Consider the following 57,671-nt stretch of genomic DNA (forward strand, 5'->3'; position numbering starts at 1 on the left):
CGTTGGCCAGCGTCACGGTGACCGGCGAACCGGTTACTGGTGCGCCCACAGTGGCGGTGTAAGTGACGGTGCCGCCTTCAGCGACCGACGTATCAGCCGTCAGTTTGACGGTCGAGGTGTCGATGGTGTCGGTGACGTTGGTCACGGCCGGAACAGTGCTCGGCACCAGGTTCTCGAAGTTGCCACCGGTGGCGGTCGAAATGGTCGCTTCGACTTTGCCTGCATCTTTGTAAACGTCATCTGCCGGGGCTGGAACGGTGACAGTGCCGGAAGTCTTGCCCGCGTCGATGGTAATCACGGCGCCGTTCGACAGCGTTACGGTGACTGGCGAGCCGGCAGCGTTGGTCAATGTCGCGGTGTAGATGATCGAGCCGCCTTCAGCCACGGTGCCGGTTGCCGTCAGCGACAGGTTAGTGGTGTCGACGGTGTCGGTGACATTGGTCGAAACCGGGGTCTTGTCGGCGACCAGATTCTCGTAATTGCCACCGCTGACCTCGGTGATTGCATTGGTGATCGGTGCGTGACCGGTCAATGCATCGTTCGGGGCGATGGTGGTTGCGGTGCCGGTGGTTTGGCCAACGCCGATGGTGATGGTCTGACCGTTAGCCAGGGTCACGACCACAGGCGAACCGGTAACCGGCGCACCCACCGTCGCGGTGTAAGTGACGGTGCCACCCTCAGCCGCCGACTCGGTCGCGGTGAGCTTGACGGTGGTGGTGTCGATGGTATCGGTGACGTTGGTCACGGCCGGCACAGTGCTCGGCACCAGATTTTCGAAGTTACCGCCCGTTGCATCCTTGATCGTCACTTCGACCTTGCCGGCGTCTTTGTAGACGTCATCGGCAGGCGCTGGAACGGTTACGGTGCCGGTGGTTTTGCCGGCTTCGATAGTGATCACCGAACCGTTCGACAGGGTCACGGTCACCGGGGTGCCGGCCGGGTTGGTCAGCGTCGCGGTGTAAACGATCGAACCGCCTTCAGCCACCGAATCGGTCGCGGTCAGGTTCAGGTTGGTGGTGTCGGTGGTGTCCGAAACCGCGGTGTCGGCGGACTTGCCGTCGACCGCGAGTTTTTCGTAGTTGCCACCGGTAGCGCCGTCGATGGTCACGCTCAGCGAGCTGCCACCGGCCAGAGGGCTGTTCGGTGCAACGAAGTTCACCGAACCGGTGGTTTCACCGACAGCGATGGTAATGGTCTGGCCGTTGGACAGGGTCAGGACAACCGGTGAACCAGTCACTGGCGCGGTCACGGTCGCGGTGTAGACCACGGTTTCGCCTTCAGCGACGTTCGCCGTGGCGGTCAGCGACACGGTGGAGGTGTCGATGGTGTCGTTGACGGTGGTGACGGCCGGAGTAGTGCTGGTGACGAGGTTTTCGAAGTCGCCACCGGTCGCTCCCTTGATGGTCGCTTCAACGGTGCCGGCATCTTTGTAGACGTCATCTTTCGGCGCGTCGACGGTGACGGTGCCGGTGGTTTTGCCGGCGTCGATGGTGATCACGGCACCGTTCGACAGAGTCACGGTGACCGGCGAACCAGCGGCGTTGGTCAGGGTCGCGGTGTAGGTGATCTGGCCGCCTTCGTTCACCGAACCGGTCGCGGTCAGCGACAGGTTGGTGGTGTCGACGGTGTCGGTGACGGTGGTGCTGACCGGGGTTTTGTCAGCCACGAGGTTTTCGTAATTGCCGCCGGAAACGTCGGTGATCGCGTTGGTCAGTGGAGCGTGGCCAGTCAGCGCATCGTTTGGCGCGGTGGTGGTCACGGTGCCGCTGGTTTTACCCACTTCGATGGTGATGTTCTGGCCGTTGGCCAGGGTCACCACAACTGGCGAGCCAGTGACTGGCGCACCGACCGTGGCGGTGTAGGTGACAGTGCCACCTTCAGCCGCGGACTCGGTAGCGGTCAGTTTGACCGTCGAAGTGTCGATGGTGTCAGAGACGTCGGTAACGGCTGGGTTGGTGCTCGGAACGAGGTTCTCGAAGTTGCCGCCAGTGGCGTCCTTGATCGTGACTTCAACTTTGCCGGCGTCTTTATAGACGTCATCGGCGGGCGCAGCGACGGTGACGGTGCCAGTGGTTTTACCCGCCTCAATGGTGATCACGGCGCCGTTGGACAGGGTAACGGTGACTGGCGTGCCGGCCGGATTGGTCAGTGTTGCGGTGTAAACGATCGAACCGCCTTCAGCCACGGTGTCGGTCGCAGTCAGCGACAGGTTGGTGGTGTCGACAGTGTCAGTAACAGTGGTCGAAACCGGAGTCTTGTCGGCAACCAGATTCTCGTAGTTACCGCCGCTTACGTCAGTGATCGCATTGGTCAGCGGGGTGTGGCCGTTCAACGCATCGTTCGGCGCAGTGGTGGTCACGGTGCCGGTGGTTTTGCCGATTTCGATGGTGATGTTCTGGCCGTTGGCCAAGGTCACGACGACCGGCGAACCGGTGACTGGAGCGCCTACGGTGGCGGTGTAAGTAACGGTGCCACCTTCAGCCGCTGACTCGGTGGCGGTCAGTTTGACGGTGGTAGTGTCGATGGTATCAGTCACTTCGGTAACGGCTGGCGTGGTGCTCGGGACCAGGTTCTCGAAATTACCGCCAGACACATCCTTGATGGTGACTTCGACTTTGCCGGCGTCTTTGTAGACGTCATCGGCTGGCGCAGCGACAGTCACGGTGCCGGTGGTTTTACCGGCCTCGATGGTAATGACCGAGCCGTTCGACAGGTTCACAGTCACCGGCGAGCCAGCCGGGTTGGTCAGCGTCGCGGTGTAGATGATCGAGCCGCCCTCGGCGACCGAGTTGGTGGCGCTGAGCGACAGGTCAGTGGTGTCGATGGTGTCAGTGACCGTGGTCGAAACCGGGGTCTTGTCGGCCACCAGGTTTTCGTAGTTACCGCCGCTTACACCCGTGATCGAATTACCCAGCGACGCCTGACCGGTCAGTGCATCGTTCGGCGCGGTGAAGGTCACGGTGCCGGTAGTCTTGCCGACTTCGATGGTGATGTTCTGGCCGTTGGCCAGGGTCACCACGACAGGAGAACCGGTGACCGGCGCGCCAACAGTGGCGGTGTAGGTGACGGTGCCACCTTCGGCCACAGTGGTGTCGGCCGTCAGTTTCACGGTCGAGGTGTCGATGGTGTCAGTGACGTCGGTCACGGCTGGCGTGGTGCTCGGGACCAGATTCTCGAAGTTGCCGCCAGTGGCGTCCTTGATGGTCACTTCGACTTTGCCGGCGTCCTTGTAGACGTCATCGGCAGGCGCTGCAACGGTCACGGTGCCGGTGGTTTTGCCCGCTTCGATGGTGATCACCGAACCGTTGCTCAGGGTCACGGTCACTGGCGTGCCGGCCGGATTGGTCAGGGTCGCGGTGTAAACAATTGAACCGCCTTCAGCCACGGTGCCGGTCGCGCTCAGCGTCAGGTCGGTGGTGTCAGTGGTGTCGGTGACGGTGGTGCTGACCGGAGTTTTGTCGGCAACCAGATTCTCGTAGTTTCCGCCGCTCACGTCAGTGATTGCGTTGGTCAGCGGTGTGTGGCCGTTCAACGCATCGTTCGGTGCGGTGGTGGTCACGGTGCCGCTGGTTTTGCCGACCTCGATGGTGATGTTCTGGCCGTTGGCCAGGGTCACGACCACAGGCGAACCGGTCACTGGAGCACCGACAGTGGCGGTGTAGGTGACGGTGCCACCTTCGGCCACAGTGGTGTCGGCCGTCAGTTTCACGGTCGAGGTGTCGATGGTGTCAGTGACATCGGTCACGGCTGGCGTGGTGCTCGGCACCAGGTTTTCGAAGTTGCCGCCAGTGACGTCCTTGATGGTGACTTCGACTTTGCCAGCGTCCTTGTAGACGTCATCGGCTGGCGCAGGAACGGTCACGGTGCCAGTGGTTTTACCCGCTTCGATGGTGATCACCGAGCCGTTGCTCAGGGTCACGGTCACTGGCGTGCCGGCCGGATTGGTCAGGGTCGCGGTGTAAACAATCGAACCGCCTTCAGCCACGGTGCCAGTCGCAGTGAGCGACAGGTTGGTGGTGTCGACAGTGTCAGTAACAGTGGTCGAAACCGGGGTCTTGTCGGCAACGAGGTTCTCGTAGTTACCACCGCTCACATCAGTAATCGCGTTGGTCAGCGGCGTGTGGCCAGTCAGCGCATCGTTAGGTGCGGTGGTGGTCACGGTGCCGGTGGTTTTGCCGACTTCAATGGTGATGTTCTGGCCGTTGGCCAGAGTCACGACCACCGGCGAACCGGTCACCGGTGCGCCAACAGTGGCGGTGTAAGTGACGGTGCCACCTTCAGCGGCAGTCTCGGTGGCGGTCAGTTTGACCGTCGAGGTGTCGATGGTATCGGTTACGTCAGTGACAGCCGGAACGGTGCTTGGCACCAGGTTCTCGAAGTTGCCGCCAGTCGCGTCCTTGATCGTGACTTCGACTTTGCCGGCGTCTTTGTAGACGTCATCGACGGGCGCCGGAACGGTCACGGTGCCAGTGGTTTTGCCAGTCTCGATGGTGATCACCGAGCCGTTCGACAGGGTCACGGTAACAGGCGAACCTGCGGCATTGGTCAGGGTCGCGGTGTAAGTGATCTGGCCGCCTTCAGTCACGGTTCCCGTCGCGCTCAGGGTCAGGTCGGTGGTGTCAGTGGTGTCGGTGACCGTGGTGCTGACCGGCGTTTTGTCGGCAACGAGGTCTTCGTAATTGCCGCCGCTCACGCCCGTGATCGCATTGGTGATCGGCGCGTGGCCGGTCAGCGCATCGTTTGGTGCAGTGGTAGTCACGGTGCCGGTGGTTTTGCCGACTTCAATAGTGATGTTCTGACCATTCGCCAGAGTCACGACCACAGGCGAACCGGTCACTGGAGCACCGATAGTGGCGGTGTAGGTGACGGTGCCACCTTCAGCGGCCGTCTCGGTGGCGGTCAGTTTCACCGTCGAGGTATCAACGGTATCGGTCACGTCGGTGACGGCAGGAACGGTGCTCGGCACCAGGTTTTCGAAGTTGCCGCCAGTGGCGTCCTTGATGGTGACTTCGACTTTGCCAGCGTCTTTATAGACATCATCGGCTGGCGCAGGAACGGTCACGGTGCCGGTGGTTTTCCCCGTTTCGATGGTGATCACCGAGCCGTTCGACAGGGTTACGGTAACAGGCGAACCTGCGGCATTGCTCAGGGTCGCGGTGTAAGTGATCTGGCCGCCTTCAGCCACGGTTCCCGTCGCACTCAGCGTCAGGTCGGTGGTGTCAGTGGTGTCGGTGACGGTGGTGCTGACGGGGGGTTTGTCGGCCACGAGGTTTTCGTAATTGCCGCCGGAAACGTCGGTGATCGCGTTGGTCAGCGGAGCCTGGCCAGTCAGTGCATCGTTTGGCGCAGTGGTGGTCACGGTGCCGCTGGTTTTGCCGACTTCAATGGTGATGTTCTGACCATTGGCCAGAGTCACGACCACAGGCGAACCGGTCACTGGAGCGCCGACAGTGGCGGTATAGGTGACGGTGCCACCTTCAGCGACCGAGGTGTCAGCCGTCAGCTTTACGGTCGACGTATCGATGGTGTCAGTGACGTCGGTCACGGCTGGCGTGGTGCTCGGCACCAGGTTCTCGAAATTACCGCCAGACACATCCTTGATGGTGACTTCGACTTTGCCGGCGTCTTTGTAAACGTCATCAGCTGGCGCCGGAACAGTCACGGTGCCAGTGGTTTTACCCGCGTCGATGGTGATCACCGAGCCGTTGCTCAGGGTCACGGTAACGGGCGTGCCGGCCGGATTGGTCAGCGTCGCGGTGTAAACGATCGAACCACCCTCGGCCACGGAACCGGTCGCGCTCAGCGACAGGTTGGTGGTGTCGGCGACATCGGTAACAGTGGTCGATACCGGGGTCTTGTCGGCAACCAGATCTTCGTAATTACCACCGGAAACACCGGTGATCGAGTTGGTCAGCGGCGCATTGCCGGTCAACGCATCGTTAGGAGCGGTGGTGGTCACGGTGCCGCTGGTTTTACCGACTTCGATGGTGATGTTCTGACCGTTGGCCAGGGTCACGATCACTGGCGAGCCAGTCACCGGCGCACCGACGGTGGCGGTGTAAGTGACGGTGCCGCCTTCAGGCACCGAGGTGTCAGCCGTCAGTTTCACGGTCGACGTGTCGATGGTGTCGGTCACTTCGGTCACGGCTGGAACGGTGCTTGGCACCAGATTCTCGAAGTTGCCGCCGGAAGCGTCCTTGATGGTCACTTCAACTTTGCCGGCGTCTTTATAGACGTCATCGGCTGGCGCCGGAACGGTCACGGTGCCAGTGGTTTTGCCTGCCTCGATGGTGATCACCGAGCCATTGCTCAGGGTCACGGTGACTGGGGTGCCAGCAGGATTGGTCAGGGTCGCGGTGTAAACAATCGAACCACCTTCGGCCACGGTCCCGGTTGCCGTCAGCGACAGGTTGGTGTCGTCGATCGAGTCGGTAATGGTGGTGGTCGCTGGCGTCGTGTTCGGCACCAGATTTTCGAAGTTGCCGCCGGTAGTACCGGTGATGGTGGTGCTGACGGTGCTGCCATTGTTGTAAACGTCGTTGGCCGCAGTCGGCACGTTGACGGTGCCGGTGGTCTGGCCGGCGTCAATGGTGATGGTCGAGCCGTTCGACAGGGTGATCGTTACCGGAGTCTGCGCAGCATTGGTCAGCGTCGCGGTGTAAGTGATCTGGCCGCCTTCGACGACCGTACCGGTGGCGGTAAGGCTCACGCTGGTGGTGTCGATCGAATCGGTAACGGTGGTGGTCGCAGGCGTAGTGTTCGGCACCAGGCTTTCAAAATTGCCGCCAGTGGCGCCGGTAATGGTGGTGCTGACGGTGCCGCCATTGTTGTAGACGTCATTGGCCGCCGTCGGCACGTTGACGGTGCCGGTGGTCTGCCCAGCCTCAATGGTGATGGTCGAACCGTTCGACAGGGTGACCGTTACCGGGGTTTGCGCCGGGTTGGTCAGAGTCGCGGTGTAGGTGATCTGGCCGCCTTCGACCACTGTGCCGGTGGCGGTCAGGGTCAGATTAGTGGTGTCGATCGAATCGGTGATGGTGGTCACCGCTGGCGTCGGGTTCGGCACCAGGTTTTCGAAGTTGCCGCCAGTCGCACCGGTAATCGTCGTGGTGACAGTGCTGCCGTTGTTATAGACGTCGTTGGCCGGGGTCGGCACGTTGACGGTGCCGGTGGTCTGGCCGGCGCCGATGGTGATGGTCGAGCCGTTCGACAGGGTGACGGTCACCGGGGTTTGCGCCGGGTTGGTCAGGGTCGCGGTGTAAGTGATCTGCCCGCCTTCAGTGACACTCGGCCCAGCCGTCAGGGTGACGGTGGTGGTGTCGATGGTGTCAGTGACCTGGGTCGTGGCCGGAGTGGTCGGCGTGGTCACGGTGATGCCATTGCCGCCGGTGGTGCCGGTGACGGTCACGTCGATCTGTGTCGGGTCGTTGTAAACGGTGTCGTTCGGCGCCAGCGGCACATTGACGGTGCCAGTGGTTGCGCCTGCCGGAATCACAATCACCGCGCCGTTGGACAGGGTGATGGTCAGGTCGGTCAGCGGCGCCTGGGTCAGGGTCGCGGTGTACACCAGCACGCCGCCGGCTTCGGTGATGGATGGCGTGGCGCTGAGGCTCAGGGTCGAATCACGCAAGGCGTTGGTGGTGGTGTCGGTGGTCTGGCCGCCGGTGATGTTTTGCGCGGCTTGTCCGCCAGCGTTGATGCCTGCAGTCGGGAAACCAATGGTCGGGTCAACGCGGCCAGCGGTGGCGTCGAGCATGACGAAGCTGTGACCACCACCGGCGGCACCGCCCGTGCCTGCGGCACTCGGGCCGGCAGCAGTGGCGTCCAGCGCGGTGGTCGGGTCGACACCGGCGGCGATGGCTTGCTGCAGTTCGGCTACCGACGGCGCTGCCTGCGCAGTGGCCTCGGCCAGGTCAGTGCTGGAGTCAGGCGCGTTTGCGCTCCACTGAGTCTCACGGCCCAGATCGAGGGTGCGGCCATCAGCCAACTCAAGCGACACGGCGCCGGAGAGGCCGGTGTCGATCTGGTCACCCACGAACAGGCGATCGCCTTCAACAAGTACGCGACGTACACCCTCAGGGGAGACTACAAATACCTGACCGACAATGCTTTTGACGATGGCAACAACACTGCTCATTGAAGACTCTCCGGGGTGTCACGTTCAGTTGACTTCCATAGACCTGATGGCTTTTGGCGCCGACTCAGTCTGGACGTACTTTTAAAATTTGCGAATCAAGTTTGACGCATCTAATCGTCAATAATTTGGCTATATTCTTTCGCTATTAACTTTATGCCAAACTATTGACCTTCTGGGTGCCATCCTAAACAATCGCCCCACTAATGTCACATTGATATTTCCGCGGCGACCTGTCCTTTAGCGTGTGATCCAGTTCCTGTTTTGAACTTTCCGACATACGGTCAATCTGGTTGCCATCATCCGACGCAGCGCCACGTTTTGCTGTGATTCAAGACAAGAAGTTCTGGGAAATTCCTATCATGCGTTCGCCCCTGCTTTTCGCCGTACCCTTCGCTCTCGCCGCCTCTTTTGTACAAGCACAATCCTTACCAGAAGCCATGCAGCAGGCACTGGATGTCCATCCGGAAATCCAGGCAGGGGTCAACAGTCGTTTGGCTGCGGATTATCAATTAAGAGCGGCGAAAGGGGGATACCTGCCGAAGGTCGATCTGCTCGGCGGTTATGGCCGTGAAGGCACCGACAGCGTCACCACCCGCGCCAGTGGCGGCGGCAACCACTGGGAAACCCTGAACCGCAGCGAGTCAAGTTTACGTCTCTCGCAAATGGTCTTTGACGGTTTTGCGACGTCCAGCGAAGTCGGGCGTCAACAAGCCACCGTTAACTCCCGCGCCTACTCGTTGCTCGGCACTTCCGAGCGCACCGCGCTGACCGTCGCCCAGGTCTACCTGGACGTGCTGACCCGTCGTGAGTTCGTGCGTCTGGCCGAAGAAAACCTCAAGAGCCACCAGCGCATCTACGATCAGATCCAGTTGCGCACCCAGCGCGGCGTCGGCAGCGGTGCCGACCTCGATCAGGCCGAAGCGCGGATGGCCCAGGCCCGCAACAACCTGATCACCGAGCAGACCAACCTCGCCGACTCGGAAACCAATTTCCTCAGCGCCGTCGGCCAGATGCCCGATCAACTCGAGCGGCCGGCGCCGTTCATGGCAATGATGCCGGCCAACCTCAATGAAGCGCGCCAGCAGATGCTGGAAAACAGTCCGATCCTGCGTTCGGCAGAGTCCGACATCGCCGCTGCCGAGAAGCAGTACGAAACCGCCAAATCGACCTTCTACCCGCGTTTCGACGCCGAACTGGGTCGCACCGCCGACAACGATCTCGATGGCCAGAACGGCCACAACAACGAATGGCAGGCGATGCTGCGCATGCGCTTCAACCTTTATTCCGGTGGTAGCAACAAGGCCGATCTGGAGTCCAAGTCGTACCTGTCGAACCAGGCGCTGGACATCCGCAACAACGCTTTGCGCCAGTTGAACGAAGAACTCGGTCTGGCCTGGAACGCCCTGAACAACGCCAACGCGCAGGTGCCGATCGCGCAGCAATACGTCGATCACAGCACCTCGGTGCGCACCGCCTACCAGCGTCAGTTCAGCCTCGGCGAACGGACCCTGCTCGATTTGCTCGACAGCGAAAACGAGTTGTTCACCGCTTCGCGGCGTCTGGCGGAAATCAAAAACATTCAGTTATTTACTCAGTACCGAATCAAGGCGACCATGGGCGAGTTGCTCAGAAGCCAGGGAGTGGTCGCACCGTTGGCATCCGTTGTGCAGAACGACGTGAAGCCCAAGGTCCAGCTGCCTGGGATGAATTGAGTTATCCCTTTTCAACTGTCAAAGAGTGTCGAGCGTGGAATCAGAAGTCAGTCGAGTTCAACTCAGTCATGATCCACGCGCGTTGCACGACGATCCGTTACTGGACGGTCTGCTCGCCCTTTGCATGCTGCACCAGAAGCCCGCCAGCGCGGCGATGCTGACCACCGGCCTGCCGCTGCCCAAACAACGCCTGAGTGTCGAGTTGCTGCCCCGCGCGGCGGCTCGCGCCGGCCTGCAAGGTCGGGTGCTGCAGCGCAAACTGGAAGAAATTCCGGCGATCGCCATGCCGGCATTGTTGCTGCTCAAGGATGGCCGCAGCGCCGTCCTGCTCGGCTGGCAGGGTGACCACGAAGCGCGGGTGTTGCTCAGCGAAACCGACGGCGGCGAGTCCATCGTCAGTCGCGAATTGCTCGCTGACGATTACACCGGCAAAGTCTTCTTCGCCCAGCCGCAACACAAATTCGACGTCAACCACGGCACGCTGATTCCACGTGCCCGCTCGTGGTTCCGCGACACCCTCAAGCGCTCGCGCTGGCTGTACGCCGATGCCATCGCTGCGAGTTTCCTGATCAACATCATCGCCATGGCCGCGCCGCTGTTCGTGATGAACGTCTACGACCGCGTGGTGCCGAACCAGGCCGAAGCGACCCTGTGGGTGCTGGCGCTGGGTATCACCGGCGCCTATATCTTCGACCTGGTCCTCAAAAGCCTGCGCAGCCTGTGCCTGGACCTGGCCGGGAAGAAAACCGACCTGATCATCTCCGCCACGCTGTTCGAGCGCATCGTCGGCATGGCCATGAAGTACCGCCCGGCGCGGGTCGGCAGTTTTGCGCAGAACATCCATGAGTTTCAGAGCCTGCGCGACTTCCTCGCCTCGCTGACCCTGACCAGCCTGATCGACCTGCCGTTCACCATCCTCATCTTTATTGTCATCGCCATTCTCGGCGGGCACTTGGTGTGGATTCCGGTGCTGGCGTTCCCGATTGCGTTGTTGATCGGCTACGCGTTGCAGAAGCCGCTGGTGGCCACCATGGAACGCACCATGGCCCTCGGTGCCGAGCGCCAGTCGAGCCTGATCGAAACCCTCGCCGGCCTCGACGCGGTGAAGGTCAACAACGCCGAGAGCGAGCGCCAGTACCAGTGGGAACAGACCATCGGCACCCTCAGCCGCCTCGAGTTGCGAGTGAAAATGCTCTCCGGTCTGGCGATGAACATCACCCTGCTGATCCAGCAACTGGCCGGGGTGATCATGATCGTTTTCGGCGTCTACCAGATCATCGCCGGCAACTTGAGCATGGGCGGTCTGATTGCCTGCTACATGCTTAGCGGCCGCGCCCTCAGCCCGCTGGCGTCGCTGTCGGGTCTGCTGACCCGTTATCAGCAGGCGCGGGTAACCATGACCTCGGTCGACCAGATGATGGAGCTGCCGCAAGAGCGCAATTTCGAAGAGCGCCCGCTGAGCCGCAAGGTGCTGCAAGGCGCGATCGAGTGCCGCCAGCTCAGCTTCACCTACCCGGAACAACAGAACCCGGCGCTGAAAAACATCAACCTGGTGATTCGCCCCGGCGAGAAGATCGGCATCATCGGCCGCAGCGGCTCGGGCAAGAGTTCGCTGGCGAAACTGCTGGTCGGCCTCTATCAACCGGATGACGGCGCCTTGTTGGTCGACGGTGTGGATATCCGCCAGATCGATGTCAGCGAATTGCGCTACAACATCGGTTATGTGCCGCAAGACATCCAACTGCTGGCCGGCACCCTGCGTGACAACCTCGTTTCCGGTGCGCGTTATGTCGAAGACGAGCTGGTCCTGCAGGCGGCCGAACTGGCCGGCGTCCACGAATTCGCGCGTTTGCATCCACAAGGTTACGAGCTGCAAGTCGGCGAGCGCGGGCAGAACCTCTCCGGCGGTCAACGGCAGAACGTTGCACTGGCCCGGGCCTTGTTGCTCAATCCACCGATCCTGCTGATGGACGAGCCGACCAGCGCCATGGACAACACCGGTGAAGAACGACTCAAGCAACGCCTCGCGGCAGTGATAGAAAACAAGACCGTGGTGCTGGTGACGCACCGGGCGTCGCTGCTGTCGCTGGTCGATCGCCTGCTGGTGGTCGACCGTGGGCAGATTCTCGCCGATGGCCCGAAAGCCGCCGTGATGGAAGCGTTGAAGAAGGGGCAGATCAGTGTTGCTTAAGTCGGGTTTCAAGGATTCGATCCGTCGCTACTTCAAGGGCTCGGCATCGTTGCAGGGCCAGCCGCTGCCGGAGGTCAACAAAGCGCTGATCGAAGACGCCCCGCGCGTCGTGCGCCTGACCATCTGGGCGATCATCGGCTTCTTTATCTTCCTGCTGCTGTGGGCCAACTTCGCCGTGATCGACGAAGTGACCAAGGGCGATGGCAAGGCGATTCCGTCGTCGAAGATCCAGAAAATCCAGAACCTCGAAGGCGGGATCATCTCCGAACTGTTCGTCAAGGAAGGCCAGATTGTTGAAGCCGGCGCGCCATTGATTCGCCTCGACGACACGCGATTTGCCTCCAACGTCGGCGAAACCGAGGCCGATCGTCTGTCGATGCTGCTGCGCGTAGAACGCCTCAGCGCCGAAGTGGATGACCGTCCGCTGAATTTCCCCGATGACGTGCTCAAAGCCGTGCCGGGTCAGGCGAAAAGCGAAGAGTCGCTGTACATCAGCCGTCGTCAGCAACTGCACGACGAGATTGGCGGTTTGCAGGAGCAGTTGATTCAGCGTCAGCAAGAGCTGCGCGAATTCGCCTCCAAGCAAGCGCAGTATCGTCAGCAACTCGGCTTGCAGCGTCAGGAAATCAACATGTCCGAGCCGCTGGTGGCGCAGGGCGCGGTGTCCCCGGTGGAAGTGCTACGTCTGAAGCGTGCCGAGGTGGAAACCCGTGGTCAGCTGGATGCAACGACGCTGGCCATCCCGCGTGCCGAATCGGCGATCAAGGAAGTGCAGCGCAAGATCGACGAGACGCGCGGCAAATTCCGCAGCGAAGCGCTGACCCAACTCAATGAGGCGCGCACCGACCTGAACAAGGCCAGCGCGACCGGCAAGGCCCTGGAAGACCGCGTCAGCCGTACGCTGGTGACATCGCCAGTGCGCGGCATCGTCAACAAATTGCTGGTCAACACCATCGGCGGCGTGATCCAACCGGGCAGCGACATGGTCGAAATCGTCCCGCTGGACGATACCTTGCTGGTCGAAGCCAAGATCCGTCCGCAGGACATCGCGTTCCTGCACCCGGGGCAGGAAGCGATCGTTAAATTCACTGCCTACGACTACACCATCTACGGCGGGCTCAAAGCCAAGCTTGAGCAGATCGGCGCTGACACCATCACCGACGAAGACAAGAAAACCACCTACTACATCATCAAGGTGCGCACCGAGCGCAGCCACTTGGGTACTGATGAAAAGCCATTGCTGATCATCCCGGGGATGGTGGCGTCGGTGGACATCATTACCGGCAAGAAGTCGGTGTTGAGTTATCTGCTCAAGCCGATCATCCGCGCGCGGGCTGAGGCGTTGCACGAGCGCTAGATCTTCAGCGCTGCCACCGGCCTCTTCGTCGGATCGCCGCCCGGAGCAAGCTCGCTCCCACATTGGTTCTTTACCGAACACAAAATTTTCGGTCACTGGAGATCAACTGTGGGAGCGAGCTTGCTCGCGAAGGCGTCAGTCGGATCGCTGCATCTGTCAGGAAGTGACAAAAACCGTCACTCACCATCCAGTCCATTCCGCCATATCGTTATTCATTAACGGTATTTAATTTCCAATTCTTATAGCTATAAAGTCATCCCCCTGCGTACCTGCCGACCAATCGGCGCGCCGCACGACCTGAACCAACACGCAATCCAGCGTGAGTGTCTGATCGACGAGCGCGCCCGTGAGCGTGCCGTGCGTGGGAGATGGAAAGATGTCCGCAGCTACTGCTTCCCCAAGCGCCGCGACCGCCGCGCCGCAATCCTTTGAAATCCGACCGTTCAGCGGTGCCGTCGGCGCCGAGATCATCGGCCTCGACCTCACCCGGCCGATCAATGATCAGGACTTTGCGCGCATCCATCGCGCGCATCTGGATCACCACGTCGTGGTGTTCCGCGACCAGCAAATCACTCCACAGCAGCAGATCGACTTCAGCCGCCGCTTCGGCGTGTTGCAGATCCACGTGCTCAAGCAGTTCCTGCTGGCCAATCACCCGGAAATCCTCATCGTTTCCAACATCATCGAAAACGGCCAGAACATCGGCCTCGGTGATGCTGGCAAGTTCTGGCACTCCGATCTCTCCTATAAAGAGCTGCCAAGTCTCGGCTCGATGCTCCATGCACAGGAGTTACCAGAGGAGGGCGGCGATACGCTGTTCGCCGACATGCACAAAGCCTGGGACAGCTTGCCCGAGGCCTTGCGCAAAGCTGTTGAAGGTCGTTCGGCCGCGCATTCCTACACCGCCCGCTATAGCGAAACCAAATTCGAAGGCAACTGGCGCCCGACCCTGACCCCGGAGCAACTGGCTCAGGTCGCGGAAGTGGTGCACCCGGTGGTGCGCACGCATCCGGAGAACGGTCGCAAGGCGCTGTTCGTCAGCGAAGGGTTCACCACGCGCATCGTCGGCCTGCCCGAAGACGAGAGCCAGCAGCTGCTGACCGAGCTCTACGCCCACAGCGTGCTGCCGCAAAACATCTACCGCCATCAGTGGCAGCCCCACGATCTGGTGTTCTGGGACAACCGTTCGCTGATCCATCTCGCCGCCGGCTGCCCCGCGCACCTGCGCCGCAAGCTGTATCGCACGACCATTCAGGGCGACGCGCCTTTCTGATTAGCCGGAGATTGATCAAACCATGAACGCTCCCTTGCCAGGCCACGCGGCCAGCAACCTGATCGCCCGCAGCGACGCGTTGCTGGCGGTCGATCACGTCAGTCTCGAATACCGCACGCCGCAACGCGTGGTGCGCGCCACCCATCAGGTCAGTTTTGAAATCGACCCGGCCGATCGTTACGTGCTGCTCGGCCCGTCCGGTTGCGGCAAATCGACGTTGCTCAAAGCGGTCGCCGGGTTCATACAGCCGTGCGAAGGCGAGATCCGTCTGCAAGGCCAGCGCGTCGATGCGCCGGGGCCGGACCGGATCGTGGTGTTTCAGGAATTCGACCAACTGCCACCGTGGAAAACCGTCAAACAGAACGTGATGTTTCCGCTGCTTGCCTCGCGCACGCTGAAGAAACAAGAAGCCGAAGAACGTGCGCTGCACTATCTGGAAAAGGTCGGTCTGGCGGCGTTTGCCGATGCCTATCCGCACACGTTGTCCGGCGGCATGAAGGCGCGCGTGGCGATTGCCCGGGCGCTGGCGATGCAGCCGAAAATCCTGCTGATGGACGAACCATTCGCCGCACTCGATGCGCTGACTAGACGCAAGATGCAGGAAGAATTGCTGCTGCTCTGGGAAGAGGTGCGCTTCACCCTGCTGTTCGTCACCCACTCGATTGAAGAAGCATTGGTGGTCGGCAATCGCATCCTGCTGCTGTCGCCGCATCCGGGTCGAGTGCGCGCCGAAGTGCACAGCCATCAATACGATCTGCACAGCCTCGGCGGCGTGGCGTTTCAGGAATCGGCGCGGCGCATTCATCGGCTGCTGTTCGACGAAGGTCAGCCGGCGGAAACCGAGCGCGATCACGACTTCAACGACATTCGCATTGCCTATTGAGCGGCCAGGAGGACTACCCGATGAGCCATTCATCATCCGTGCGTGAAGAGTTCGAAATTGTGCTGGAACCGTTGACGCAGGTGCCAGTCGAGCGAGAGCTGTCGCTCGGCACGCGGCTGTGGCAACAGGGCTGGTTGCGTAAAAGCCTGATCCTGATTGTGCTGGCGGTGCTGTGGGAAGTGGTCGCGCGGATTCAGAACAACGACCTGATGCTGCCGAGTTTCCTGCAGACCAGCCATGCGCTATTCGATGGGCTGCTCAGCGGTGAGCTGCTGGCCAAGGTATGGATATCGTTGGTGGTGCTGATCAAGGGCTATCTGATCGGTATCGTCCTCGCTTTTGCCCTGACCACGCTGGCGGTGTCGACGCAGTTGGGCCGTGATCTGCTGAGCACGATGACCTCGATGTTCAACCCGCTACCGGCGATTGCCCTGTTGCCACTGGCGCTGCTGTGGTTTGGTCTGGGGCAGAACAGCCTGATTTTCGTCCTAGTGCATTCGGTGTTGTGGGCGCTGGCGCTGAATACCTATGCCGGGTTTCTCGGTGTCTCGGAAACCTTGCGCATGGCCGGGCGCAATTATGGTTTGAAGGGCTTGCGACTGGTGCTGTTCATCCTGATTCCGGCAGCGCTGCCGTCGATTCTGGCCGGGTTGAAGATTGGCTGGGCGTTTGCCTGGCGCACGTTGATCGCGGCGGAATTGGTGTTTGGCGCGACCAGTGGCAAGGGCGGTCTGGGTTGGTACATTTTTCAGAATCGTAATGAGCTGTACACCGACAAGGTGTTTGCCGGGTTGGCGGTGGTGATCCTGATCGGGTTGCTGGTGGAGAACTTGGTGTTCGATACGCTGGAGCGGGTGACCGTTAAGCGGTGGGGGATGCAGCGGTAACTCTGTGGCGTTGCGTCTGGCCCCTTCGCGAGCAAGCTCGCTCCCACAGGAGAATGCATTCCAAATGTGGGAGCGAGCTTGCTCGCGAAGGCGTCAGTAAGATCAACGCCTACTCTGAAAGATGTTTGCTAGCATTGCGCCCAGATCAATCCTGGTCAGCCAAGAGTGCTCAGCATGCAACTTCCGGACATGAACCTTCTGGTCGCCCTCGACGCCTTGCTCGATGAGGGCAGCGTGGTTGGCGCCGCGCGGCGGATGAACCTCAGCCCGGCCGCCATGAGCCGTACCCTGACGCGGATCCGCGAAGCCATCGGCGACCCGATCCTTGTGCGCGCCGGTCGTGGCCTAGTGCCAACCCCCAAGGCGCTGGAGTTGCGCGAACAGGTGCGCGATGTGGTCGAGCAGGCCGCGCTGTTGTTCCGTTCCGCCGACACTGTGGAACTGGGCACGTTACGCCGTCGTTTCAGCATCCGCGCCAATGACTTTTTCATCGGTGTTTACGGCGGCAAGCTGTTCGACACCCTCGATCAACTGGCGCCGCACTGCGAATTGCGTTTCGTCCCGGAAGGCGATGGCGACGATGAGGCACTGCGCGAGGGCCGCATCGATCTGAGCGTCAGCAACACCCGCCCCGTCACCCCGGAAGTCAAAGTGCAGAACCTGTTTTCCACACACTTTGTGGGCTTGGTACGCGAAGACCATCCATTGCTCGACGGCGAAATCACCGCCGAGCGCTACGCCGGGTTTTCCCACATCAGCATGTCGCGCCGTGGCATCGCGCGCGGCCCGATTGATACGGCGCTGAATGCCTTGGGGCTGGAGCGCCGTGTGGCAGTGATTGCGCCGAGTTTTCATGCGGCGATGTTTGCCTTGCCGGATTCCGATCTGATCCTGCCGGTGCCCAAAGAAGCGCTGCTCAGCGTGCGCCGGCTCGGTTTGAAACTGCGCTCATTCGACCTGCCTATCCCGTTGCCGACCTTGATGCTGACCCAAGCCTGGCACCCGCGTTTCGACAAAGATCCGGCGCACCGCTGGCTGCGCGAAACCCTCAAGGCCTGTTGCGACGAAACGTGGCTGGCGGCCCAGCCCTGACCTCCGAATCAACACAAAACCCTGTGGGAGGGGTTAATTGTTGCGTCTGGCGCACTTATAACCTGCCAATAAGTCAATTTTAGCCATTGCCAAGCCCGACTAAGATGCTCCGGTATTTTTCCCTCCGGAGTGTGTACTCATGACATCCCTGACGGCCGCGATGCCCATCGCTGCGGCCAGCCCGGCGAAGGCGGCGACGCCACCGGTGTTCGGGGCGCGGATCATCATTGGCCTGGTCGGCGTGCTGCTGGCGGTGCTGGTGTCGGGCCTCAACGAGATGGTCACCAAGGTAGCCCTGGCCGACATCCGTGGCGGGTTGCACATCGGTTACGACGAAGGCACCTGGCTGGTCGCCAGCTACACCGCCACCTCGGTCGCGGCCATGGCCTTCGCGCCGTGGTGTTCGGTGACCTTCTCGTTGCGCCGCTTCACTCTCTGCGCCATTGGCCTGTTCACCTTGCTGGGTGTGCTGTGCCCGTTTGCGCCGAATTACGAAAGTCTGCTGCTGATGCGCATCCTGCAAGGGCTGGCAGGCGGTGCGCTGCCACCGATGCTGATGACCGTCGCCCTGCGCTTTTTGCCGGCGAACATCAAGCTTTACGGTCTGGCCGGCTACGCACTGACGGCGACATTCGGCCCCGGCCTCGGCACGCCGCTGGCCGGTTTGTGGACGGAATACGTCGGCTGGCAGTGGACGTTCTGGCAAATCATCGTGCCTTGTCTGATCGCCATGGCGATGGTCGCGTGGGGTATTCCGCAGGACCCGCTGCGTCTGGAGCGCCTCAAATCGTTCAACTGGAAAGGCCTGCTGCTGGGCTTTCCGGCGATCTGCATGTTGGTGATCGGTTTGCTGCAGGGCAATCGGCTGGACTGGTTCGAGTCGAGCCTGATCTGTGGATTGCTCGGCGCCGGCTCGCTGCTGCTGGTGGCGTTCCTGATCAACGAGTGGTCGCAGCCGATCCCGTTTTTCAAATTGCAGATGCTCGGTATTCGTAACCTGTCGTTCGCCTTGATGACCCTGGCCGGTGTGCTGATAGTTCTGCAGGCGGTGGTGTTGATTCCGTCGAGTTATCTGGCGCAGGTGCAGGGTTATCGCCCGGCGCAGACCGCACCGATCATGCTGATCGCCGCATTGCCGCAACTGATTGCGCTGCCGTTGGTGGCAGCGTTGTGCAACCTGCGCTGGGTCGATTGCCGCTGGGTGCTTGGCATGGGTTTGAGCATGTTGACGCTGTCCTGCCTGGGCGGATCGCTACTGACTTCAGAATGGATTCGCGACAACTTCTACGTTCTGCAATGGCTGCAGATCTTCGGCCAGCCGATGTCGGTGCTGCCGCTGTTGATGCTCTCGACCGGCAGCATCCAGCCAACGGACGGTCCGTTTGCCTCGGCGTGGTTCAACACCGTGAAAGGTCTGGCGGCGGTGGTCGCCACCGGGGTGCTTGAGGCGCTGACTACGGCGCGTCTGCATTTCCACTCGACCATGTTGGTCGACAGCCTCGGCAATTCGCCGCTTGCCGATCGCAGCGATCCGGGCCTTGCCCATCGCCTGCACGAACAGGCTGTGGTGCTGACTTCTTCCGATCTTTACGTGTGCATGGCTGGCGTCGCGGTGGCGTTGATCCTGCTGATTTTCTGGCTGCCGACGCGGATCTTTCCGCCCCGCGCGTCGACCTGATTGCTGCACTGAACAATGAAGGTTTTTATGACGACTCAAGCAAAGCAAAAACTCGCGGTGGCCATCGCGGCCGCGCTGGCCGTCGGCGTGCTGGTGTATCTGGCGCTGCCCGGCGTGTTTGGCAAACGCACCCAGCAAAACACCAACGACGCCTTTGTCTCTGCCGACTACACCCTGGTGGTGCCGCGTGTGGCCGGCTTCATCAAAGAAGTGCTGGTGGAAGACAACCAGCAAGTGAAGGCCGGGCAATTGCTGGCGCTGATCGATGATCGCGATTTGCGCGCGTCAGCCGAAGCGGCGGACGCGCAGACCCTGGTCGCGCGGGCGCAATTGCAGAACGCCAAAGCGACGCTGGAACGCCAGACTTCGGTGATCGCCCAGGCGCAGGCCTCGGTGGTGTCGGCCAAAGCTGAAATGGCTTTCGCCCAGCAGGAGTTGAATCGCTACAACCATTTGGCCGGCGTTGGTGCCGGTACGGTGCAGAACGTGCAACAGGCGCGTACTCGCATCGATCAAGCCTCGGCGCATCTCGACACCGCCACGGCGAAACTGGCGGCAGAGCGCAAGCAGGTCGACATTCTCACGGCTCAGCGGGATGCCGCCGAAGGCAGTTTGAAGCACGCACAAGCGGCGCTGGAAATCGCCAGTTTTGAACTCTCTTACACGCGTATCACTGCACCGCAGGACGGCATGATCGGCGAGCGTGCGGTGCGCGTAGGCGCGTATGTGACGCCGGGCAGCAAACTGCTGGCGGTGGTGCCGCTGCAACAGGCTTACGTGGTGGCCAATTTTCAGGAAACACAGCTGACTGACGTGCAGCCGGGGCAAGAGGTGCAGGTGCGTGTCGACAGCCTCGGCGGCGAAGCGTTGAGCGGACGGGTCGAGAGTATCGCCCCGGCGACGGGCGTGACCTTCGCAGCGGTGAAACCGGACAACGCCACCGGTAACTTCACCAAGGTGGTGCAGCGGATTCCGGTGAAGATCATGCTGGAACCGGGGCAGCCGTTGGCCGAACGGTTGCGGGTGGGCATGTCGGTGGAGGCGAGCATTGATACCAGAAGCTCGGCGACGTCGGTGCGTGAGGTGACTCAGCGATGAGGGGTGTTGAATCGGCAGACGCCTTCGCGAGCAAGCTCGCTCCCACATTGGACCTCGGCAACACCGCAGCCCCCCTGTGGGAGCGAGCTTGCTCGCGAAGAGGCCAGTGGCAGCCACTCACTTTAAGTATCTTGCTTGCAGTAAGCCTCAGCGCCTGCACCGTAGGCCCAGACTTCCAGAAGCCCGAAGCCACACAAATCGCCGACTGGGCCAAACCTGCCAAATCCGCCCCCAGCCAAGCCATCAGCGAACCCCTGAACGAACGCTGGTGGGAAGTCTTCCACGACCCGCAACTCTCCGCGCTCACTCAACGTGCGATGCAGAGCAACCTCGACCTGCAACTAGCCAGCAGCCGTCTGCAACAAAGCCGCGCCGCTCGCCAGGTGATCACCGCTGATCGTTATCCGAACACCGCCGCCACTGGCAGTTACGCGCGCAAACGCAACAGCGGCGAGGGCCTGAACGATCCGTCCGGGCACAATGGTGATTCTGCCTTCAACCTGTGGGACGCCGGTTTCTCCGCCTCGTGGGAACTGGATTTCTGGGGTCGCGTGCGCCGCGAAACCGAAGCCGCCGACGCCAACCTCGAAGTCGCCGAAAACGACCGTCGCGGTGTGCTGCTCGCCGTGCTTGCCGATACGGCGCAAAACTACATCCAGCTACGCGGTGTGCAGAACACCCGCGCCGTCACCGAGCAGAACCTCGACGTCGCCCGGCATAGCCTGAAACTCTCGCAACTGCGCCTGGCCGACGGCGTGGCGACTGATCTCGACGTCGCCGAAGCCGCTGCGCAAGTCGCCGCGATCAAGGCGCGCCTGCCCGCGCTGGAACAGCGCCAATCGCAACTGATCAATACGATCAGCCTGTTGATGGGCGAACCGCCACAGGCATTGGCCAAGGAGTTATCCACAGACGCCGCCGTGCCGCAGTCACCCCTGCAAGTCGCCATCGGTCTGCCGTCGCAACTGGCCGAACGCCGACCGGATATCCGCCAGGCCGAAGCGCGCCTGCACGCCGCCACTGCCAACATCGGCGTGGCCAAGGGTGATTTCTATCCGCGTATCACCTTGTCCGGCAACCTTGGCTCTCAAGCCATGCAACTCAGCGACTTTGGCTCGTGGGGCTCACGCGCGTTCGGCATCGGCCCGCAATTCAGCCTGCCGCTGTTCGACGGCGGACGCCTGCGCGGCATGCTGCAACTGCGTGAAGCGCAACAGCAGGAAGCCGCCGTCGCCTACCAGCAAACCGTACTGCGCGCATGGCACGAAATCGACGATCAACTGACCGCCTACAACGCCAGTCAACGCCGCCGTGACAGCCTCGCCGAAGCCGTCCGCCAGAACCAGATCGCCCTGCGCACCGCGCAACAGCAATACGTCGAAGGCGTGGTCGATTTCGTCAACGTCCTCACCGTGCAAAGCGCGCTGCTGGCGACGCAGGAGCAGTGGGTTGAGAGTTCGACCGGTGTTTCGTTGGCGATGGTGGGTTTGTACAAGGCGTTGGGTGGGGGATGGGAGTCGGTGTATCCGGCAGAAGTACCTACCAATAATCCGGTTTGAACGCTGGTTTTTTGTGCGTGGCTACTCGGCCTGGAAACTGATTAGTGAGAAATTCTTCCTCTGTGATCACGCGGCGCAGCCAGTGAGAGTGATCTTTCAGAGAGCCCGGGGTGGGCCGATTCAAACCTGCCCTGTGAGGAAGAATGACGCCGATGGTTAGGTGAGGAAAGTCCGCACGTATTGCTCTCAATGCGGGGGTGATATCAGTGTCACTCGAAACCAGTACGAGTTGTTCGACGCGATCTTGCGTTGCGAACATTGCCTGCTGGCAGGCAGTGCGATACATGCTGATCGCGATATGAACGTCGGTTTCCTTTTCTTCAAGCTTCCAGATGTCGACCTTGTCCTGACGTGAGGCCTTGGTGTTTTTGTCGATGAATCGAGGCGCTTTAGCCTGCTCAAGATGATGCCGACCAAAATGCACTCTGACATTGGTCGTGCGCAGTGCCCTTATGTAAGTGTCTTGGGCCTCTTTTGAAATTCGGCCCAGCGTCGCGAGTTCTGGTTTTATTGATGAGGTGAAATAGTCAATCGAGACAACGGCGTTCTGCGGGTTATCGATGTGTGCGACATGAATCAGCAAACCTTCGAGATTGAGCCATTTATAGGGGGGGCCCGCGAGCAGCCCATAGAACAAGTTGTAGCCATCAACAAAGAAAGCAGTACGCACAAATTATTCCTCAGAAACGAAAAAACCGGCCTAGGCCGGTTTCTTCACCCCAACTGCCAGCGAACTGAATCGCTACGTACGGGGTTGAGTAAGGCAATCCTAGATTGAGCGCGTCATGCAGGTCAACCACCAAATAATTGCACGCTCACTCCGCTGGTTTAGCTCCAGCACCGGCTTGTCAGTTTTGGTTGCTGGTATCCGCCATGGTCAAGCCATTTAAGGGCTTGTGTATTAGAGGTTGTTGCAGAGAGAGGTAAATTCGCTCCGCGCCTATTTGCATAGGTAGCCTGTCTATCGCCGTTTTCGCAGTGAGCAATCAGCAGTATCCCCAACTCGTGTAGGACGCCGGAATTTGCCTACATCTTTTAAACGGTCATAGAGCGGCTTTCTCTTTTGAAACATTACATTTCCGAAGAGTGATGGCCTTTCGCTTGACGCTAACCCCCGCTGTCGTAGACTCCGCACATCCGTCAGGGAGTAGCGGTTATGCAGCGTTTTCGCGGTTGGGTTATCGGATTGACCTTAATAACGTGTGCAGTTCAGGCGCAAACGCCCGGGCCAGACGATCCGCTGCTGGATAATCCGGGGACGGCGGCGGCCACCGCGAGCAGTGAGGCGCGGGGGGTGTTGCGGGCGCGCGATCAGGCGACGCTGGCCAGTGAGCTTTCCGGGCGGATTGTCGAACTGCCGTTCAGTGAGGGCGAGTCGTTCAAGAAGGGCGATACGTTGGCCCGTTTCGATTGCTCGGCCTATCAAGCGCAGCTGAATGCCGCACAAGCGGCCAGCCGGGGTGCCGGTGAAGAGCTGGCGCACAACAAACAGTTGGCTGCACTCAACTCTGTCGGGCGTTTCGAAGTGGCGCGGGCCGAGGCCAAGGTCAGCGAAACCCAGGCGCAATCCCAGGTGTATCAAGTGCAGGTCAAGCGCTGCAGCGTCGTCGCGCCGTTCGACGGGCAAGTGGTCGAGCGCAAGGTGCAGCGCTATGAAAGCGTGCCGGCCGGTGCACCGCTGCTCGATGTCGTCGATAACCGCACCCTCGAAATTCATTTGCTGGTGCCGTCGCGCTGGATGGCCAGACTCAAGCCCGGCCAGACCTTCAGCTTCGTTCCTGATGAAACCGGCCAGGCCATCGACGCCACGGTCAAGCGTCTCGGCGCGCGAATCGATGAGGGCAGTCAGACCCTGTTGCTGGTCGCCACACTTCCCGAAGCCAAAGGTTTGCTCGCCGGCATGAGCGGCACCGCGCGTTTCCCGGAGCTTAAGTGAACGCGCCGGTGAGCGGCGGCGCTGAACAGGTGTTCGCGCGCTTTCTCGACCTTGAACGGCAGACTCGCGCTGCCCGTGATGCCGCGCAACTGGCCTACAGCCTGGTCAATTACGGCCAGTCGTTGTTTGGCTTTCGCCATGCCGCGTTATTGATTGCCGGCAAGGTACAAGCCGTGACGGGCGTCAGTGCGGTCGAGCCGAATGCGCCGTTCGTGGCGTTCGTCGAGCAGGCCGTGGCGCAGTTGTTCAAGCAGGATGTGCTGAAGCAAGCGCGGGTGATCGCGCCGGAACTGCTCAGCGAATCGATCCAGACCGACTGGCGCAGTCTGTCCGCTGCGCAGGTGTTCTGGTTACCGCTGGTGGATCGCGACGCGCGGGTATTCGGCGGCTTGTGGCTGGCGCGCGATGTGCCGTGGAATCCTTCCGAACAAGTCTTGCTGTCGCAACTCGGTGACACCTACAGCCACGCCTGGCTGGCGCTGCAACCGCGCAAACCGTGGCGGCTGCGCTGGACCCGCAAGCGTCAGGTGGCGTTGCTCGCGGTGCTGTTGCTCGGGCTGTTGCTTCCGGTGCGTCAATCGGTGCTGGCCCCGGCCGAAGTGGTGCCGCTTGGCGGGCGCGTGGTGGCGGCGCCGCTGGACGGAGTGATCGCCGAGTTTCTGGTCAAACCCAATCAAACGGTGAAAACCGGCGATGTGCTGGTGCGTTTCGAAAGCACCACGCTCAAGGCGCAGGCCGATGTCGCTGAGCGTGCGTTGGGTGTGGCCGAAGCTGAACTGAAATCCAATTCCCAGCGCTCGTTTGCCGATGCCGAGTCGAGCGCAAAAGTCGACTTGCTTGCCGCTCGCGCTGAGCAAAAGCGCGCCGAACGTGACTACGCCCGTGAGCTGCTCAAGCGCAGCGAAGTGCGTGCCGAACGCGATGGCATCGCGGTGTTCGCCGACGCCGAGCGCTTGACTGGCAAACCGGTGCAGACCGGCGAACGCCTGATGGATATTGCCGACCCCAATCAGGCCGAACTACGTATCGAACTGGCGGTGGGCGACGCGATCTCGTTGGAGTCTGGTGCCGAAGTGGCGTTGTTTCTCGACAGCGATCCGCTGAAGCGCCATCTCGCCACACTGGAACGCTCGGCGTACGAGGCGCAGCCGACGGCGGGCGGGCAACTGGCCTATCGGCTCGACGCCAATTTTACCGAGGCACCGCCACGCATCGGCCTGCGCGGCACGGCGAAAATCTTCGGCGACCGCGCGCCGCTGGCGCTGTACTTGCTGCGCCGGCCACTGGCCGGTTTGCGCCAGAGTGTGGGTCTGTAGATGAATCTGCCGAGCCTGCGTGCCGACCTGCAACTGTCGCCCGCGGCACCAGCCTTGGACGGTTCGCCGCGCTGGACCCTCGCCGATCCGGTGCGCGGGCGTTATTTCAAACTGGGCACGGCGGCGATGCGCTTGTTGCGCCATTGGTCGTTGGGCGACGCCGAGCAAGTCTTGCGCGCGGCCAATCGCGAGCCGGGTTTACCGTTGGCCGGCACCGAGCTTGAGCAGTTGCTGGAGTTCTTGCGCGGACACGATTTGATCAGTGCGCTCGACGATCAACAGCGCGCCAGCTACCGCCTCAAGGCCTTGGCGCAGAAGCAAAGCCTGTGGCAAATCCTCCTGCATCAATATCTGTTTTTCCGTATTCCGCTATGGCGCCCGGACGCGTTTCTCAATCGCGCGTGGCCGTGGCTTGCGCGCTTCGGCCCGCGCCTGCTGCGTTATGGTTTACCGGCGACGCTGGCGTTGGGTGTGTTTCTGGTGGCGCGCGACTGGCAGCGTTTTATCGGCACGTTTCCACACCTGTTCAGCCTCGGCGGCGCATTGGCGTTTGGCGTGGCGTTGTTCTTTGCCAAGCTCTGTCACGAATTCGGCCATGCGTTCATGGCCAAGCGCGCCGGGTGTCGAGTGCAGAGCATGGGTGTGGCGTTCATGGTCTTGCTGCCGATGTTCTACACCGATGTCAGCGACGCCTGGCGGGTCAATGATCGCCGTGCGCGATTGCTGATCGGTGCCGGCGGTGTGCTCGCGGAATTGCTGTTGGCGTGTATTGCGCTACTCGCATGGTCGTTGCTGCCGGATGGACCGGGGCGCACAGCGGCGTTCATGCTCGCCAGCGCCACGTGGATCACCACGCTGGTGGTCAACCTCAATCCGTTCATGCGTTTTGATGGTTATTTTCTGATCAGTGATTTCTGGGAAGTCGACAACTTGCAGGGGCGCGCATTTGCCCTGTGCCGTTGGCGCCTGCGCGAGTTTTTGTTCGGTTATGGCGCCCCGGCGCCGGAGCCTTGGTCGCCGAAGATGCAACGGCGTTTGCTGATCTGGGGGTATGGCTCATGGTTGTGGCGTGCGGCGTTGTTTTTCGGGATCGCACTGGCGGTCTATCACCTGTTTTTCAAGGTGTTGGGGATCTTCCTGATGCTGGTGGAACTGGTGTGGTTCATCTTTCTGCCGATCATGCGTGAGTGGCGTCAGTGGTGGAGCCGCCGTGAACAAGCGCACGGCCCGCGCGTGCTGCTCAGTGGGTTGGCGCTGCTCGGATTGTTGCTGGTGCTGATCGTGCCGTGGCGCAGTTCGGTGGAGTTGCCGACCATGCTCGAGGCCGGGCGCGCCAGTGCCCTGCACGCGCCGACGGCGGCGCGGGTCAAAGCGGTGAAGGTGACGGACGGGCAGAAAGTCGCGCAGGGCGATGTGCTGATCGAACTGGAGTCACCGGATCTAGAATCGCGACTGGCAATCGTGCGCCGGGAAATCCAGATCCAGCAGCTGTTGATGCGCCGTCAGGCCAGTCGCAGCGAAACCGCCGCCGACGCTGGCATTGTCGAGCAGCGATTGGCCGAAGCGGTCGCCGAATACCGCGGGCTGACGGCGCAACGCGAACGCTTGCTGCTGCGCGCACCGCAGGCCGGCAGCGTGCGTGATCTGCTGCCGAACATGACGGTCGGGCGCTGGTTGTCGAGCAAGGATGCACTGGCACGGGTCGTCGAAGACGGCGCGCGCCTGCGCGGTTATCTCGCCGAAGCCGAATTGTGGCGAGTCAAGTCCGGGGCCAGTGGCCGCTTCATCGCCGATGACCCGATGCACCCGGCGCTCGCCGTGCAATTGAATGAAATCGACACCAATGGCGTGGCCTACGTCGATCAGGAGGCGCTGACCTCCGATCACCACGGGCCGATTGCCGTGCGCCGCGATCAACAGCAGCGGGCCGAACCGGTGCAGGCGCAATACGGCGCGCGGCTCAGCGTGCTCGATACCGCGCCGCCACCGCCGCAACCGTTGCGCGGTGTTGTGATTTTGCAGGGCAGCGGCGAGTCACTGCTCGGCGTAGCCTGGCGGCGAATGGCGGCGCTGGGGGTCAGGGAAAGCGGTTTCTAACGGAGAGCACGATGGCGGACAACGCAGCAGTGGCGGCAGACGGATTGGTGGTGCGACCTTCGCGGGCAACCGACGCGCCGTTTTTGCAGGGCCTGTATCAGACGGCGCGGCCGGACCTGCAATGGGTCGACGGCGAGCAGGAACAGGTGCAGCAACTGGTCGCGCAGCAGTTTCAGGTGCAGGAGCAGGGCATGGGCGACAACTACCCCAACGCCATGCACTACGTGGTAGAAAAACTCGGCACGGCGATTGGCGCGTTGAGTACTGATTTCGGCGCCAACGAGATTCGCGTGTTGTACCTGGCGTTCATTCCGCAGGCGCGTGGCCAGGGTTTTGGGCGGGCGGTGCTGCAAGGCGTGCAGAAAGCCGCGCAGCAGATTCGCTGCCCGGTGGCGACGGTGGTCTGGACCAGCAATCCCCATGCGCGACGGCATTATCTGGCGCTGGGTTTCGCCGTAGAAGAACGCAACCCGGCGGCAGAGCGACTGGTCTGGTATCCCCAGTAATCTCCGTGCAGGAGCCGCCGAAGGCTGCTCCTTCGGTTCGGGTCAGTTGAAGGTGATGTGGAAGTAAGCCAGCTCTGGCGGCCGCCCCATCGGTGGTACCCGCGACACGAAGATGCCGTCCACTCGCCCCAGTTCAGGCAACTCCAGTGCACATAAACCATCGACGAATTCAGTCGCTTCCAGGCTGCTCAGTTCGACGCTGAATGGCATGCGCTCGCTGTAACGCATTTGCGCCAGCGGTTTCTCTGCGAGTTCGCCGATATGGATTTGCAATGCGCTGCCATCGGGCAGATACAGGGTGCCGATCCGCCCGAGAAGGGCCTGGAAATGTTGGCTTTTAACCGATTGCAGCATGGTCTCGCTCCGGCAAAGTGGGGAGCCGGGGGAGGGTGATCCCCCGGTGGTCGATCAGTTACGCGAAGGGAAAATGCCGTTCAGCGCGATGCTGAAGTTCATCACCAGATACGGGTTCATGATGGGCAGCGGCAAGCCGTTGCCAGTTGGCGAGATTGTGCCGCTGATAGTGGTCGCAGCACCTTTGAGAGGAATGGCTGAGGTGCCCTGGGCATCGGAAAAGATATTCGCCAGACCCGGCCCGGTCCCCGAAGCGCCGATGTAGGCATTGGTCGCCGTCGGAGCGCCCACCGGGTTGCTGGCCGGGTTGGCCAGTTGCACGGTGGTGGTGGCGGTGAGGCCGGCGAGGGTGTGAGTGTGGTTCGGCAGGTTGTTGAGGGTGGCGGTGACTTGTTCGGCGCCGGAGATTTCGCCCATGACTCTCGGCGTCAGGCCCCCGCCATTGCCTTGGCAGATCGGCATGCGGCTCTGCAGGTTGGGCAGGCCGAAGTTGACGGTACCGTTGCCGCCGTAGGTGGTGCCCAGCAATGCAAACAACGCCTGGTTCTGGTTGATGCCGATGATCTGACCGTTGCACAAGGCCCAGCCGCTGGGCGCGTAGTTGAAGGCAAACGTCAGAACAGTGCCCATGTAAACGTCCATAAAGTCCTTATCCTTCTGATTGGTTGTCGGCGGGCCGCTAGTGGGATCAGGCTGGTGCTATTGCCTTGGCACTCCGTGGCCAGGTCACGCCACGCCAGAGCGTAGACGCGGATTGGCAAGGTTGCCGGGTGTCGTGAAGTCGCAAATCGGCATCGACGGGTCTCCTGCGCCTGACCTAGAGTGACTGGCAGGTTCGGGCTCATACAGGCGTGGTGTCGTGGCACGGCAAGAGGAAGTAATGGCGGTCAACAGAGTGACACCGGTGGGCGACACACAGGATCCGCATGCGACGCCGGGTTCGTGGTTTGTCCGCTTGCCCTTGATCCGTTGGGCGAGGGAGCACTGGCTGCTGCCGATCCTGCTCTTGGCCGCCGCTGTGCGTTTTTACGACCTGACTGCGGCGGCGATCTGGGGCGACGAAGGTTCCAGCCTGCTACTGGCGCGCTACTCGCTGGGCGATATCTGGCGCCACGCGGCGTTTGATGTGCATCCGCCGCTGTACTTCATGCTGCTGCATGGCTGGATCGAACTGTTCGGCGACGGGATTTTTGCCATTCGCTGTCTTAGCGCTCTGGCCGGCCTCGCCGCAGTCGGAATGGGCGTCTGGCTGGTGGATCGCTTGGCCACGCGCCGCGCTGCGATCCTCGCCGGCCTGCTGCTGGCGCTGTTGCCGACGGCGGTGCGCTACAGCCAGGAAGTGCGCATGTATTCGCTGCTCGGCCTGTTGTTGATCGCCGCGACGCTGGCGTTGGTCTACTGGATCCGCCGGCCGCAGCGTCATCGCTATCTGGTGGTTTATGCGCTGTTGATGACGGCGGCGTTCTATACCCATTACTTCGCGGTGCTGGCGGCGCTGTGTCACTGGGTTTATCTGGGAGTGATCCGGTTCCAGCGCGGCTATCGCTTGCGGCATATCCAGCGCCGGGGCTGGTGGCTGGCGAATCTGGCCATCGCGGCGTTGTACCTGCCGTGGCTGCCCAACCTGCTCGATCTGACGCAGCACATGGAACAACTCAAGGTCGGTGGCGATGTCGGCTGGGAAGATCCGGTGACGCTGGCGTCGTTGCCGTCGATGATCTGGACATGGCTGATCCAGGATGACGGCGAACATCTGCCGTTGCTGGTGTTCGGCGCGTTGCCGCTGGCATTGCTGCTGCTGACGGCGGTGGCGGTCATTCGTGATCGCAGCGTGTCGCGCGGCAGTGTCCTGCTGGCGTTGTACACCGGCTTACCGCTGTTGCTGGTGTTTGCGGTGTCGTTCATCACGCCGGTATTCATCGAGCGCTATCTGACCGCCTACGCCTTGGGGTTGCCGCTGCTGGCGGCGCTGGCCATCGACCGTTTGTACAGCCGCGTGCGGGTCCTCGCGTTAGCGCTGCTGGTGGCGTTGCTCGGGGTGGAAATGGTTGGTCTGAACAACAACGCGGCGGTCGACAGCAGTGATCAGTTCGATCGCGTGGTGAACTACGTCAATCAGCATTTCCAGCCCGGTGATCGCATCATCACCAGCGACATGCTCTGGTACTTGAGTTACGTCTACTACGATCGCACCGGTGCACAGGTGCGGCTGTACACGCCGCCGGCTGCAGACGGCGGCTCGACGCGGCCGAATCAATATGGTTTCGGTACGCTGGTCAGCGACGATGTCTACCTCGACAGCCTTGCCGAGGTTTCTGGCAACGCGCGGATATGGCTGGTCGGCACCCAGGATGACCCGACAGAGTTTGCAGCGCTGCCCGCGACTTGGCAGATCAGCGCGCAAGTCCATGCGGGCGGGGCGCAAGCGCGCTTGATCACGCCGAAATCCGCAGCCGAATAGCGACTGTTCAGACTAAAACGTTTCACCTTTAAATCAGCGATAAAAAATTAACTGGTTAGTTCTTTTTGCTCTGATTTGATATCAAAACACTACTAGTCGCAGGGGGGTTGTTGGACTACGCTTTGTCGGACAAAGGGACTTTTGATCAGGGTGAAGGGATTGCAGCAGTTCCACTTTATCTCCGGCTTGCCGCGCTCAGGCTCCACCCTGCTTTCTGCGATTCTTTTGCAGAACCCGCGCTTTCACGCCGGCATGACCAGCCCGGTCGGATCGCTGTTCGCCAGTGTCCTCGAGCAATGCAGCGCCGGCAGTGAATACGGCGCGGTAATTGACACCGACATGCGCCGTCGTCTGTTGCGTGGTCTGTTCGACTCCTACTATGCCGACAAGGCCGACAAACCGGTGGTGTTCGACACCAATCGGCAGTGGAGCTCGCGTCTGCCGGCACTCAACGATCTGTTTCCGCAAGCCAAAGTCATCGCCTGCGTACGCAACGTCGCTTGGGTCATGGACAGTCTTGAACGCTTGTACCGCGCCAATCCCTTTGAAAACACCAAACTGTTTGGCGATGCCGTGGAGCGCAACACGGTGTACAGCCGTTGCGAAACCCTGGCTCAGCGCAATCGCCTGGTGGGTTTTGCCTGGGCGGCGCTCAAGGAAGCCTATTACGGCGAACACGCTGACTCACTGCTGATCATCGATTACGACTTGTTGACCCAGGCACCGGAGCGCGTGCTGCGGCTGGTCTATGAATTCATCGGTGAGCCCTGGTTCGAGCACGATTTCGAACATCTGGCCTATGACGCGCCGGCGTTCGACCAAGGCCTTGGCCTGGCTGGCCTGCACAAGGTCAAACCGAAAGTGGCCTTGCAGTCACGGCGCACCATTCTGCCGCCCGACCTGTTCAAGCAATACGCTGATTTGTCCTTTTGGCTCGATGGCTCAGCCAGCGCCGCCAATGTCATTCGTATGAAGTCCGACGCCGCGATCAGTTGATCGCGGCGTTTTTCATTGATGCCTTACGTACCTTCGTTCGAGTTCGGGTGAGCAACATGTGGTGGAGCATTTTTGGCGGTGCAAAAGTCAGGTCTCGGGCAACCGCAGGTCAGCGTTCGCTGGCCTCGCCGATGATCATGTCGCTGGAGCCGCGCATGTTGTTCGACGGCGCGGTGGCCGCCACCGTGGCCGATACCGCTGCGCAAGCCGACAGCCATGCACCCACCGCTGCCGATGCGGCCAAGGCGCCGGCAGCCGAGCATCCCGTAGCGAGTAAAGACACCCACGGCCAGGCTGATGCCACGCCGGCGGCCAGCCCGGTCGCGGTGCCCGGTCAGAGTGTGGTGTTCGTCGATTCGCGGGTGAAGGATGCCGACAGCCTGCTGCAAGGCATTGCTCCCGGCACGCAAGTGGTGAAACTCGACGCCAGCAAGGATGGTTTGCAACAGATCGCCGACTTCCTTGATCAGCATCACGGCGTCAGCTCGGTGCAGATCATTGCCCACGGCAACGCCGGTGACTTGTGGCTGGGCAACAGTTATCTCTCGGCAGACAACGTCGCCCAGCGCAGCGCAGTTCTCGCGGAAATCGGCAAGGACATGAATGCTGGCGGCGACATCCTGATTTACGGCTGCTACACCGCCGAAGGTGATCGTGGCTTGAGTTTCGTCGATTCGCTGGCGCAGTTGACCGGACGTGATGTGGCCGCTTCGAACAATCGCACCGGCGTCGGCGGCGACTGGGATCTGGAGATCGCCACCGGCACCATCGAAAGCGCCAACGTGCTGTCGAGCAAAGCCATGAGCGAGTACCAGTGGGGCCTGGCCACCTGGACGGCGACCAACAACCTCAACTCGGGTGTCGGCTCCCTGCGCGCGGCGCTGGCTTCGGCGCAGAACGGCGACATTGTCACGTTCAGTTCCGGCATGACCGTTCAGCTCACGTCGGAATTGCTGATCAACAAGAGCATCACCGTCGATGGCGACCTGAACAACGACGGCGTCGCCGACGTGACCCTCGACGGGCAATACAAGACCCGTGTGGTGGAAATCACTTCCGGCGCCACCGTGACGCTGGACGGCCTGGTGATCACCAAAGGTCTGGTGGCGGGCAACGGCGGTAATGGCGGCTCGGCGGCGGCGGGCGCCATGGGTGGCGGCATTTTCAACGCCGGCATTCTTACCCTGAACAACGTCACCGTGACTGCGAACGCCGCTTCCGGCGGTGGCGGCGGCGGGGGGGTGACCGGCGGTTACGTCGGCGGTGGCGGTGGCGGTGGCGCGGGTATCGGCGGCCAGACCGGTGGCCATGGTGGTTCGTCCGGCCCAGCCACCGGCACTTATGCCGGCGGCGCAGGCAGTGCCAATGCCGGCGGTTATGGCGGTGGTTACAGCCCGACCGACATGGGCGGCCGAGGCGGCACCAGCACCGGTGGCGTGGGCGGCAATGGCGGCAGCGCCGGTGCCGGTTACAGTCATGGCGGCAATGGCGGTTCGGCGAGCAACGGCAGCCTGTCGATTGGCGGCGGCGGCGGTGGTTCCGGCTGGGACAAAGTCGGCGGCGTCGGCGGCAATGCGGCGGGCGGTATCTACAACGCTTCGAGCGGCACCCTGAAAGTCATCGGCACCTCGGTCATCAGCAACAACATTGCTGCCGGCGGCGGCGGTGGTGGTGGCGGTGGGGTCGGCAGCAACGGTGCCGATGGCGGTGCCGGCGGTCGCGGCGTCGGGGCGATCTGGAACAACGGCGGTGTGGTGCTGATCACCGCGAGCAACTTCGCGGCGATCAGCGGCAACGGCGCCGCCAGCGGGGGCGGGGGTCTTTCCAACGGCGGTTCGACCGGCACGACGCCGAGTGCACTGGTGGGGATCTACAACAACGGCGGTACGCTCAACACCGCTTACGTGGAACCACCCACCGCCACCGTCGTGGTCGCCGATACCGCGCTGAGAATCGGCGAAACGTCGCTGGTGACCATCACCTTCAGTCGTGCGGTCAGCGGTTTCACCAACGCCGACCTGACCATTGCCAACGGCACGCTGACCAGTGTTTCCAGCGCCGACGGCGGAATTACCTGGACAGCGACCTTCACGCCGACCAACAACATTACCGACACCACCAACCTCATCACCCTCGACAACACCGGGGTCACGGCCGTGTCCGACAGCGTGGCCGGTGTTGGTACCACCAACTCGAACAATTACGCGATCGATACCCAGCGCCCGACCGCGACCATCGTCATGGCCGACACCGCGCTGAAAATTGGCGATACATCTCTGGTGACCATTACCTTCAGCGAAGCGGTATCCGGTTTCACCAACGCCGACCTGACAATTGCCAACGGTACGCTGACCAATGTCAGCAGCGCCGACGGCGGCATCACCTGGACGGCGACGTTCACCCCGAACGCGAGCATTACCGATGCCTCCAACCTGATTACCCTGGACAACACCGGGGTGGCGGATCTGGCCGGCAACGCCGGCAGCGGCACCACCGATTCAGCCAATTACGCGATCGACACCGTGCGTCCGACAGCGACCATTGTCGTTGCCGACACCAATCTCGCGGCAGGCGAAACCTCTGTGGTGACCATCACCTTCAGCGAAGCGGTGAGCGGCTTCACCGCCGCCGACCTGACGGTGGCCAACGGTACCTTGAGCGGACTGAGCAGCAGCGACGGCGGCATCACCTGGACCGCCACGCTGACGCCAACCACGAGCGTCACCGACACCACCAACCTGATCACTCTGGACAATACCGGGGTCAATGATCTGTCCGGCAACGCCGGCACTGGCAGCACCAACTCCAACAACTACGCGATCGACACCGCACGGCCGACGGCAACCATTGTGGTCGCCGACACTGCGCTGAAAATCGGTGAAACCTCGCTGGTGACCATCACCTTCAGCGAAGCGGTCAGCGGCTTTACCAACGCCGATCTGAGCATTGCCAACGGTACGTTGAGCGCAGTCAGCAGCGCTGATGGCGGCATCACCTGGACGGCCACTTTCACGTCGACCAGCAGCATCACCGACGCCACCAACCTGATTACCCTGAATAACAGCGGGGTCGCGGATCTGGCGGGCAACGCGGGCACTGGCACCACCGACTCGAACAATTACGCGATCGACACCGTGCGGCCGACCGCCACCGTAGTGTTCGCGCAAAACACCTTGAAGATCGGCGATACCTCGCTGGTGACCATCACCTTCAGTGAAGCGGCCAGCGGTTTCACCAACGCCGACCTGACCATCGCCAACGGCACCCTGACGGTGGTCAGCAGTGCGGACGGCGGGATTACCTGGACAGCGACGTTTACGCCGAACTCGAACATCACCGATTCCACCAACCTGGTGACGCTGGACAACACCGGTGTTGCCGACCTGGCCGGTAACGCTGGCAGCGGCACCACCGATTCGAACAATTACAGTATCGACACCCAGCGTCCGACGGCGACCATTGTGATGGCCGATCCTGCCCTGAGCGCCGGTGAAACCTCGCTGGTGACCATTACCTTCAGCGAAGCGGTCAGCGGTTTCACCAACGCCGACCTCACCGTCCCCAACGGCACGCTCACGGCGGTCAGCAGCGCGGATGGCGGCATCACCTGGACAGCGACGTTCACGCCGACCGTGGGGGTCAACGACACCAGCAATATCATCACCCTGGCCAACACCGGGATCGCTGACCTGGCCGGCAACGCCGGCACGGGCACGACCAACTCGGGCAACTTCACCATCAACACCGTGGCACCGACCGCCACCATCGTCGTCGCTGACAACAGCCTGACCATCGGCGAAACGTCGCTGGTGACCATCACCTTCAGCGAAGCCGTTACCGGTTTCAACAATGCCGACCTGACGATTGCCAACGGTACGCTGACGGCGGTGAGCAGCAGCGATGGCGGCATCACCTGGACGGCGACGTTCACGCCAACCAGCAACATCACCGACGCCTCCAACCTGATCACCCTCGACAACAGCGGCGTGCAAAACGCCTCCGGCAACGCGGGCAATGGCACCACCAACTCCAACAATTACGCCATCGACACCCAACGTCCAACGGCAACCATTGCACTCGCCGACTCGGCACTGGGCGTCGGCCAGACCACCACCGTGACCATCACCTTCAGCGAAGCGGTCAGCGGTTTGACTCTGGCCGATCTGACTGTGGCCAACGGCACGCTCTCCGGATTGAGTACGTCGGACAACATCACCTACACGGCGACGTTTACGCCGTCGGCGGGCATCACCGACACCAGCAACATCATCACCCTGGACAACACCGGCATCACTGACGTGGCGGGCAACACCGGCAGCGGCACCACCGACTCGGGCAACTATGTGATCGACAGCCAGCGCCCTACCGCCACCATCGTTATCAGTGATACCGACTTGCGCCCGGGCGAAACCGCGCTCGTCACAATTACCTTCAGCGAGGCGGTCACGGGCTTCGACAATTCCGACCTGAGCATTGCCAACGGCACGCTGAGCAACGTCTCGTCGAGCGACGGCGGCATCACCTGGACCGCCACGTTTACCCCGACCATTGGCCTCAGCGATGCGACTAACCTGATCGTGCTGAATAACGCTGGCATCAGCGATCTGGCGGGCAATGCCGGCACCGGCACCACCAACTCGGCCAACTACGCGGTGCAAACCGAAGTGCCGACGGCGACCATTGTCGTTGCGGACACCTCGCTCAAGGCCGGGGAAACCTCGATCGTGACGATCACCTTCAGCGAGGCCGTCAGCGGTTTCACCAACGCTGACCTGACCATCGCCAACGGCACCTTGAGCAATGTGGCCTCCAGCGACGGCGGCATTACCTGGACCGCTACGCTGACGCCGACCGCCAACATCACCGACACCAGCAACCTGATCACCCTCGACAACAGTGGCGTGACCAACGCTTCTGGCAACAGTGGCGTCGGCACCACCGATTCGAACAATTTCGCCATCGACACGGCGTTGCCGACTGCAACCTTTGTGGTCGCCGACAATCGCCTGGGCATCGGTGAAACCACCACAGTGACCATCACGTTCAGTGAAGCAGTCAGCGGTTTTGACCTGTCGGACATCAGTGTCGCCAACGGCACACTGGCGAACCTGACCAGCAGCGATGGCGGCATCACCTGGACCGCCACGTTGACACCGACCGCCAACGTCAACGATGCAACCAACCTGATCATCGTCGACACCGCCGGTGTGCAGGATCTGGCCGGCAACCTTGGCGCCAGCATCGCCATCTCCAACAATTACGCGCTGGATGCGACCCGGCCAACGGTGGACATCGTGGTCGCCAATTCGCACTTGGGCATCGGCCAGACCACCACGGTGACCTTCACTTTCAGCGAGGCGGTGAGCAATTTCGACTTGTCCGACCTGAGCGTGACCAACGGTGATCTGAGCAACCTCAGCAGCGGTGATGGCGGCAAGACCTGGACCGCGACCTTCACGCCGACCGCCAACGTCAGCGATCCGAGCAACTTCATCGCGCTGGACACCAGCAACGTCACGGATCTGGCCGGTAACGTCGGCGGCACGGTGGCGGTGTCGAACAACTATGCACTCGACAGCGAACTGCCCACGGCGACGGTGGTGATTGCCAATCCGAATCTCGGTCTCGGCCAGACCTCACAGGTAACCATCACCTTCAATGAGGCGGTCAGTGGTTTTGATCTGGCGGACATCAATGTCGGCAATGGCACCATGTCCAACCTGAGCAGCAGCGACGGCGGCAAAACCTGGACCGCGACCCTGACGCCAAATGCCAACATCAACAGCGCCAGCAATGCCATCAGCATCAACAGCGCCGGGGTCAGTGATCTGTCAGGCAACAGCGGCAACGGTGTCAGCAGCTCGAACAATTACGCGATCAACACCGTGCCGGCGGTCGTTCCTCCCACTACGCCAACCAGTGTGGTGATTCCCGATCCACTGATTCGCAGCAGCGATCCGGTGGCGCCGCCACCGCCGCCGAACGTGCCGTTACAACCGATCATTTTCACCGCGCCGACCGGCGATCTCGGTTCCCCGCTGACCTTCGCGCCGCTGTTCGAGCAACGGGTGATCGGCAATGGCATCCGTCCGCTGGGCGATATTTTCATGAATCACGGAGCCCTCAGCCCGAGCTTCATCGCGCAAGTGTTCAGCAGCAGCGACAGCGGCGCTGATGGATCCGGTCACGGCTTCCTTGGTTTTGGCGGGGGTGACGGCGGCGTGTTCGGCAGCAGCACACTGGCGAGCCTGTTCAATCAGGACAGTGCCGCCGAGCGCGATTCATTGAATGCGTTCGGCAGTCAGTCACTCAAGGCGGGTGATGTTTCTCAAGGCCTGCGCGGCGTATTTGGCGCGCCGACGCTGGGCCAGCAACTGCAACAACTCAAAGACAACGAACAGCACCGGGTCGACAACCTGGCGGCAGCACTGCAACAGGTCGGCATCAGCGAAATATCGGCCTGAAAAAACCATAACTCAACACTGTGCGGGACCTAGGGGCGATCCAGGGATGAAGAGAAGTCAGAAGTTGTTCGGCGCCAGCCTGCTGGCGCTGGCGATCAGCGGATGTGCAGTGACCAGTGAACCGATTGAGCGCAGCGTCAGTGAACAGCGTGCCAAAAGCGATCTGCAAGGCATGTACAAGGATCAGGAACCGCTGCGCGGTCCGTTGACCCTGCACCAGGCCATGGCCCGCGCCGTGAAGTACAACCTCGAAGGCCGCTTGAAGATCATGGAGGAAGCGCTGGCCAAGCGGCAGCTCGACCTCGCCAGTTTCGACATGCTGCCGCGCATGGCGCTGGATGCCGGCTACGTCGGGCGCAACAACGTCAACGCCTCCAGCAGCCAGAGCGTACGCACCGGCACCCAGTCTCTGGAACCGTCGACCTCGCAGGATCGTGACCGCGAAGTCGCCGACCTGACCATGGTCTGGAACGTCCTCGACTTCGGCGTCAGCTACATCAGCGCCAAGCAGCAAGGCGATCAGCGCCTGATCGTCCAGGAACGGCGCCGCAAGGTGATCAACACCATCGTTCAGGACGTGCGCTCGGCCTATTGGCGGGCGATGGCCGCTGAACGTCTGCTCAAGCAGATCGACAGCCTGATGGCACGAGTGCAGACCGCCCGCGACAACAGTCAGACCCTGAGCGATCAACGCATTGGTGATCCGGTGCAGTCGCTCGGTTACCAGCGCTCGCTGATCGAAGCCACCCGGCAACTGGAAGAGCAACGCCGCGCCTTGTCGCTGGCGAAAACCGAACTGGCGACGCTGATCAACTTGCCGCTGGGCACCCCGCTGACGCTGGCCACCGATGACGGTTATCAGATTCCCGAACTCAAGGTCGATCTGGCCAAACTCGAACAGGAAGCCCTGACCAGCCGCCCGGAACTGCGCGAGCAGGATTACCAGACGCGCATCAGCGCCGCTGAAACCCGCAAGGCTATGCTGCGCATGCTGCCGGGCCTGGAGTTTTCTGCTGGCGGGCATTACGACAGCAACTCCTTCCTTGTCGAGCAGGGCTGGGCCGACTATGGCGTGAAAGTCACCTGGAACCTGTTCAACGTGATCTCCGCTCCGGCGGCGATCAACGTCGCCAAGGCCGGCGAAGAAGTGGCCACTGCGCGGCGACAAGCAATGTCGATAGCGGTGCTCGCGCAACTGTATGTGGCGAATGCCAACTATCAAGAAGCCTTGCGCCAGTTCAAGACCAACCAACAGTTGTCGGACATCGACGGGCAAATCGTTGGCCAGTTACGCAACCGTCATCAGGCTGCCGGGATTGGTGAGCTGGAGTTGATTCAGGGCGAGTTGAACAACCTGCAAGCCGACTTGCGCCGTGATTTGTCGTACGCCGATCTGCGCAATGCCTACGGCCAGATCTTCGCCAGTGCCGGCCTCGATCCGCTGCCGGATCAGGTGCAGTCCACCGAAGTGCAGTCGATCGCCACCGCGCTGGCCAACCGCGAGTCGGCGTGGGCGTCGGGGGATATCTCGGTGCCGGTGGTGGCGCATGCCCCAGCGCAGTGATGTGCTGGCGCCCGTTGCCAGCGTCAGCCGCACGCAACGCGAGGTTCGTAATGGGCATCGCGGTGCAGCGATTCTGTTGACCGGTTTGCCGGCGGCGGGCAAGTCGACACTTGCCCAGGCGCTGCACGCCGAGTTGTTCGGGCGAGGTTTGCAAAGCGTGGTACTGGATGGCGACGGTTTGCGCATCGGGCTCAATCGGGATCTGCGATTCACCGACGCTGATCGCCAGGAAAATATTCGTCGCGCCAGCGAGCTCGCCGCGTTGCTGGTGGAAAACGGGCAAATCGTGATTTTGGCGATGATTGCGCCACTAGTTGAGCTACGTGAGGTGTTCGCGCAACGGTTAGGTGAGGACTATCGCGACGTTTGGTGCAGCGCCTCTCTGGCTGTTTGCGAACAGCGCGACCCGAAAGGACACTACGCACGGGCGCGACGCGGTGACCTCGCTGGATTTACCGGAGTGTCGGCACCGTATGAGCCGCCAACGCAGGCGTCGCTGGTGCTCGACACCGGTGCGCAAACGGTCGAAGCCTGCCTTGATCGATTGCTGACCTGGCTCGGCGAGTGCGCGGTGTTGCCCAGGACATGAGCTGGCCGGCGTTCTCGCGTTTGCCGGTGACGGTGGATTTGCCGCTGTTGCTGCAAGCGCTGGCGGCGATTGCCGACGACGCCTGGCGCAGTCACTTCAACACCGAGTATTTCTCGGGTGACTGGAGTGGCGTCGCGCTGATTTCGGCAGCCGATGCGTTGACCGAGCTGTCGCCCGGACGCGGTGAGCCGGTGCAGCGCAGCCCTTGGCTGCGTGATGAGCGCTGGCAACAAGGGCTGCAAAGTCTCTCACTGGACATCGTCAGCGCGCGATTGCTGCGCTTGGGGCCGGGTGGACGAATTCACCAGCATCGCGATTACGACCTTGATGGCCCGCAGGCCGATCGGCGTTTGCACATTCCGTTGCTCAGTCCGCCGAGCGTCGATTTCTGGCTCGATGGGCAGCGCATGCCCATGCAGGCCGGCGAGTGCTGGTTTCTTGATCTCGCTCGCCCACATCGCGTGGATAACCGCGATACCTCGGCGCGGGTTCATCTGGTGCTCGATTGCCGGCCCGGTGCCTGGCTTGAACAGATGATCAGCGACGGATTGCACAGTACCCCTGAGCCTGGTTTGGCCGACACGCCGTTGCAGCGCTTTCAGCGGCTGGTGGCTGAAGATGTTTCGCTGTCTCTGGCCTTGCGTACGCTGCACGATCCAGACGTCTTCATCAGTCGAGCGGTGGAATTGGGCGCCGAGCGTGGTTTGTCGTTCTCTTACGAGGAATTGCGTGCGGCGATGCGCGACGGCCGTCGACAATGGAACGAACAATGGAGCGGTTGAATTTCGACGGCTGGTTGCCGATTCGTGTCTGGCCGGTTGATGGGCAGTGTTAGGTGGATTGGTGCTGGTTCGGCGACACGGCGCTGCATCAGCCGTTCTTTCGCGATGCGGTCGAGGATGCATTACGGCTGCCGTTCAATCAGGCGTTTCGGCGCCAGACGTCTTTGGCAGCGCTGAGTGAATGGCAAACGCAGAGCCCTGGGCTTGCACCGAGTGCATTTGTGCTGCACGCCTCGCGTTGCGGTTCGACGCTGATCAGCCAGATGCTCGCCCGCCTCGACGATCACATCGTCGTGTCCGAGCCACCGCCGCTGGACGCCTTGTTACGCAGTGATTTACCCGCCGGCGAACGCCGGGCCGCCATCGTCGGGTTGCTCTCGGCCTATGGTCAGCGCCGACGCGGTGTGGAACAGCGCCTGGTGATCAAACTCGACGCTTGGAACATCGGTGAATGGCCGCTGCTGCAGGACTGTTTCGCAGATACGCCGTGGCTGTTTCTCTATCGCGATCCTTTGGAAATTGCCGTTTCTCATCTGCGCCGGCCGGGGATGCACATGGTGCCGGGGATGCTCGGTGATTGCGTATTGGAGGATGGTTTGCCGTTTGAAGGACGTGAAGATTTTATCGCGCGGCGTTTGGGGCGCTTGCTTGAAGCCGGGTGGCTGCATTGCCGTGATTCCGGCGGTTTGGCGGTGAATTACAGTGAGTTGCCTGATGCGATGGCAGGGCGTTTGGCGCGGTTCTTTCGATTGAATGATGTGCAGCGTCAGCAGGTGTTTGCCGCTGCCGCGCAGCATGCGAAACAGCCTTCGCAAGTGTTTGTTGCCGATGGTGAAGACAAGCGCCGCGAGGCTTCGGAGCTGTTGCAGGAACGTGTGCGCACTTTTGCGCTAGCACCATTTGAAGCCCTGGAAGAATTGCGCGGCATTCAAAAGATCGCAGCCTTCGGCGGCTCCTACATTGAAATGTGATCCCCTGTAGAGCTGCCGCAGGCTGCGATCTTTTGCTCTTCAGGACTTGCCGGACAAATCCGCCATGCCCTTGAGCAATTCGATCGGCAACGGAAAGACAATCGTCGAACTCTTGTCCCCGGCAATCGAACTCAAGGTCTGCATATAGCGCAACTGCATTGCCCCAGGCTGGCGACCGAGCATTTCCGCTGCCTGCATGAGTTTTTCCGAGGCCTGCAATTCGCCTTCGGCGTGAATCACCTTGGCCCGACGTTCGCGTTCGGCTTCTGCCTGTTTGGCGATGGCGCGGACCATCGATTCGTTGAGATCGACATGCTTGATCTCGACGTTGGCGACCTTGATCCCCCAGGCATCGGTCTGCGCATCGAGCACCTGCTGAATGTCGATGTTCAACTGCTCGCGCTCGGCCAGCAGCTCATCCAGTTCATGCTTGCCAAGCACCGCGCGCAGGGTGGTTTGCGCCAGTTGGCTGGTGGCAGAAAGATAATCCTCAACCTGAATAATCGCCTTCTGCGGATCGAGCACGCGGAAATACAGCACGGCGTTGACCTTGACCGAGACGTTGTCGCGGGTGATCACGTCCTGCGGCGGCACGTCGAGGACGACCGTGCGCAGGTCGACCCTGACCATTTGCTGGACCACCGGGATCAGCAGGATCAGACCGGGGCCTTTGACCTGCCAAAAGCGGCCGAGCTGAAACACCACGCCCCGTTCGTATTCGCGCAGGATGCGAAACGTCGAGCCGGCCAGGGCAATGACCAGTAACAGCAGCGCAACAAAACCGATTTGCAGACCCATGATCACTCTCCGAGCGGTGCCGCGTCAGTCGCGGCCACTTGCAGCAACAATCCCTTGCGCGCCACCACGCGCACCGGTTGCCCGGTGTGCAGCGGTGTGGCACTGAACACTTGCCAGCGTTCACCTTGCAGTTGCACCCAGCCGTTACGGGCATCGCCCGGTTGCACCGTGGTGATCGCGGTCACACTGCCGAGCAGGCCGGCGTCGCCACTGACGGCATGGCGCGGGCGGGTTTTCAGGGCGCGAATCAGCAGCGCGAGCAACAGCAGCGCGCTGATCAGACCGAGGCCGATCATCATCGGCGCCGGCAATTCGGCGTTGCTCAGAATCAGCGCGCCGATGACGAACATGATGATTCCGGCCAAGCCGATCACCCCGTAATTGGGCAGCGCCGCTTCGGCGATCAGAAACACGATGCCCAAGGTAATCAGCCACAAACCGGCCGGACTCATGGCCGGTAACTGGCTGTCGGCAGCCAGGGCTGATCCGCTGATCAGCAGGAGCAAGGCAAACGCACAGCATCGGCTGTTCACGTGACCCTCCGCGAGCGTCATGTCTGGTTCTTACAGTCTAGTTGAGGGTTGTCCTGTATGAATTTTGATCAATATGCAGATATGTCCGGTGAGCGGATTTCCCTGCGCCAGACACCCGCCGAACTAGACTCAAAGACACGGCAATCACCGTTCAGCGCAACACCGAGGTGCATCATGCGTATGGCAAGAAAGGTGCAGAGCAGCCTGAACCGGGCGCACTGCGAATACGATATCGTCGCCCATCGACACTCGTCCAGCAGCCTGGAAACCGCACGGGTCGCCGGGGTACCCGCCGAGCGCGTGGCCAAATCGATCATCCTTGACGACCACCACGGGCATTACCTGATGGCCGTATTGCCGGCCAGTCGTCACCTGGACCTGAGCAAGGTACGCACCAGCGGCGAATGGCAACTGACTCGCGAAAGCAATCTGGCGCACATCTTTGACGACTGTGAACGCGGCGCGGTGCCGCCGCTGGGTGATTCCTACGGGCTGGACATGGTTATCGACCCGTTGCTGACGCGGCAGAAGGATATTTATCTGGAGGCGGGCAACCACAACTACCTGCTGCACATGAGCATGCCGGAGTTTCTGAAAATGGTGCCGCATGCCGAGGTGCGGGAGTTGAGTGATTAGGATTTGTGGCGCCGGCACTGACGCCTTCGCGAGCAGGCTCGCTCCCACACGTTGATCGCATTCCCCTGTGGGAGCGAGCCTGCTCGCGAATAATCTTCCACACACCAAATTTTTGAAGGAATAGCTCAATGGAAAACCCAAATCACAGCCTGCCATCCCTGTTCAAACAACTCGGCCTGGAAAACGATCCGGAGAGCATCGACAAATTCATCGCCACCCATTCCCCGCTCAAACCCGAGCTGCATTTGGCTGACGCGTTTTTCTGGTCGAAGAGTCAGTCGCAGTTTTTACGGGACGAAATTCTGGATGACGCCGACTGGGCGGAGGTGGTGGATCAGTTGGATGTGTTGTTGAGAAAGGGACGGGAGGGCTGACTGGACGCCAACCTCTTGTCATTCAATTGAGTGGATCGGTTGTTGAGGATCAAAAAATAGACCAAAATCACGACCTCAATTGAGGTCTTTTATTATGCAAAGCGTTCTGGCCGATATGGCTGTCAGTGTCTCAGAATTAAAGAAAAACCCTTCCGCAGTATTGAGCGGTGCACATGGCGGTGCCGTGGCCGTTCTTAACCACAATCGCGTCATGGGCTATATGGTGCCAGCGGATGTGTACGAAGCAATGATGGAGCGACTTGATGATCTGGAGCTTGCTGAAATCGTTCGCGCCCGCAGCCATGAGACGCCAATTTCGGTAAGCCTGGATGACCTATAAGCTCGAGTTTTTGCCATCCGCTCACAAAGAGTGGAACAAATTGGGTCATACACTACGAGAACAATTCAAAAAGAAGCTGGGCGAGAGGTTGAAGCTGCCAAGGGTTTCTGCTGATGCTCTACACGGGATGCCGAACTGCTACAAAATCAAACTCAAGGCTTCCGGCTATCGCTTGGTTTATCAGGTGATCGATGAGCGCGTTGTCGTTTCGGTTGTCGCAGTCGGTAAGCGCGAGCGCAGCAGTGTTTACGAGAATGCAAAAAAGCGCTGAATAGGCTCTCAGCGCCAATTCCCACAGGCAAGCAGGCAATTTGTTTCAAAACTTGACTGAAATTCCCCTCCAATGCGATATTGATAGTTAGCAAACTAACAGTGTGCATTTCCTCGTGCCGAACGAACTCGACGCTCTCCAGATGAACATCAGCAGTGCCATGGTGGTGGCCGCCAGGCATTGGCGGAAGATCTGCCAGACCACGCTGGTCAACTACGGAATCTCCGAAGCCTGCGCCGTGCCGCTGTTGATGATCGGCCGCTTGGGCGAGGGCGTGCGCCAGGTGCAAGTGGCGCAGGCCGCCGGGATGGAGAGTCCGTCGCTGGTGCGTCTGCTCGATCAGTTGTGCCATTCCGGCTACGTCTGCCGCACCGAAGATGCCCAGGATCGCCGGGCCAAATGCCTGAGCCTGACCGACACCGGTCGTGAACTGGTGCAAGCGGTGGAGATCGAACTGGTGCGCTTGCGTCATGAGGTGCTCGGAGGCATCGAGCAAAGTGATCTGGAAGCTACGCTTCGGGTACTCAGAGCTTTTGAGGCGGCCAGCCCGCCTTTGGTGATCAATTCTTGAACGGTTTTTTCTCTGGCATCCCGCCGGCCCGTGACTGGTTTTATGGGGTGCGAACTTTTGCAGCGTCGATGATCGCGCTGTACATCGCCTTGCTCATGCAAATGCCGCGTCCGTATTGGGCGATGGCCACGGTGTATATCGTCTCCAGCCCGTTTCTCGGGCCGACCAGTTCCAAGGCCTTGTACCGTGCCATCGGGACTTTTCTCGGTGCCGCGGCGGCGGTTTTTTTCGTGCCGATGTTCGTGCAGAGTCCGTTTGTGCTGGTGGTGGTCATCGCGCTGTGGACGGGTATTTTGCTGTTCCTGTCCCTGCAACTGCGCACGGCCAACAACTATGCATTGATGCTCGCCGGTTACACCCTGCCGCTGATTGCCTTGCCGGTGGTGGATAACCCGCTGGCGGTGTGGGACGTAGCAGAGGCGCGCACCGAAGAGATTTTCCTCGGCATCGCCGTTGCCGCCGTGGTCGGCGCGATGTTCTGGCCGCGTCGTCTGGCGCCGGTGTTCAACGATGCCGTGAGCAAGTGGTTCGCCGACGCAACGACCTATAGCCTGAAATTCCTCAGCCGCGACGTGCAGCCCGAAGAAGTCACTGCGCTGCGCATGGCCATGGTTGCCAACTTCAACAGCCTCGAATTAATGATTGGCCAGTTGCCTCACGAAGGTGCGCGACCGCAAACCGTGCGCAACACCAAAGAATTGCGCGGGCGGATGATTCATCTATTACCGGTGATTGATGCGCTGGAAGATTCGCTCTACGCCCTCGAACGGCGCACGCCGGAACTGGTGGAAAAATTCGCACCGCTGCTTACCGCGACCCGTGAATGGCTCGGTCACCCGGACGCCGATCTCGACCGTTGGCAAACGCTGAAAGATCAGCTCGAAGCCCTGCAGCCGAGCGTCGAGGCGCTTGAGGATCGTAGGCAATTGCTGTTCTCAAATTCGATTTATCGTCTCGGCGAATTCATCGATCTGTGGCAAGACTGCCGCAGTCTGCAGGACGCGATTCTTTGCGAACGCCAGGACAGCTGGCGCGCGGTGTATCGCCACTGGCGACTGGGTCGACTGACACCGTTTATTGATCGTGGACTGATGCTCTACTCGGTGGCCTCGACCGTTCTGGCGATCATCACCGCCTCGGTGCTGTGGATACTGCTCGGCTGGCCAGACGGCGGCAGCGCGGTGATTCTCGCCGCGGTGGCCTGTAGCTTTTTCGCCTCGATGGACGACCCGGCACCGCAGATTTACCGGTTCTTTTTCTGGACCGGGATGTCGGTGCTGTTCGCCAGCCTTTATCTGTTTCTGATTCTGCCCAACCTGCATGACTTCCCGATGCTGGTGCTGGCGTTTTCCATCCCGTTCATCTGCGTCGGCACGTTGACGGTACAGCCGCGGTTCTTCCTCGGCATGCTGCTGACGCTGGTTAACACCTCGTCGTTCATCAGCATTCAGGGCGCTTACGATGCGGATTTTTTCGCCTTCGTGAACTCCAACCTCGCTGGACCGATCGGCCTGCTTTTCGCTTTCATCTGGACGCTGGTCGCACGCCCGTTCGGCGCCGAACTGGCAGCCAAACGCCTGACCCGTTTCAGCTGGAAAGACATCGTCCACATGACCGAGCCGGCCAACCTTGCCGAACACCGCAAATTGGGTGTGCAGTTGCTCGATCGACTGATGCAGCACCTGCCGCGTCTGGCCCTCACCGGCCAAGACACCGGCATCGCCATGCGCGAAGTCCGCGTCGGCCTGAACCTGCTCGATTTACTCGCCTATACCCCACGGGTGACGGGCGCGCCGAACGCGCTGTTGCAGCAAGTGGTCAGTGAAGTCGGCGAGTATTTCCGCGCCTGCCTCAAGGCTGGCGAACGCTTGCCGGCGCCAGCGCCGCTGTTGATGACCCTCGATCGCACTCGTCGCGCACTCAATGGCCACGGCGACGATGAAACCCGTCTGAACCTGCTGCACGCCTTGAGCGGTTTGCGTCTGGCGCTGTTGCCCGGCGTCGAATTCGTCGCCAGTGCCGACTCCGAAGAACCGCTGCCCGATGGAGCGCCCCTATGATCGGTGATCTGGACATCAGCGGCATTTTCCTGCCGACCTTGCTGGTGTTGATGGGCATCACTTATGTGCTGTTTTTGCTGGTGCATGCCGTGCTTACGCGTGTGCACTTTTACCGTCTGGTCTGGCACCGGGCATTGTTCAACGTGGCCCTCTACGCGGTACTGCTGTACGGCGTGGACTCACTCAGTCGATACCTGATGACATGAAAAAACCGTTTTTGACCATCGGTCGCGTGGTACTGACCCTGCTGATCGTGACTTTTGCCGTTGTCCTCGTCTGGCGCATGGTGATGTATTACATGTTTGCGCCGTGGACCCGTGACGGCCACATTCGCGCCGACATCATCCAGATCGCTCCGGACGTGTCCGGGTTGATCCAGCAGGTTGAAGTGAAAGACAACCAGTTGATCAAGCGTGGCCAGGTGCTGTTCAGCATCGACCAGGATCGCTTCAAACTGGCCCTGCGTCAGGCCAAGGCGGCCGTCGCTGATCGCGAAGAAACCCTCGCTCAAGCCCAGCGCGAGGCCAAGCGTAACCGTGGCCTCGGTAACCTGGTGCCGGCCGAGCAACTGGAAGAAAGCCAGTCGAAGGTCGCCCGCGCGCAATCGGCACTGGCCGAAGCCATGGTCACCGTGGACAGCGCTCAGCTCAACCTCGACCGCTCAGTGATCCGCAGCCCGGTGGACGGCTACGTCAACGACCGTGCGCCGCGTCCGCAGGAATTCGTTACCGCCGGGCGTCCGGTGTTGTCGGTGGTCGACAGCAATTCGTTTCACATCGACGGCTATTTCGAAGAGACCAAACTCGACGGCATTCATGTTGGTCAGTCGGTGGATATTCGTGTGATCGGCGACCGCGCCAAACTGCGCGGGCATGTTGAAAGCATCGTCGCCGGTATCGAAGACCGCGACCGTACCAGCGGCAGCAATCTGTTGCCGAACGTCAACCCGGCGTTCAGCTGGGTGCGGCTGGCGCAGCGGATTCCGGTGCGGATTGCCTTTGATGATGTGCCTGAAGATTTCCGCATGATCGCCGGGCGCACTGCCACCGTTTCGATCATCGAAGACTCAAAGGTCGACGATAAAAAGCAGGAGCCTGCGCAATGAGCAGGGCGCTGATGATCGCCGGGTTGGGCGTGATGCTCTCGGCCTGTCAGATGGTCGGGCCGGATTATCAAGTGCCGGAGGATGCAGCGGTGCAGCGCAAGGATTTTCAGGGCGAACTGGCGGTGGCCGGAAAGCCGGTCGTCTCGGCGCCGGTGCCGGCGGATTGGTGGCGTCTTTATAAGGATGCGCGACTGGATCAACTGGTGCAGCAGGCCATGGCCTCCAACACCGACCTGCGCGTTGCTGCTGCCAACTTGCAGCGGGCTCGCGCTCAGGTCGATGAGGCCGAAGCAGCGGGCGGCTGGAGCGCAGGTGTGAAGATGGGTGCGCAGCGTTTGCAAGAGTCTGGTCAGGCATTCTTGCTGCCGGAAAAAGTCCCGGTCGATAACGTCGGCGACATCGGCATCAGCGCTTCTTATCAGTTCGATCTGTGGGGCACCTTGCAACGCGGCATCGAAGGCGCAAAGGCCAATGCCGACGCGACCCAGGCAGCGGCAGACACGGCGCGGATCACCTTGGTGGCAGACGTCGTGCGTGCTTACACCCAAGTCTGCGCGGCCAACGAAGAACGGGAGATCGCCCAGCACTCCCTCGACCTGCAATCGCAAGGCACCACGCTGATTCAACGTCTGCGCGATGCCGGCCGTGGTGATGAAACTCAGGTGACTCGCTCGCAAACTCAATTCAAATCCCTGCGCGCCGAACTGCCGCGTTATGAAGCGGCCCGCCAAGCTGGGTTGTACCGTCTGTCGATGCTCCTGGCCAAACCGGTCGATCAATTGCCGGCCGGCACCGCCACCTGCGCCGAACTGCCGAAAATCGCCCAACTGGTGCCGGTTGGCGATGGCGCTGCGCTGCTCAAACGTCGCCCGGACATTCGTCAGGCCGAACGTCGTCTGGCCGCTTCGACCGCCGGCATCGGCGTCGCCACTGGCGAGTTGTATCCGGACATCAGTATCGGCGCGACCATCGGCACTGTTGGTCTCATCGATGACTTGGGTGATCCGTCGACCAACCGCTGGGGTTTCGGCCCATCGCTGAGCTGGAAAGTGCCGACCAACGGCGCTCGTGCGCGAATCCGCGAGGCAGAAGCGGCGACCCAAGGCGCACTGGCGCACTTCGATGGCGTGGTGCTCAACGCCATTCGCGAAACCCAGACCGGTCTGGCTCAGTACAGCGCCTTGCTGCAACGCCGCGATGCGCTGGCCGATGCCGAGCAGTCAGCGAAACTGGCCGCCGACCAGACCCACCGCTTCTTCCAGGCCGGCCGCGAGTCGTTCCTCGCCGACCTGCAAGCAACGCGCACCTACACCGATGTCACCGCGCAACTGGCCGCCGCCAACACCCAGGTTGCGATGAGCCAGATCGATTTGTTCCTCGCCTTGGGCGGCGGTTGGGAAAGCGGACGAACGAACGCTGCAAGCCCCAGCAAACCCTGAGGCCGTTGCTATGCTTTGAAGTGTTGGAAGGGTGCCCCGAGCAAGGCGCCCTTTCAGCGCACATTGCTAGCGCTGGTCTAGGGGAAACCAATAATGAAAAACCCTTACGCTCTCGGCTTCTGGTGCGCCCTCGCAGCGCTGGTGCTGCTCTCGGCGACCTATTTCTACGGCATCATGCTGGCCCACCAGATCGACAAGGCCATGGTTTTCCTCGACAGCGCCGTCGCGCTGATTGCGGTCATGGCCATCGTCGTGGTCGCCTGGGCGTCGGTTCAGGTGCAGCGCGTGAAGAAGCGGCAGCTTGAACAGGGCAAGACCCTGGTGCTGATCTGGGACACCAAAGTCGCCCTGCGCCGGGTCGAAACCGTGTTCGACCGGTATTTCTGGGGCAGTTACTGGCAACCGGGGCGCACCTTCGCCGAAGTCATGGGCGAACTCACCGGCACGCCGTTGGAAAAGAGCCTCGAAGCGCTGAAAAAGCAGTGTCTTGAACTCGACAAGCAGATCGATGACGAGGGCTGGCATTGGTTGAACAACGCCCGCGAATTGTCCGATGTCGCCACGGCCATGGCCCGCGAGCGCTATCAGTTGGATTTCTGCGACCCGCGCGCCGAGGGGCCGGGCGGGGCGGTGATCGATCGGGACTTTGAAGTGCTGGTCTACACCTGGACCGCGCGGCTCAAAAGCTTTGATCATCAGCTGGATGAGATTGAGGTTCAGTATTCCTGATTTTTGCCTGAATCATCTGGCCCCTTCGCGAGCAGGCTCGCTCCCACAGGTACAGTATTGTCCTTGTGGGAGCGAGCCTGCTCGCGAAGGCGGACTGAAAAACACCGAAACTCTTCCAACCTGTCGACTGTCCATTCCCCCCATAGACACTCTTTAACCTTTAAACATTGGGCCAGCTCACGCGCCCGGTGCTAATCTCCACCGCTGAATTCAGCGCAGTCGAGCCGCGACCCGGTCACGGGTTCAGGGAAGACGACCACACTCACAGCCACGGAAATCGATCAGGTCATTCATGAATAAATCAGCAGGCGTTCTCCTCGGAATTGTTGTTGCCATCGGCGCGATCAGCGCGGGCGGGGCCTGGTACACCGGGACCAAGATCGAAGGCGTGTTGAACAACGCCGTCAGCAATGCCAACCAAGAGCTGCAAACCGCCATGGCCGGCTCCAACGGCACCGCGTCCCTGGAGCTGGTGTCGCTGGAACGCCACACTTTCACCAGTACCGCGCACTATCGCCTCAAGGGTGAAGGCGAGATGTTTGGCGACAAGCCGGTCGAACTGTTGTTTGTCGACCACATCGAACACGGTCCGCTGCCGTTCTCGCGTCTGGTTTCGCTGAAATGGCTGCCGGTCATGGCCACCAGCAACTACGAGCTGGAAAAGAATCCGGCCACCGAGAAATGGTTCGCCGCCACCAAGGGCGCCGCGCCGCTCAAAGGCGTAACCAGCATCGGCTACGACGAGTCCACCACCAGCACTCTCGACCTGCTGCCGTTCGAAACTGCGCTGGATGAGCAATCGAGTCTGAAATTTTCCGGCCTGACCATGAACATCTCCGCTAACGCCAAAGCGCAGAAGGTCAAGGCAGACGGTTACATGGACAACCTGAAGCTGGTCACCGTGGCTGAAGATCAGGCGCCGGTGCAGGTCGAACTCAACGGTCTGACCCTGGCCAGCAACCTCGCCAAAAGCAGCTACGGCTACTACACCGGCGAGAACACCCTGGAGCTGACCAACAGCAAAACCACCTTCGGCACCAAGCAATCGGTGCTCGGTGTGAAGAACTTCGAAATGAAGAACCTCACCGAAGAAAACGGCAGCAATGCCTCGGGTCGTGCTGATTACAAGATTGGCGAAGTCAGCCTCAACGACAAGAAAATCGGCTCGGCCAATATGGCCATGAGCCTGAAAAACCTCGACATCCCGTCGACCATGTCGCTGATGCAGATCTACCAGACCAAATTGCAGCCGTATGAAAAAGCCGCGGCCGAGGCTGCAGCCCAAGGCTTGCCAGCGCCGGAGCTGAACCTCACCGAAGCTGAAAACGCCCAGGTCAAAGCCGACCTGCAGAAATTGCTGGCCGCCGGCCCACAGATTGCGCTGGAAAACCTCTCGTTCAACACCGCCAACGGCGAGAGCAAGGCCAATCTGGTGATCGACCTGACCAAGCCGCAATCGATGGATTTGCCGCCGGATCAACTGGGCAAACAACTGATCGCGTTGCTTGATCTGAATATCCAGGTGTCCAAGCCGATGCTGGTCGATCTGCTTAGCGTACAGGCGCAACTGGATGGTCAGACCGATGCCAAAGCCATCGTTGATCAATCCAAGGAAGCGGCCGACATGTTCGCCGGCATGGCGGTCGGTTCGCAGTTGGCCGTCGTCGACGGCACCAACGTCGTGACCAAGCTGCATTACGCCGCCAATCAGGTCGAATTCAACGGCCAGAAGATGACCGTTGAGCAGTTCGTCGGCTTCCTGATGAGCAAGTTCGCAGGCGTCACGCAAGTGCAGTAATTCTGCGTTCTTAATAGCAGCGCCCGGCCTCTGTATCGCACAGACGCCGGGCGTTTTGCTGTCTGGCGTTCGGGTTTTCGGCTGAACCGCCAGCACGATTCTGAACAATTATTGTGTTCTGGATGTTGCTCTACGCTTGCGTGCAAAACTGCCTGACTAAGCTTGGCCGTTGCATGTGCATTGGCGGCCACCGTTACGAATGGGCAAGGAGGGCATTGCGACCCGGCTGGCCATGTAAGGATGCTGACGAATGCCGCGTATTGATGTTCCTGTATTGCATCGTGGTTTACGCCCTTTGTTCCGAGTCGCGCTGTGCAGCCAATTGCTCTGGCCGGCGCTGGCGTTTGCCGACACACCCTACGATCAGATGGTGCGCGATGCTCGCGCCGGGCAAACCACGCCTGCGCTAACGGTTTTGCGGCAGGTGCTACCCGGCCAGTCGACCACCGGGCAGATCAGCGATCACCTGCAAATCGCCAGTTGGGCCGGCCTCGATGCCGAAGTGGTGCAGGTTTATGAAATCCAGGGCCGCGACCGCGTCCTGCCGGTTCAGGCGCTGACCGCCACCGCCCGTGCCTATCGCAACCTCAAGCGCTGGGACCAGGCGACTCAGGTCTACAACAAGGCCCTGGCGCTGGAGCCGGATAACGCCGATCTGCAACTGGGCCTGGCCCTGACTCAGGCTGACGCCGGCAAGCCCGACGAAGCGGTGACCCGCGCCAAAGCGCTGGTGGCGGCCAAACCTGATGATCCGTCGCGCCGTCTCGCCTTGGGCTATGCCCTGACCCGTGACAACAAACCTTACGATGCCCTGTTCGAATACGATCAGGCCTTCAAGCGCGCCGGCAGCAAGCCGCAAGTCGCTCGCGAATACGTGGTTGCTCTGCAAAAGGCGCGTTTGCCGGAACCGGCGCTGCGTCTGGCCAATCAGCGTCCGGGGTTGATCGATCCGGTCACGTTGCGTCGCCTCGAAGGTGATCTGGCCGCCGAGCGCGTGCGTCTCGCCGAACTCGCCACCCGCAGCGAAAAAGAACGCTACGTCATCGCCGACCGTGCGCTGGTCGATTACGACAAACTGCTCGCCACCTGGACACCCGACGCCACAGCTCACGACGACGTCATTCGCTGGCGCATCGACCGCATGGGCGCACTCAAGGCCAGGGTACGCACGGCCGACGTCATCACTGAGTACCAGAAGCTGCAAGCCGAAGGTGTGAAGATTCCGACTTACGCCTTGCGCTGGGTAGCGGCGTCGTATCTGGATCAACGTGAACCGGAAGTCGCCGCGGACTTGTATCGCCAGGTGCTGTCGGCGCCGGACGCTGATGTCGGTGATCGCCTCGAAGACACCACCGCGCTGTATTACGCATTGCTGGAAAGCTACCGTGCCGATGAAGCGCGCAAAGTCGCCGAGGACGCTGCCAAGTCCCAGCGTCCGCGTGTCGAACTCAAAGGTTTGCCCATCGGCAATCCCAACCATGAATGGATGGACGCCCAGCAGTTGGCCGCGCAGGCCGGGACCTATGGTTCCGACTTGCCCCACAGCGAAGAACGCTTGCAGACGCTGGTCGATCAGGCCCCCGGCAATGTCGGCCTGCGTCTGGCCCAGGCTGACCTGTATCTGGCGCGGCAATGGCCGCGCCGTGCGGAAATCCAGCTCAAGGAAACCGAGAGCATGGTGCCGCGCGGCATGGGCCTGGAAGTCGCGCAGGCGCGCACGGCGATGACGCTGCAGGAATGGCGGCAGATGGATGCGCTGACCGATGACGTGGTCGCGCGTTTCCCTGATAACCGTCAGGTCCAGCGTGCAGCGCGCGAGCGCGAAGTGCATGACATGTCCGAACTGCGCGTTGAAGCCTACGGCGGCAAGGCCAATGGCGGCGGCAGTGGCGATGCCGGAGCCGTCAGTGGCAGCCGCGATTTTGGTATCCAGACCACCCTGTACAGCCCGCCGATCGATGAAGACTGGCGCGTGTTCGCCGGGGCCGGGTATGCCACCGGCGACTTCGCCGAAGGCACCGGGCACCACCGCTTTCAGCGTGTCGGCCTGGAGCGCCGCACTCGTGACATGACCCTTGAAGCCGAGGTGTCCAATCACGATTACGGGTTCGGCGACAAACAGGGCGCGCGTCTGGCGATCGCGCGCGACTTCAATGACCACTGGCAGTACGGCGGCAGCCTCGAATACCTTTCGGCCGAGACGCCATTGCGTGCGCTCAACAGTGACATCAAGGCCAATGGCGGCAGCGGTTTCATTCGCTGGCGTGCCAACGAAAGCCGCGAGTGGCGCCTGTCGGTAAGCCCGTCGCACTTCAGCGACGGCAACAACCGCGTTGAAGCCTTGCTCACTGGCCGCGAGGGCGTCTACAGCGCGCCGAACGTGCAGGTCGACGCCGGTCTGGAAGTCGGTACCAGCCACAACTCCAAGTCCGATGACGTGCCGTACTTCAACCCCAAATCCGACTTCAGCGTGATGCCGCTGGTCAACGTCAATCACGTGCTCTACCACCGCTACGAAACCTCCTGGAGCCAACAATTCCAGGCCGGTGCAGGCACGTACAGCCAGCGTGAGCACGGCACCGGCGGCATGGCCCTGCTCGGTTACGGCCAGCGTTATGCCTGGAACGACGTGTTCGAGGTGGGCGGTTTGTTCAGTGTGATCAACCGGCCTTACGACGGTGATCGGGAGACCGATCTGCGTCTGCTCGTCGACCTCACTTTCCGCTTCTAGAAGAGTTTGAAGATGCCTTTGATTTCGCGTTTCATCCTTCTGCTGGGAGCGCTGCTGGTCAGCGCCTGCGCCCAGCAAGCTCCGGCCTTTGCGCCGCCATCCGAGCGTCCGCTGGCGGCCAGCGAAAAACCGTGGCCGAAAAATCACGTGCTCGGCATCGCCTATCACGATGTTGAAGACCGCGATCCCGATCAGGCCGTGGTGGCGGTGCGCACCGAGCGCATGATCGAGCAGCTCGCGTGGCTGCGCGAGAACGGCTACAAACCGGTGACGGTCGACCAGATCATGGCCGCGCGCAAGGGCGGCCCGGAGCTGCCGGCGAAAGCGATCCTGCTCAGTTTCGACGACGGCTATTCGAGCTTTTACACTCGCGTGCTGCCGGTGCTGCGTGCCTACAACTGGCACGCCTTGCTGGCCCCGGTCGGCGTCTGGATCGACACGCCGCTCAATCAACCGGTGGATTTTGCCGGTGCGCCGCGTGCGCGTTCCGACTTCCTGACCTGGGAACAGGTGCGCGAAATCTCGCAATCCGGCCTGGTGGAAATTGCCGCGCACACCGACGCCAACCACAAAGGGATCCTGGCCAACCCGCAGGGCAACCTGCAGCCTGCTGCTGCGACCCGGCGCTATGACCCGGTGACCAAACGTTATGAGTCCGAGGCCGATTTCCAGGCACGGATTCGCATCGACGTGAACAACATCTCGGAAAAAATCCGCAAGGTCACCGGCAAGAAACCACGCGTCTGGGTCTGGCCGTATGGTGCGGCGGATGGCACATCGCTGACCGTGGTCGGCGAGGAGGGCTACGAAATGGCCCTGACGCTGGACGACGGTCTCGACGCCCTCGACAACCTGATGAGCAGCCCGCGCTTCCTGGTTTCCTCCGATCCCGACGGCGAGGTTTTCTCCAATAGCATCGTCGACGTGCAGTCGGATTTCGTCATGCGTGTGGTGCACGTTGATCTGGACAACGTCTACGACCCGGATCCGGCACAACAGGACATCAACCTCGGAAAACTGGTGCAGCGCATGGCCGACATGGGCGCCAACACGGTGTTCCTGCAAGCCTTTGCCGATCCGCAGGGCGATGGTCTGGTGCACTCGCTGTACTTTCCCAACCGTCACTTGCCGGTACGTGCGGATATTTTCGACCGCGTGGCCTGGCAACTGCGTACTCGCGCCAATGTGAAGGTGTTTGCGTGGATGCCGGTGCTGAGTTTCGGCCTTGATGCGAAGCTGCCGCGTGTCACGCGCTGGGATCCGAAAACCGGCACCACCGCAATCGATCCGGATCAGTACCAACGCCTGTCACCGTTCGATCCGGAGGTGCGGCGGATCATCGGCGAAATCTACGAGGACGTGGCGCGGCTGACCTCGGTCGACGGCATCCTCTATCACGACGATGCGATTCTGTCGGACTTCGAGGACGCCGGCCCCGAAGCGTTGAAAGCCTACGTCGCCCACGGTTTGCCAGGTTCAATTGCCGCCCTGCGCGATGATCCGGCGGCCCTGCAGCGATGGACGCGGTTCAAGAGCCGCTACCTGATCGACTTCACCAACGAGCTGACCGCTAAAGTCCGCGCCATTCGGGGCCCGCAGGTGCTGACCGCACGCAATATTTTCGCCGAGCCGATGCTCAATCCCGGCAGCGAAGCCTGGTACGCACAGAACCTCGACGATTTCCTGCAGACCTATGACTGGACCGCGCCGATGGCCATGCCGCTCATGGAAAAACAAACCCAGGCCGAGTCCGGCCCGTGGCTGGAAACCCTGGTGCAAACCGTCAGCAAGCGCCCCGGAGCCCTGAACCGCACGGTGTTCGAATTGCAGGCCCGCGACTGGACGAAAAAGGATCAGGCCGACATCGACGGCGCACATCTGGCGGACTGGATGGGCCGTCTCAAGCGTCAGGGCGCGACCAGTTTCGGTTACTACCCGGACAACTTCCTCGACAACCTGCCGGACCTGAAAACCGTAAGGCCTGCACTCTCCAACAAATGGAATCCATAACATGCTGGATAGACTGTTAGCCCTGCTTGTTCTGGCGCTCGTCCTCGGCGTGCCGCTGGGGCTGATCTTCCTGGTCACCGGGCAGTTCCTGATGGACTTCGTGTTCTTCTACCCGCTGTTCATGTCCGGGTTGTGGATTGCCGGTGGCCTGTATTTCTGGCTGCACTGGGAGCGCCACTGGCCGTGGCAGGACGACACCCTGCCACCGCCACTGGAAGGCGAGCCGCTGATCTCGATCCTGATCCCTTGCTACAACGAAGGCGACAATGCCGCCGATACGATCCACGCGGCGCTGGCCCAGCATTATCCGAACATCGAAGTTATCGCGATCAACGACGGCTCGAAGGACAACACCGCGCAAGTGCTGGATGCG

41 protein-coding genes (1 of these 41 running past the window's edge) are annotated in these 57,671 nt (G+C 61.2%); 35 read left to right on the forward strand and 6 right to left on the reverse strand.

The genetic code is table 11. The features are described 5' to 3' along the window. On the reverse strand, positions 1-8,137 hold an 8,137-nt coding region (locus tag AC0ZWN_RS05580; RefSeq protein ID WP_476334330.1), incomplete at its 3' end, for a retention module-containing protein. Between the two features lie 359 nt (positions 8,138-8,496). On the opposite strand from AC0ZWN_RS05580, the gene AC0ZWN_RS05585 reads away from it, so the two are divergent. The 10 genes from AC0ZWN_RS05585 to AC0ZWN_RS05630 all read left to right on the forward strand — a co-directional run bounded on the left by AC0ZWN_RS05585 (position 8,497) and on the right by AC0ZWN_RS05630 (position 21,867). After that, entirely contained in the window at positions 8,497-9,849 is a 1,353-nt protein-coding gene (locus AC0ZWN_RS05585; RefSeq protein ID WP_476334332.1) for a TolC family outer membrane protein, read from the forward strand. Between the two features lie 34 nt (positions 9,850-9,883). Continuing rightward, entirely contained in the window at positions 9,884-12,040 is a 2,157-nt protein-coding gene (locus tag AC0ZWN_RS05590; protein ID WP_093440187.1) for a type I secretion system permease/ATPase, read from the forward strand. Further along, complete coding sequence (locus tag AC0ZWN_RS05595; protein WP_093440190.1) at positions 12,030-13,397, forward strand: HlyD family type I secretion periplasmic adaptor subunit; 1,368 nt, start codon at positions 12,030-12,032, stop codon at positions 13,395-13,397. Before AC0ZWN_RS05590 ends, AC0ZWN_RS05595 begins: the two co-directional genes overlap by 11 nt. A gap of 376 nt (positions 13,398-13,773) precedes the next feature. Continuing rightward, positions 13,774-14,670 (forward strand): TauD/TfdA dioxygenase family protein, encoded by an 897-nt coding sequence (locus AC0ZWN_RS05600; protein ID WP_476334335.1) that lies wholly within the window; start codon positions 13,774-13,776, stop codon positions 14,668-14,670. Between the two features lie 22 nt (positions 14,671-14,692). Beyond that, positions 14,693-15,553 (forward strand): ABC transporter ATP-binding protein, encoded by an 861-nt coding sequence (locus AC0ZWN_RS05605; RefSeq protein ID WP_476334336.1) that lies wholly within the window; start codon positions 14,693-14,695, stop codon positions 15,551-15,553. A gap of 20 nt (positions 15,554-15,573) precedes the next feature. Beyond that, positions 15,574-16,440, forward strand: coding sequence for an ABC transporter permease (locus tag AC0ZWN_RS05610; protein ID WP_099757659.1), 867 nt, complete (start codon positions 15,574-15,576; stop codon positions 16,438-16,440). A 174-nt stretch (positions 16,441-16,614) separates the two neighbouring features. Continuing rightward, a complete protein-coding gene (locus tag AC0ZWN_RS05615) occupies positions 16,615-17,532 on the forward strand; it encodes a LysR family transcriptional regulator (RefSeq protein WP_025113444.1) in 918 nt (305 codons plus the stop codon). A 139-nt stretch (positions 17,533-17,671) separates the two neighbouring features. Further along, complete coding sequence (locus tag AC0ZWN_RS05620) at positions 17,672-19,210, forward strand: MFS transporter (protein ID WP_093440212.1); 1,539 nt, start codon at positions 17,672-17,674, stop codon at positions 19,208-19,210. A gap of 27 nt (positions 19,211-19,237) precedes the next feature. Continuing rightward, positions 19,238-20,308, forward strand: coding sequence for an HlyD family secretion protein (locus AC0ZWN_RS05625; protein ID WP_476334338.1), 1,071 nt, complete (start codon positions 19,238-19,240; stop codon positions 20,306-20,308). After that, positions 20,305-21,867 (forward strand): efflux transporter outer membrane subunit, encoded by a 1,563-nt coding sequence (locus tag AC0ZWN_RS05630; protein ID WP_476334339.1) that lies wholly within the window; start codon positions 20,305-20,307, stop codon positions 21,865-21,867. Before AC0ZWN_RS05625 ends, AC0ZWN_RS05630 begins: the two co-directional genes overlap by 4 nt. Here AC0ZWN_RS05630 and AC0ZWN_RS05635 read toward each other — a convergent pair. After that, a complete protein-coding gene (locus AC0ZWN_RS05635) occupies positions 21,848-22,537 on the reverse strand; it encodes an NYN domain-containing protein (RefSeq protein ID WP_476334340.1) in 690 nt (229 codons plus the stop codon). The genes AC0ZWN_RS05630 and AC0ZWN_RS05635 overlap by 20 nt on opposite strands. A gap of 486 nt (positions 22,538-23,023) precedes the next feature. Between AC0ZWN_RS05635 and AC0ZWN_RS05640 the strand changes: the two genes are divergently transcribed. From AC0ZWN_RS05640 to AC0ZWN_RS05655, 4 genes are read left to right on the forward strand one after another with little or no spacing between them, the layout of a single operon-like run. Continuing rightward, positions 23,024-23,803, forward strand: a complete 780-nt coding sequence (locus AC0ZWN_RS05640) for an efflux RND transporter periplasmic adaptor subunit (RefSeq protein ID WP_476334341.1) — start codon at positions 23,024-23,026, stop codon at positions 23,801-23,803. After that, on the forward strand, positions 23,800-25,119 hold the full coding sequence (locus AC0ZWN_RS05645; protein ID WP_476334342.1) for an efflux RND transporter periplasmic adaptor subunit: 1,320 nt from the start codon (positions 23,800-23,802) through the stop codon (positions 25,117-25,119). The genes AC0ZWN_RS05640 and AC0ZWN_RS05645 overlap by 4 nt, the downstream gene beginning before the upstream one ends. Next, complete coding sequence (locus AC0ZWN_RS05650; RefSeq protein ID WP_476334343.1) at positions 25,120-27,216, forward strand: site-2 protease family protein; 2,097 nt, start codon at positions 25,120-25,122, stop codon at positions 27,214-27,216. An 11-nt stretch (positions 27,217-27,227) separates the two neighbouring features. Further along, a complete protein-coding gene (locus AC0ZWN_RS05655) occupies positions 27,228-27,722 on the forward strand; it encodes a GNAT family N-acetyltransferase (protein WP_476334345.1) in 495 nt (164 codons plus the stop codon). A 42-nt stretch (positions 27,723-27,764) separates the two neighbouring features. Here the strand turns inward: AC0ZWN_RS05655 and AC0ZWN_RS05660 are convergent, their stop codons facing one another. Together AC0ZWN_RS05660 and AC0ZWN_RS05665 are read right to left on the reverse strand one after the other, a co-directional pair. Next, the gene (locus tag AC0ZWN_RS05660) at positions 27,765-28,076 is read right to left on the reverse strand and encodes a DUF6916 family protein (RefSeq protein ID WP_064117422.1); all 312 of its coding nucleotides are present in this window, start codon (positions 28,074-28,076) and stop codon (positions 27,765-27,767) included. Positions 28,077-28,130: 54 nt separating this feature from the next. After that, the gene (locus AC0ZWN_RS05665) at positions 28,131-28,718 is read right to left on the reverse strand and encodes a phage tail protein (RefSeq protein ID WP_460089428.1); all 588 of its coding nucleotides are present in this window, start codon (positions 28,716-28,718) and stop codon (positions 28,131-28,133) included. Positions 28,719-28,956: 238 nt separating this feature from the next. Here AC0ZWN_RS05665 and AC0ZWN_RS05670 point away from each other — a divergent pair, with 238 nt between their 5' ends. From AC0ZWN_RS05670 to AC0ZWN_RS05700, 7 genes are all read left to right on the forward strand, one after another. Beyond that, a complete protein-coding gene (locus AC0ZWN_RS05670) occupies positions 28,957-30,537 on the forward strand; it encodes a glycosyltransferase family 39 protein (protein WP_476334348.1) in 1,581 nt (526 codons plus the stop codon). Between the two features lie 150 nt (positions 30,538-30,687). Beyond that, on the forward strand, positions 30,688-31,533 hold the full coding sequence (locus tag AC0ZWN_RS05675; protein WP_093440257.1) for a sulfotransferase family protein: 846 nt from the start codon (positions 30,688-30,690) through the stop codon (positions 31,531-31,533). A gap of 56 nt (positions 31,534-31,589) precedes the next feature. Then, positions 31,590-37,997 carry an Ig-like domain-containing protein gene (locus AC0ZWN_RS05680; RefSeq protein WP_476334349.1) on the forward strand — a complete coding sequence of 2,136 codons (6,408 nt, stop codon included), beginning with the start codon at positions 31,590-31,592 and terminating at the stop codon, positions 37,995-37,997. Between the two features lie 46 nt (positions 37,998-38,043). After that, a complete protein-coding gene (locus AC0ZWN_RS05685; RefSeq protein WP_476334350.1) occupies positions 38,044-39,561 on the forward strand; it encodes a TolC family protein in 1,518 nt (505 codons plus the stop codon). Then, positions 39,545-40,150, forward strand: coding sequence for an adenylyl-sulfate kinase (gene cysC / locus AC0ZWN_RS05690; protein ID WP_116256414.1), 606 nt, complete (start codon positions 39,545-39,547; stop codon positions 40,148-40,150). The genes AC0ZWN_RS05685 and cysC overlap by 17 nt, the downstream gene beginning before the upstream one ends. Continuing rightward, the gene (locus AC0ZWN_RS05695; protein WP_476334498.1) at positions 40,147-40,932 is read left to right on the forward strand and encodes an aspartyl/asparaginyl beta-hydroxylase domain-containing protein; all 786 of its coding nucleotides are present in this window, start codon (positions 40,147-40,149) and stop codon (positions 40,930-40,932) included. The genes cysC and AC0ZWN_RS05695 overlap by 4 nt, the downstream gene beginning before the upstream one ends. A 53-nt stretch (positions 40,933-40,985) precedes the next feature. Further along, on the forward strand, positions 40,986-41,903 hold the full coding sequence (locus AC0ZWN_RS05700; RefSeq protein ID WP_476334352.1) for a sulfotransferase family protein: 918 nt from the start codon (positions 40,986-40,988) through the stop codon (positions 41,901-41,903). Between the two features lie 39 nt (positions 41,904-41,942). Here AC0ZWN_RS05700 and AC0ZWN_RS05705 read toward each other — a convergent pair whose 3' ends face one another. Both AC0ZWN_RS05705 and AC0ZWN_RS05710 read right to left on the reverse strand, forming a co-directional pair. After that, the gene (locus AC0ZWN_RS05705) at positions 41,943-42,701 is read right to left on the reverse strand and encodes a slipin family protein (protein ID WP_007917711.1); all 759 of its coding nucleotides are present in this window, start codon (positions 42,699-42,701) and stop codon (positions 41,943-41,945) included. A gap of 2 nt (positions 42,702-42,703) precedes the next feature. Then, positions 42,704-43,255 (reverse strand): NfeD family protein, encoded by a 552-nt coding sequence (locus tag AC0ZWN_RS05710; RefSeq protein ID WP_476334353.1) that lies wholly within the window; start codon positions 43,253-43,255, stop codon positions 42,704-42,706. A gap of 153 nt (positions 43,256-43,408) precedes the next feature. Here AC0ZWN_RS05710 and AC0ZWN_RS05715 point away from each other — a divergent pair, with 153 nt between their 5' ends. From AC0ZWN_RS05715 to pgaC, 14 genes are all read left to right on the forward strand, one after another. After that, on the forward strand, positions 43,409-43,870 hold the full coding sequence (locus tag AC0ZWN_RS05715) for an aminoacyl-tRNA deacylase (protein WP_093440296.1): 462 nt from the start codon (positions 43,409-43,411) through the stop codon (positions 43,868-43,870). Between the two features lie 128 nt (positions 43,871-43,998). Further along, positions 43,999-44,244, forward strand: coding sequence for a DUF2789 domain-containing protein (locus tag AC0ZWN_RS05720; RefSeq protein ID WP_476334355.1), 246 nt, complete (start codon positions 43,999-44,001; stop codon positions 44,242-44,244). Between the two features lie 94 nt (positions 44,245-44,338). After that, on the forward strand, positions 44,339-44,584 hold the full coding sequence (locus AC0ZWN_RS05725; RefSeq protein ID WP_095122322.1) for a type II toxin-antitoxin system Phd/YefM family antitoxin: 246 nt from the start codon (positions 44,339-44,341) through the stop codon (positions 44,582-44,584). Continuing rightward, positions 44,574-44,855 carry a type II toxin-antitoxin system RelE family toxin gene (locus tag AC0ZWN_RS05730; protein WP_095122320.1) on the forward strand — a complete coding sequence of 94 codons (282 nt, stop codon included), beginning with the start codon at positions 44,574-44,576 and terminating at the stop codon, positions 44,853-44,855. Before AC0ZWN_RS05725 ends, AC0ZWN_RS05730 begins: the two co-directional genes overlap by 11 nt. A gap of 142 nt (positions 44,856-44,997) precedes the next feature. Continuing rightward, a complete protein-coding gene (locus tag AC0ZWN_RS05735; RefSeq protein ID WP_476334357.1) occupies positions 44,998-45,426 on the forward strand; it encodes a MarR family winged helix-turn-helix transcriptional regulator in 429 nt (142 codons plus the stop codon). Beyond that, the gene (locus AC0ZWN_RS05740) at positions 45,423-47,486 is read left to right on the forward strand and encodes an FUSC family protein (RefSeq protein WP_476334358.1); all 2,064 of its coding nucleotides are present in this window, start codon (positions 45,423-45,425) and stop codon (positions 47,484-47,486) included. Before AC0ZWN_RS05735 ends, AC0ZWN_RS05740 begins: the two co-directional genes overlap by 4 nt. After that, positions 47,483-47,692 (forward strand): DUF1656 domain-containing protein, encoded by a 210-nt coding sequence (locus tag AC0ZWN_RS05745; RefSeq protein WP_007917703.1) that lies wholly within the window; start codon positions 47,483-47,485, stop codon positions 47,690-47,692. Before AC0ZWN_RS05740 ends, AC0ZWN_RS05745 begins: the two co-directional genes overlap by 4 nt. Continuing rightward, complete coding sequence (locus AC0ZWN_RS05750; protein ID WP_064389057.1) at positions 47,689-48,591, forward strand: efflux RND transporter periplasmic adaptor subunit; 903 nt, start codon at positions 47,689-47,691, stop codon at positions 48,589-48,591. The genes AC0ZWN_RS05745 and AC0ZWN_RS05750 overlap by 4 nt, the downstream gene beginning before the upstream one ends. Further along, positions 48,588-50,030, forward strand: coding sequence for an efflux transporter outer membrane subunit (locus AC0ZWN_RS05755; protein ID WP_476334360.1), 1,443 nt, complete (start codon positions 48,588-48,590; stop codon positions 50,028-50,030). Before AC0ZWN_RS05750 ends, AC0ZWN_RS05755 begins: the two co-directional genes overlap by 4 nt. 93 nt (positions 50,031-50,123) lie before the next feature. After that, positions 50,124-50,759, forward strand: coding sequence for an NADH:ubiquinone oxidoreductase subunit N (locus AC0ZWN_RS05760; protein ID WP_093440326.1), 636 nt, complete (start codon positions 50,124-50,126; stop codon positions 50,757-50,759). 292 nt (positions 50,760-51,051) lie between these two features. Then, positions 51,052-52,557, forward strand: a complete 1,506-nt coding sequence (locus AC0ZWN_RS05765) for a YdgA family protein (protein WP_476334361.1) — start codon at positions 51,052-51,054, stop codon at positions 52,555-52,557. 250 nt (positions 52,558-52,807) lie between these two features. Continuing rightward, positions 52,808-55,288 (forward strand): poly-beta-1,6 N-acetyl-D-glucosamine export porin PgaA, encoded by a 2,481-nt coding sequence (gene pgaA / locus AC0ZWN_RS05770; RefSeq protein ID WP_476334362.1) that lies wholly within the window; start codon positions 52,808-52,810, stop codon positions 55,286-55,288. 12 nt (positions 55,289-55,300) lie between these two features. Then, positions 55,301-57,298, forward strand: a complete 1,998-nt coding sequence (gene pgaB, locus AC0ZWN_RS05775) for a poly-beta-1,6-N-acetyl-D-glucosamine N-deacetylase PgaB (RefSeq protein ID WP_476334364.1) — start codon at positions 55,301-55,303, stop codon at positions 57,296-57,298. 1 nt (position 57,299) lies between these two features. Next, positions 57,300-57,671 carry the 5' portion of a poly-beta-1,6-N-acetyl-D-glucosamine synthase gene (pgaC, locus tag AC0ZWN_RS05780; protein WP_460410048.1) on the forward strand. The gene runs 984 nt beyond the window's last position, so 372 of the gene's 1,356 nt are visible here — the first part of the coding sequence; the start codon lies at positions 57,300-57,302; its stop codon lies beyond the right edge, outside the window.

This window comes from Pseudomonas sp. 3B-A001-10F (assembly GCF_056313565.1).

What these genes read in the sequence shown, in the direction of transcription:
- AC0ZWN_RS05750 (WP_064389057.1), top strand. Translation starts at nt 47,689, where the DNA reads ATGAAAAAACCGTTTTTGACCATCGGTCGCGTGGTACTGACCCTGCTG.
- AC0ZWN_RS05655 (WP_476334345.1), top strand. Translation starts at nt 27,228, where the DNA reads ATGGCGGACAACGCAGCAGTGGCGGCAGACGGATTGGTGGTGCGACCT.
- AC0ZWN_RS05745 (WP_007917703.1), top strand. Translation starts at nt 47,483, where the DNA reads ATGATCGGTGATCTGGACATCAGCGGCATTTTCCTGCCGACCTTGCTG.
- AC0ZWN_RS05625 (WP_476334338.1), top strand. Translation starts at nt 19,238, where the DNA reads ATGACGACTCAAGCAAAGCAAAAACTCGCGGTGGCCATCGCGGCCGCG.
- AC0ZWN_RS05670 (WP_476334348.1), top strand. Translation starts at nt 28,957, where the DNA reads ATGGCGGTCAACAGAGTGACACCGGTGGGCGACACACAGGATCCGCAT.
- AC0ZWN_RS05615 (WP_025113444.1), top strand. Translation starts at nt 16,615, where the DNA reads ATGCAACTTCCGGACATGAACCTTCTGGTCGCCCTCGACGCCTTGCTC.
- AC0ZWN_RS05720 (WP_476334355.1), top strand. Translation starts at nt 43,999, where the DNA reads ATGGAAAACCCAAATCACAGCCTGCCATCCCTGTTCAAACAACTCGGC.
- AC0ZWN_RS05600 (WP_476334335.1), top strand. Translation starts at nt 13,774, where the DNA reads ATGTCCGCAGCTACTGCTTCCCCAAGCGCCGCGACCGCCGCGCCGCAA.
- AC0ZWN_RS05705 (WP_007917711.1), bottom strand. Translation starts at nt 42,701, where the DNA reads ATGGGTCTGCAAATCGGTTTTGTTGCGCTGCTGTTACTGGTCATTGCC.
- pgaB (WP_476334364.1), top strand. Translation starts at nt 55,301, where the DNA reads ATGCCTTTGATTTCGCGTTTCATCCTTCTGCTGGGAGCGCTGCTGGTC.
- cysC (WP_116256414.1), top strand. Translation starts at nt 39,545, where the DNA reads ATGCCCCAGCGCAGTGATGTGCTGGCGCCCGTTGCCAGCGTCAGCCGC.
- AC0ZWN_RS05650 (WP_476334343.1), top strand. Translation starts at nt 25,120, where the DNA reads ATGAATCTGCCGAGCCTGCGTGCCGACCTGCAACTGTCGCCCGCGGCA.
- AC0ZWN_RS05715 (WP_093440296.1), top strand. Translation starts at nt 43,409, where the DNA reads ATGCGTATGGCAAGAAAGGTGCAGAGCAGCCTGAACCGGGCGCACTGC.
- pgaA (WP_476334362.1), top strand. Translation starts at nt 52,808, where the DNA reads ATGCCGCGTATTGATGTTCCTGTATTGCATCGTGGTTTACGCCCTTTG.
- AC0ZWN_RS05730 (WP_095122320.1), top strand. Translation starts at nt 44,574, where the DNA reads ATGACCTATAAGCTCGAGTTTTTGCCATCCGCTCACAAAGAGTGGAAC.
- AC0ZWN_RS05585 (WP_476334332.1), top strand. Translation starts at nt 8,497, where the DNA reads ATGCGTTCGCCCCTGCTTTTCGCCGTACCCTTCGCTCTCGCCGCCTCT.
- AC0ZWN_RS05710 (WP_476334353.1), bottom strand. Translation starts at nt 43,255, where the DNA reads ATGACGCTCGCGGAGGGTCACGTGAACAGCCGATGCTGTGCGTTTGCC.
- AC0ZWN_RS05660 (WP_064117422.1), bottom strand. Translation starts at nt 28,076, where the DNA reads ATGCTGCAATCGGTTAAAAGCCAACATTTCCAGGCCCTTCTCGGGCGG.
- AC0ZWN_RS05695 (WP_476334498.1), top strand. Translation starts at nt 40,147, where the DNA reads ATGAGCTGGCCGGCGTTCTCGCGTTTGCCGGTGACGGTGGATTTGCCG.
- AC0ZWN_RS05735 (WP_476334357.1), top strand. Translation starts at nt 44,998, where the DNA reads ATGAACATCAGCAGTGCCATGGTGGTGGCCGCCAGGCATTGGCGGAAG.
- AC0ZWN_RS05760 (WP_093440326.1), top strand. Translation starts at nt 50,124, where the DNA reads ATGAAAAACCCTTACGCTCTCGGCTTCTGGTGCGCCCTCGCAGCGCTG.
- AC0ZWN_RS05665 (WP_460089428.1), bottom strand. Translation starts at nt 28,718, where the DNA reads ATGGACGTTTACATGGGCACTGTTCTGACGTTTGCCTTCAACTACGCG.
- AC0ZWN_RS05725 (WP_095122322.1), top strand. Translation starts at nt 44,339, where the DNA reads ATGCAAAGCGTTCTGGCCGATATGGCTGTCAGTGTCTCAGAATTAAAG.
- AC0ZWN_RS05680 (WP_476334349.1), top strand. Translation starts at nt 31,590, where the DNA reads ATGTGGTGGAGCATTTTTGGCGGTGCAAAAGTCAGGTCTCGGGCAACC.
- AC0ZWN_RS05610 (WP_099757659.1), top strand. Translation starts at nt 15,574, where the DNA reads ATGAGCCATTCATCATCCGTGCGTGAAGAGTTCGAAATTGTGCTGGAA.
- AC0ZWN_RS05605 (WP_476334336.1), top strand. Translation starts at nt 14,693, where the DNA reads ATGAACGCTCCCTTGCCAGGCCACGCGGCCAGCAACCTGATCGCCCGC.
- AC0ZWN_RS05685 (WP_476334350.1), top strand. Translation starts at nt 38,044, where the DNA reads ATGAAGAGAAGTCAGAAGTTGTTCGGCGCCAGCCTGCTGGCGCTGGCG.
- AC0ZWN_RS05620 (WP_093440212.1), top strand. Translation starts at nt 17,672, where the DNA reads ATGACATCCCTGACGGCCGCGATGCCCATCGCTGCGGCCAGCCCGGCG.
- AC0ZWN_RS05640 (WP_476334341.1), top strand. Translation starts at nt 23,024, where the DNA reads ATGCAGCGTTTTCGCGGTTGGGTTATCGGATTGACCTTAATAACGTGT.
- AC0ZWN_RS05765 (WP_476334361.1), top strand. Translation starts at nt 51,052, where the DNA reads ATGAATAAATCAGCAGGCGTTCTCCTCGGAATTGTTGTTGCCATCGGC.
- AC0ZWN_RS05755 (WP_476334360.1), top strand. Translation starts at nt 48,588, where the DNA reads ATGAGCAGGGCGCTGATGATCGCCGGGTTGGGCGTGATGCTCTCGGCC.
- AC0ZWN_RS05630 (WP_476334339.1), top strand. Translation starts at nt 20,305, where the DNA reads ATGAGGGGTGTTGAATCGGCAGACGCCTTCGCGAGCAAGCTCGCTCCC.